This is a genomic window from Halopseudomonas salegens (genome assembly GCF_900105655.1).
GTDB classification, from domain to species: Bacteria; Pseudomonadota; Gammaproteobacteria; order Pseudomonadales; family Pseudomonadaceae; genus Halopseudomonas; species Halopseudomonas salegens.
On sequence record NZ_LT629787.1, the window covers coordinates 1,146,156 to 1,203,709 of the forward strand.

49 protein-coding genes and 1 pseudogene (2 of these 50 cut by a window edge) are annotated in these 57,554 nt (G+C 57.8%); 24 read left to right on the top strand and 26 right to left on the bottom strand.

The features are described 5' to 3' along the window. The 4 genes from BLU07_RS05100 to BLU07_RS05115 all read left to right on the top strand — a co-directional run. Nucleotides 1–263 carry the 3' end of a TIGR01620 family protein gene (locus BLU07_RS05100; protein WP_092384793.1) on the top strand. Its footprint begins 775 nt before the window's first position, so only the last 263 of its 1,038 coding nucleotides appear in the window; the start codon falls outside the window, past its left edge; the stop codon is at nucleotides 261–263. Then, the gene (locus tag BLU07_RS05105) at nucleotides 250–963 is read left to right on the top strand and encodes a hypothetical protein (RefSeq protein ID WP_157719090.1); all 714 of its coding nucleotides are present in this window, start codon (nucleotides 250–252) and stop codon (nucleotides 961–963) included. Before BLU07_RS05100 ends, BLU07_RS05105 begins: the two co-directional genes overlap by 14 nt. A 68-nt stretch (nucleotides 964–1,031) precedes the next feature. Continuing rightward, nucleotides 1,032–1,826: an acyl-CoA thioesterase gene (locus tag BLU07_RS05110; protein ID WP_092384797.1), complete on the top strand. Its 795-nt coding sequence runs from the start codon at nucleotides 1,032–1,034 to the stop codon at nucleotides 1,824–1,826. 44 nt (nucleotides 1,827–1,870) lie between these two features. Further along, complete coding sequence (locus BLU07_RS05115; protein ID WP_092384799.1) at nucleotides 1,871–4,501, top strand: EAL domain-containing protein; 2,631 nt, start codon at nucleotides 1,871–1,873, stop codon at nucleotides 4,499–4,501. 2 nt (nucleotides 4,502–4,503) lie between these two features. On the opposite strand, the gene cmoB is transcribed toward BLU07_RS05115, so the two are convergent. Further along, nucleotides 4,504–5,472, bottom strand: a complete 969-nt coding sequence (gene cmoB, locus BLU07_RS05120; protein WP_231701696.1) for a tRNA 5-methoxyuridine(34)/uridine 5-oxyacetic acid(34) synthase CmoB — start codon at nucleotides 5,470–5,472, stop codon at nucleotides 4,504–4,506. Further along, on the bottom strand, nucleotides 5,465–6,208 hold the full coding sequence (gene cmoA / locus BLU07_RS05125) for a carboxy-S-adenosyl-L-methionine synthase CmoA (RefSeq protein ID WP_092384803.1): 744 nt from the start codon (nucleotides 6,206–6,208) through the stop codon (nucleotides 5,465–5,467). The genes cmoB and cmoA overlap by 8 nt, the downstream gene beginning before the upstream one ends. A 327-nt stretch (nucleotides 6,209–6,535) precedes the next feature. Between cmoA and BLU07_RS05130 the strand changes: the two genes are divergently transcribed. After that, nucleotides 6,536–8,533 (top strand): type IV pilus assembly protein FimV, encoded by a 1,998-nt coding sequence (locus tag BLU07_RS05130; RefSeq protein ID WP_092384805.1) that lies wholly within the window; start codon nucleotides 6,536–6,538, stop codon nucleotides 8,531–8,533. A gap of 106 nt (nucleotides 8,534–8,639) precedes the next feature. On the opposite strand, the gene BLU07_RS05135 is transcribed toward BLU07_RS05130, so the two are convergent. Then, nucleotides 8,640–9,233 carry an NADPH-dependent FMN reductase gene (locus BLU07_RS05135; RefSeq protein ID WP_092384807.1) on the bottom strand — a complete coding sequence of 198 codons (594 nt, stop codon included), beginning with the start codon at nucleotides 9,231–9,233 and terminating at the stop codon, nucleotides 8,640–8,642. A 176-nt stretch (nucleotides 9,234–9,409) separates the two neighbouring features. Between BLU07_RS05135 and BLU07_RS05140 the strand changes: the two genes are divergently transcribed. Next, on the top strand, nucleotides 9,410–10,729 hold the full coding sequence (locus BLU07_RS05140; RefSeq protein ID WP_092384809.1) for a Na+/H+ antiporter family protein: 1,320 nt from the start codon (nucleotides 9,410–9,412) through the stop codon (nucleotides 10,727–10,729). 122 nt (nucleotides 10,730–10,851) lie between these two features. On the opposite strand, the gene BLU07_RS05145 is transcribed toward BLU07_RS05140, so the two are convergent. Then, nucleotides 10,852–12,498: a methyl-accepting chemotaxis protein gene (locus BLU07_RS05145; protein WP_092384811.1), complete on the bottom strand. Its 1,647-nt coding sequence runs from the start codon at nucleotides 12,496–12,498 to the stop codon at nucleotides 10,852–10,854. A 306-nt stretch (nucleotides 12,499–12,804) separates the two neighbouring features. Between BLU07_RS05145 and BLU07_RS05150 the strand changes: the two genes are divergently transcribed. The 4 genes from BLU07_RS05150 to BLU07_RS05165 all read left to right on the top strand — a co-directional run bounded on the left by BLU07_RS05150 (nucleotide 12,805) and on the right by BLU07_RS05165 (nucleotide 16,764). Next, the gene (locus BLU07_RS05150) at nucleotides 12,805–13,575 is read left to right on the top strand and encodes a substrate-binding periplasmic protein (RefSeq protein ID WP_092384813.1); all 771 of its coding nucleotides are present in this window, start codon (nucleotides 12,805–12,807) and stop codon (nucleotides 13,573–13,575) included. A gap of 125 nt (nucleotides 13,576–13,700) precedes the next feature. Beyond that, nucleotides 13,701–14,396: a retropepsin-like aspartic peptidase RloA3 gene (rloA3, locus tag BLU07_RS05155; RefSeq protein WP_197675067.1), complete on the top strand. Its 696-nt coding sequence runs from the start codon at nucleotides 13,701–13,703 to the stop codon at nucleotides 14,394–14,396. A gap of 36 nt (nucleotides 14,397–14,432) precedes the next feature. Beyond that, on the top strand, nucleotides 14,433–16,235 hold the full coding sequence (locus BLU07_RS05160; protein WP_092384815.1) for an ABCB family ABC transporter ATP-binding protein/permease: 1,803 nt from the start codon (nucleotides 14,433–14,435) through the stop codon (nucleotides 16,233–16,235). Nucleotides 16,236–16,311: 76 nt separating this feature from the next. Then, nucleotides 16,312–16,764 carry an acyl-CoA thioesterase gene (locus BLU07_RS05165; RefSeq protein ID WP_092384817.1) on the top strand — a complete coding sequence of 151 codons (453 nt, stop codon included), beginning with the start codon at nucleotides 16,312–16,314 and terminating at the stop codon, nucleotides 16,762–16,764. 54 nt (nucleotides 16,765–16,818) lie between these two features. Here BLU07_RS05165 and BLU07_RS05170 read toward each other — a convergent pair whose 3' ends face one another. The 9 genes from BLU07_RS05170 to BLU07_RS05210 form a co-directional block, all read right to left on the bottom strand. Then, a complete protein-coding gene (locus BLU07_RS05170) occupies nucleotides 16,819–17,532 on the bottom strand; it encodes an electron transport complex subunit E (RefSeq protein ID WP_092384819.1) in 714 nt (237 codons plus the stop codon). Beyond that, nucleotides 17,519–18,178 carry an electron transport complex subunit RsxG gene (rsxG, locus tag BLU07_RS05175; RefSeq protein ID WP_231701697.1) on the bottom strand — a complete coding sequence of 220 codons (660 nt, stop codon included), beginning with the start codon at nucleotides 18,176–18,178 and terminating at the stop codon, nucleotides 17,519–17,521. The genes BLU07_RS05170 and rsxG overlap by 14 nt, the downstream gene beginning before the upstream one ends. A gap of 1 nt (nucleotide 18,179) precedes the next feature. Further along, the gene (gene rsxD, locus BLU07_RS05180) at nucleotides 18,180–19,247 is read right to left on the bottom strand and encodes an electron transport complex subunit RsxD (protein ID WP_092384821.1); all 1,068 of its coding nucleotides are present in this window, start codon (nucleotides 19,245–19,247) and stop codon (nucleotides 18,180–18,182) included. Then, nucleotides 19,247–21,439 carry an electron transport complex subunit RsxC gene (gene rsxC, locus BLU07_RS05185; RefSeq protein ID WP_092384823.1) on the bottom strand — a complete coding sequence of 731 codons (2,193 nt, stop codon included), beginning with the start codon at nucleotides 21,437–21,439 and terminating at the stop codon, nucleotides 19,247–19,249. Before rsxC ends, rsxD begins: the two co-directional genes overlap by 1 nt. Beyond that, a complete protein-coding gene (gene rsxB / locus BLU07_RS05190; RefSeq protein WP_092384825.1) occupies nucleotides 21,436–22,020 on the bottom strand; it encodes an electron transport complex subunit RsxB in 585 nt (194 codons plus the stop codon). Before rsxB ends, rsxC begins: the two co-directional genes overlap by 4 nt. A gap of 3 nt (nucleotides 22,021–22,023) precedes the next feature. Next, nucleotides 22,024–22,608, bottom strand: a complete 585-nt coding sequence (gene rsxA / locus BLU07_RS05195; RefSeq protein WP_092384827.1) for an electron transport complex subunit RsxA — start codon at nucleotides 22,606–22,608, stop codon at nucleotides 22,024–22,026. A 266-nt stretch (nucleotides 22,609–22,874) separates the two neighbouring features. After that, nucleotides 22,875–24,920, bottom strand: a complete 2,046-nt coding sequence (gene metG / locus BLU07_RS05200) for a methionine--tRNA ligase (protein ID WP_092384829.1) — start codon at nucleotides 24,918–24,920, stop codon at nucleotides 22,875–22,877. A gap of 69 nt (nucleotides 24,921–24,989) precedes the next feature. Beyond that, nucleotides 24,990–26,111: an AI-2E family transporter gene (locus tag BLU07_RS05205; protein ID WP_092384831.1), complete on the bottom strand. Its 1,122-nt coding sequence runs from the start codon at nucleotides 26,109–26,111 to the stop codon at nucleotides 24,990–24,992. A gap of 158 nt (nucleotides 26,112–26,269) precedes the next feature. Further along, nucleotides 26,270–27,190, bottom strand: a complete 921-nt coding sequence (locus BLU07_RS05210) for a hotdog family protein (RefSeq protein WP_092389595.1) — start codon at nucleotides 27,188–27,190, stop codon at nucleotides 26,270–26,272. Nucleotides 27,191–27,432: 242 nt separating this feature from the next. On the opposite strand from BLU07_RS05210, the gene BLU07_RS05215 reads away from it, so the two are divergent. The 3 genes from BLU07_RS05215 (at nucleotide 27,433) to BLU07_RS05225 (ending at nucleotide 28,856) form a co-directional block, all read left to right on the top strand. Then, a complete protein-coding gene (locus tag BLU07_RS05215; RefSeq protein WP_157719091.1) occupies nucleotides 27,433–27,594 on the top strand; it encodes a hypothetical protein in 162 nt (53 codons plus the stop codon). A gap of 12 nt (nucleotides 27,595–27,606) precedes the next feature. Continuing rightward, entirely contained in the window at nucleotides 27,607–28,044 is a 438-nt protein-coding gene (locus tag BLU07_RS05220; RefSeq protein ID WP_092389598.1) for a nucleoside deaminase, read from the top strand. A gap of 71 nt (nucleotides 28,045–28,115) precedes the next feature. Next, nucleotides 28,116–28,856, top strand: a complete 741-nt coding sequence (locus BLU07_RS05225) for a DsbA family protein (protein ID WP_092384835.1) — start codon at nucleotides 28,116–28,118, stop codon at nucleotides 28,854–28,856. Between the two features lie 77 nt (nucleotides 28,857–28,933). On the opposite strand, the gene BLU07_RS05230 is transcribed toward BLU07_RS05225, so the two are convergent. From BLU07_RS05230 to BLU07_RS05250, 5 genes are all read right to left on the bottom strand, one after another. Further along, the gene (locus BLU07_RS05230; protein WP_092384837.1) at nucleotides 28,934–29,347 is read right to left on the bottom strand and encodes an HPF/RaiA family ribosome-associated protein; all 414 of its coding nucleotides are present in this window, start codon (nucleotides 29,345–29,347) and stop codon (nucleotides 28,934–28,936) included. A 113-nt stretch (nucleotides 29,348–29,460) separates the two neighbouring features. Then, the gene (locus BLU07_RS05235; protein WP_092384839.1) at nucleotides 29,461–30,285 is read right to left on the bottom strand and encodes a hypothetical protein; all 825 of its coding nucleotides are present in this window, start codon (nucleotides 30,283–30,285) and stop codon (nucleotides 29,461–29,463) included. Continuing rightward, nucleotides 30,285–31,031, bottom strand: a complete 747-nt coding sequence (locus tag BLU07_RS05240; protein WP_092384841.1) for a glycosyltransferase family 39 protein — start codon at nucleotides 31,029–31,031, stop codon at nucleotides 30,285–30,287. The genes BLU07_RS05235 and BLU07_RS05240 overlap by 1 nt, the downstream gene beginning before the upstream one ends. 141 nt (nucleotides 31,032–31,172) lie before the next feature. Then, on the bottom strand, nucleotides 31,173–33,494 hold the full coding sequence (locus BLU07_RS05245) for an ATP-dependent DNA helicase (RefSeq protein ID WP_092384843.1): 2,322 nt from the start codon (nucleotides 33,492–33,494) through the stop codon (nucleotides 31,173–31,175). Further along, nucleotides 33,491–35,125 (bottom strand): VRR-NUC domain-containing protein, encoded by a 1,635-nt coding sequence (locus tag BLU07_RS05250; protein WP_092389600.1) that lies wholly within the window; start codon nucleotides 35,123–35,125, stop codon nucleotides 33,491–33,493. Before BLU07_RS05250 ends, BLU07_RS05245 begins: the two co-directional genes overlap by 4 nt. 208 nt (nucleotides 35,126–35,333) lie before the next feature. On the opposite strand from BLU07_RS05250, the gene tig reads away from it, so the two are divergent. From tig to BLU07_RS05285, 7 genes are all read left to right on the top strand, one after another. Next, entirely contained in the window at nucleotides 35,334–36,677 is a 1,344-nt protein-coding gene (gene tig / locus BLU07_RS05255) for a trigger factor (protein WP_092384845.1), read from the top strand. Between the two features lie 87 nt (nucleotides 36,678–36,764). Then, nucleotides 36,765–37,406, top strand: coding sequence for an ATP-dependent Clp endopeptidase proteolytic subunit ClpP (gene clpP / locus BLU07_RS05260; protein ID WP_092384847.1), 642 nt, complete (start codon nucleotides 36,765–36,767; stop codon nucleotides 37,404–37,406). A 140-nt stretch (nucleotides 37,407–37,546) separates the two neighbouring features. Next, entirely contained in the window at nucleotides 37,547–38,833 is a 1,287-nt protein-coding gene (gene clpX, locus BLU07_RS05265) for an ATP-dependent Clp protease ATP-binding subunit ClpX (protein WP_092384849.1), read from the top strand. 197 nt (nucleotides 38,834–39,030) lie between these two features. Continuing rightward, nucleotides 39,031–41,430, top strand: coding sequence for an endopeptidase La (gene lon / locus BLU07_RS05270; protein ID WP_092384851.1), 2,400 nt, complete (start codon nucleotides 39,031–39,033; stop codon nucleotides 41,428–41,430). 209 nt (nucleotides 41,431–41,639) lie between these two features. Then, nucleotides 41,640–41,912 (top strand): HU family DNA-binding protein, encoded by a 273-nt coding sequence (locus tag BLU07_RS05275; RefSeq protein ID WP_092384853.1) that lies wholly within the window; start codon nucleotides 41,640–41,642, stop codon nucleotides 41,910–41,912. Nucleotides 41,913–42,146: 234 nt separating this feature from the next. Continuing rightward, the gene (locus tag BLU07_RS05280) at nucleotides 42,147–44,036 is read left to right on the top strand and encodes a SurA N-terminal domain-containing protein (RefSeq protein ID WP_092384855.1); all 1,890 of its coding nucleotides are present in this window, start codon (nucleotides 42,147–42,149) and stop codon (nucleotides 44,034–44,036) included. 121 nt (nucleotides 44,037–44,157) lie between these two features. Then, on the top strand, nucleotides 44,158–45,483 hold the full coding sequence (locus tag BLU07_RS05285) for a TAXI family TRAP transporter solute-binding subunit (protein ID WP_092384857.1): 1,326 nt from the start codon (nucleotides 44,158–44,160) through the stop codon (nucleotides 45,481–45,483). Here the strand turns inward: BLU07_RS05285 and BLU07_RS05290 are convergent. Beyond that, nucleotides 45,449–46,321, bottom strand: a complete 873-nt coding sequence (locus BLU07_RS05290) for an alpha/beta hydrolase (protein WP_092384859.1) — start codon at nucleotides 46,319–46,321, stop codon at nucleotides 45,449–45,451. The genes BLU07_RS05285 and BLU07_RS05290 overlap by 35 nt on opposite strands. Before the next feature lie 274 nt (nucleotides 46,322–46,595). Here BLU07_RS05290 and rnk point away from each other — a divergent pair. Beyond that, nucleotides 46,596–47,003 (top strand): annotated as a pseudogene (gene rnk / locus BLU07_RS05295) (nucleoside diphosphate kinase regulator). A gap of 140 nt (nucleotides 47,004–47,143) precedes the next feature. On the opposite strand, the gene fabI reads toward rnk, so the two are convergent. From fabI to gloB, 7 genes are all read right to left on the bottom strand, one after another. Then, nucleotides 47,144–47,938 carry an enoyl-ACP reductase FabI gene (gene fabI / locus BLU07_RS05300; protein WP_092384861.1) on the bottom strand — a complete coding sequence of 265 codons (795 nt, stop codon included), beginning with the start codon at nucleotides 47,936–47,938 and terminating at the stop codon, nucleotides 47,144–47,146. Between the two features lie 3 nt (nucleotides 47,939–47,941). After that, nucleotides 47,942–49,606, bottom strand: a complete 1,665-nt coding sequence (locus BLU07_RS05305) for an ABC transporter ATP-binding protein (protein ID WP_092384863.1) — start codon at nucleotides 49,604–49,606, stop codon at nucleotides 47,942–47,944. Then, on the bottom strand, nucleotides 49,603–50,631 hold the full coding sequence (locus BLU07_RS05310; protein WP_092384865.1) for an ABC transporter permease: 1,029 nt from the start codon (nucleotides 50,629–50,631) through the stop codon (nucleotides 49,603–49,605). The genes BLU07_RS05305 and BLU07_RS05310 overlap by 4 nt, the downstream gene beginning before the upstream one ends. A gap of 4 nt (nucleotides 50,632–50,635) precedes the next feature. Continuing rightward, entirely contained in the window at nucleotides 50,636–51,709 is a 1,074-nt protein-coding gene (locus BLU07_RS05315; RefSeq protein ID WP_092384867.1) for a microcin C ABC transporter permease YejB, read from the bottom strand. A 3-nt stretch (nucleotides 51,710–51,712) separates the two neighbouring features. After that, complete coding sequence (locus tag BLU07_RS05320) at nucleotides 51,713–53,545, bottom strand: extracellular solute-binding protein (RefSeq protein WP_092384869.1); 1,833 nt, start codon at nucleotides 53,543–53,545, stop codon at nucleotides 51,713–51,715. Nucleotides 53,546–53,647: 102 nt separating this feature from the next. Beyond that, nucleotides 53,648–55,183 carry a LysM peptidoglycan-binding domain-containing protein gene (locus BLU07_RS05325; protein ID WP_092384871.1) on the bottom strand — a complete coding sequence of 512 codons (1,536 nt, stop codon included), beginning with the start codon at nucleotides 55,181–55,183 and terminating at the stop codon, nucleotides 53,648–53,650. A gap of 65 nt (nucleotides 55,184–55,248) precedes the next feature. Next, nucleotides 55,249–56,025, bottom strand: a complete 777-nt coding sequence (gloB, locus tag BLU07_RS05330; protein ID WP_092384873.1) for a hydroxyacylglutathione hydrolase — start codon at nucleotides 56,023–56,025, stop codon at nucleotides 55,249–55,251. Between the two features lie 121 nt (nucleotides 56,026–56,146). On the opposite strand from gloB, the gene BLU07_RS05335 reads away from it, so the two are divergent. The 3 genes in view from BLU07_RS05335 to dnaQ are tightly spaced (each overlapping or abutting the next) and all read left to right on the top strand, a layout consistent with a single transcriptional unit that may run on beyond the window. Continuing rightward, nucleotides 56,147–56,905, top strand: a complete 759-nt coding sequence (locus BLU07_RS05335) for a class I SAM-dependent methyltransferase (RefSeq protein WP_092384875.1) — start codon at nucleotides 56,147–56,149, stop codon at nucleotides 56,903–56,905. Further along, nucleotides 56,905–57,366 carry a ribonuclease HI gene (gene rnhA / locus BLU07_RS05340; protein ID WP_092384877.1) on the top strand — a complete coding sequence of 154 codons (462 nt, stop codon included), beginning with the start codon at nucleotides 56,905–56,907 and terminating at the stop codon, nucleotides 57,364–57,366. The genes BLU07_RS05335 and rnhA overlap by 1 nt, the downstream gene beginning before the upstream one ends. Then, nucleotides 57,359–57,554 carry the beginning of a DNA polymerase III subunit epsilon gene (gene dnaQ / locus BLU07_RS05345; RefSeq protein WP_092384879.1) on the top strand. Its footprint extends 530 nt past the window's final position, so the window shows 196 of its 726 coding nt (coding positions 1–196); the start codon lies at nucleotides 57,359–57,361; its stop codon lies off the right edge, out of view. The genes rnhA and dnaQ overlap by 8 nt, the downstream gene beginning before the upstream one ends.

The following is a 57,554-nucleotide window of genomic DNA, read 5'->3' on the forward strand; positions in this document are numbered from 1 at the left end:
GCAATATTGCTTTGGCCGGCAGCAGTGAACTGGCGATTGGCGCTCTGAGTGACAGCCTGCTCGCGGGCATGCTGGAAAAACTGGCCGCACGGGTCGGGCAGGGCATTGGTGTCGGGCTTTACAGCGCCCGGCTGGGGCATTTCACCCTTGATCTCTGCCGTGTAGTACCACTGACTGATCGCAAGGCCTTGCGTGAAGATGGTCTCGGCGTGGTGCAGGGAATCAAGGCGAGAGTAACGGGACGAACGGATGAGCAAGTATAAATCCCGGCGACGCTGGCTGATGGAGCGCTGGTTGCGTGACCGCGTGGATCAGGCCGGTCATCGGGCCCAAGTGCTTTGGGACCAGCTTCGTCCGGCCAGTTGGGCTGCTCGTTGCGCCCGCTTGCCGCACGTCGCTGCGCACGAAGTCAGTCAATGGCGACCGGAGCCGGGGAGCAGCAATGCAGAGCTGCTGATTCTGCTGCAACCCTTGCCATTGATTCAGCGGCGTTGGCTTGCTGTACTGGTCGATGCGCCCAGTGCAGCCCCCTGCACATTGCTGGAAGCCATTGCCCGCTTGCAACTGGATTGGGAACAGCGCATTACCCCCTGGAAGACCCATTACGATTATGCCGAGCAGCTTCATCATCTGGGTCGTCTGCTGGATATACCCGTTGCTGCTGCCAGTGCCTATCTGGATAACGAAAAGCGGATTTTTGCCGCCATCGATCAGCGCCTGTTCGAATCCTTGCCATTGCGTTTGCGGGGCCCCATGGCCAATCGGCTGCAACCAGGGCACGGCGGCTATCTTGGCTGGTGGCAAGAGCGCCTGTTGGCCCGTGCCGGCGAGGCTGGTTACGAGCTCGCTGATCTGGGCGAGGATGACTGGCCTGAATTGCCAGCGTCATGGTATGCGTTGGGCTGGCTCAGCGGTTTGCGTCTCGCCGGGCCGTCAATTACGCCTCATTCGCTGCAGCAATGATGGCGCTCACGCATTCAGCCGTTATCTCGCTTGCCTTATGATCATTGAAAATGCCACAGGACAGTCCGATGACGTTTGCCCAATTGCTTGCCGCGCTTGAAGACAGTGCCGATAACACTGTTGTAATCCCCGACGATTGGGCCCAGGGTCGTGCCGGTTATGGCGGCCTGGTCGTTGCTCTGATCTATGATGCCATGCGGCGCATGGCAGGAGCAGAGCGGCCGGTTCGTTCGCTGGCAATTACTTTTGTCGGCCCTGCCCAGCCCGGTGAACCCTTGCAGATAGAGAGCCAGATCCTGCGCCAGGGCAAGGCAGTCAGTCAGATGCTGGGAATGGCGAAACAGAATGGCGAGGTGGCTTGTATTGTTCAGGGGAGTTTCGGCGCTGGGCGCAACTCACAGGTTGATGTAGCCGCCGCACCGGCACCTGCTGCCAAGGCCCCCGACGACTGCCAGCAGATGCCGTATATCAAAGACGTTACCCCTGAGTTTCTCAAGCATTTTGATATTCGGCTGGCTTTTGGCGGCATGCCGTTCAGCAATAGCCAGGCTCGCGAGCATGGTGGCTGGATGCGCTTCAAGACTGATGAGGGTGAACTGCATGAAGCCCATCTGCTGGGGCTGGTCGATGTCTGGCCGCCGGCCGTACTGCCCCTGCTGAAACAGCGCGCTCCGGCCAGCTCTTTGACCTGGACCATCGAGTTTGTACAGCCGGTGCCAGCGCTGGGTAACACCGATTGGCTGCTGTACAAGGCGGATATCGAGCATGCCCGGGACGGTTATGGTCATACCGCTGCGATGATCTGGCGTGAAGATGGCGCATTGATAGCTATCAGCCGACAAACCATCGCGGTATTCGGTTGAGCTGCTATGCTGTTCGTATCACTTGCTGACGGCTTGATTTGCGCATGTTGAAAGCCTTGCTTCGTCGAATGTCCGGACCGACCAGCCTTGATGCATTGGTTGATCAGGGCGTGCTACCGGCTGACGAGCAGTTGGTACAGCGCACGCGAATGAAGCTGTTTGATGGGCTGCTTGGCCGCGCTCCACTCGCAGAATTGCTGGAGCGGCTGGCTCTGGAATGGGAATCCTTGCGGCCGGGGCATATGGCTTCAGTCCTGCTGATTGACCCGGTCGAGGGTACCTTTCGTACGCTGGCCGGTCCCAGTTTGCCGGCCGCCTACACCCGGATGCTGAATGGCGTGACACCGGGTGAAGGCAAGGGGTCCTGCGGTACGGCAGTCGCCCGGGGCGAAGCTGTCTATGTCAGTGACATTCTCAACGACCCCCTTTGGCAGGACTTTCAGGAGCTGGCGCGTGTCGGTGGCATTCGTGCCTGCTGGTCTTCCCCGATCAAGAACGAAGACGGTCAGGTGCTGGGCACCTTTGCGGTTTATAACCGTGAGGCGGCCGAAGCCAGTTGCCATGAGCGGGATCTGTTGGAGGAGTTTTCCAGCCTGGCCGCGTTGGTGGTGCAGAAAAGCCGGCTGGCTGACGAACGCGAACTGATTGAGCAGCGCTTTGTCGCCGTGTTTGAGCATGCTGCTGTGGGCATGTTGCTGGTCAATCGGGAAGGTCGCCTGCTCAGCGCCAACCCGGCGTTTTATCAGAATACCGGTTATTCGCCGGATACTCTGGCACCCCTCAAGCCCCGCAGCCTACTGCTTGATCAGACCGCCAATCGGCTGGACGACCTGATGCGTGACTTGCGTCGGGGGCGGGTCGAGAGTTTTCAGTTGCAAAGTCGCTATCGTCGCTTCGATCAAAGCATTGCCTGGATCAGCCTGACGGTGACTCTGCTGCGTGATCGCGGCGGGCAGGTGCAGTGTTATGTCATGATTGCCGATGACATTACCGAGCGCAAAGCAGCGGAAGAGTCCCTGCGCGAGGCCGCAGCCGTATTCGAGAACAGTCGTGAAGGCATGATGGTGCTGGATGCCGATTGGCATATTCTCAACGTCAATCCCGCCTTTAGCCAGATAACCGGCCTTGGCCACGAGCAGGTCAAGGGGTTGCGACCCATGCTCAGGGGCAAAATGCTGTCCCCCTGGCAGTTGACCCGCAGCATGCTCAAGCAGCTGCGCCGCGAAGGGTACTGGCAGGGCGAAAGTCTGATTGACCGTGCGGGTGAAGGCGAAGTAAGTCTTTGGGTAACCGCTAACACCGTCAATGATGCCCGGGGCAAGGTCAGCCGATATCTGGTCATGTTCAGTGATATCACGCGTCTGCGACGCAGCCAGGAGCAGCTTCAGCTCATGGCGCATTACGATAGTCTGACCGGGCTGGCCAACCGAAATCTGATCATGCAACGCATCGAGCATGCCTTGCGCCAGCGTCAGGGTGGGAATCAGCCACTGGCCGTACTCTATATCGACCTGGATCGTTTCAAGGCCATCAATGACAGCCTGGGGCATGCCATTGGTGATCAGGTGCTGGTTGAAGCCGGTAAGCGGCTGGAGCGGTGCTGCGGCTCGAATGATCTGCTCGCTCGCCTGGGTGGGGACGAGTTCCTGCTGCTGGTGCCCGACCTTTCGTCCCGCCAGGTGGTCAGTATTGGTCAGGCAATTTGCGCCGAAATGCGCAGACCTCTGTTGCTGGCGGATGGGCGGGAAATTTATGTTGGCGCCAGCGTGGGTTACGCCTGTTTTCCGGAACAGGGTACCAGCGCAGCAGATCTGGTGCGCAATGCCGATGCTGCAATGGATACCGCAAAATCCCACGGGCGTGATCAGGTATGCGGTTATAGCCGCGAGATGACGGAAGCTGCCAGCGAGCGTTTTGAGCTTGAGCGCGCCTTGCGCAAAGCCCTGGAGAATGACGAGCTTAGCCTGCACTATCAGCCCCTGCTCAGCGTGCGTAGCGGGCGTGTTCTGGGGGTGGAAGCCCTGTTGCGCTGGCAGCATCCCGACCTGGGCATGATCGCGCCGGATCGGTTTATCCCGCTGGCTGAGCAAAATGGTCTGATCGTGCCGATTGGGCGCTGGGTGCTTCAGCAAGCCTGTCGTCAGGCACTAGTCTGGCAGCAGCAGGGGTTGGGGCTGGACTTCATTGCGGTCAACCTGTCGCCACGCCAGTTCGTGCAGCAGGATGTAGTAGCGCTGGTGGATGAAGCACTGCAGGGCAGCGGCTTGCCAGCGCGGATGCTGGAACTGGAAATTACCGAGTCAGCGCTGATGACCCATGCCGAGCAAAGCGAACAGACTCTGCGTCAGCTCAAAGAGCTGGGTGTGGGGCTGGCGATTGATGACTTTGGTACCGGCTATTCTTCACTGGCTTATTTGCGCCGCTTCCCGATTGATCGCCTGAAGATCGACAAGAGCTTTCTGGCTGGCGTGCCCGAACGACCGGAAGACAATCAGTTGGTTACCACTATCCTCGATATGGCCGAGAACATGGGCCTGAGTGTGGTTGCCGAGGGCGTGGAAACCGACGCGCAATGGAAATTCCTGCAAAGTCGTGGTTGCTCGCTGTGTCAGGGTTTCCTGTTTTCCCGCGCATTACCGGCTGATGATCTGGTGCTATGGCTGGCTAATCGCTGACGTCAGATACGTGCAACAAGCGTCGCCCGCAAAGGGGCCGGATAGCCTTCTACCGTCAAGTCGAGATTGTCCGGGTCGAGAAAATCGGGCAGTGACTGAAAGCGCATCCATTCGGTACTGCGCTGTTCTTCAGGCAATGTCGGGCACAGGTCGACGCAGTGAATCGAATGGAATCCGCAGCGCGCAAGGAATCGCTCGAGCAGGGCTACCGAGGGCAGAAACCAGACATTGCGCATTTGCGCGTAGCGATCTTCCGGTAGCAGGCAAGCACGTTCATCGCCCTCGATAACCAGGGTTTCCAGCACCAACTCGCCGCCCGGCCGCAAACAGGCTTTCAATTGCAGTAAATGATCAATCGGCGAGCGCCGATGGTAAAGCACTCCCATGGAAAATACGGTATCGAAACCGCCCGGAGGGACGGGTAGCTGCTCCAGGGTCAGCGGTAGTTGCCAGGCCGGCAGATCGGGCAGGTAGTGTTTCAGCGCCTGAAACTGATGCAAGAACAGCAGATTCGGGTCCACGCCCAGAGCCAGTTGAGCCCCTGCACCGAGCATGCGCCAGAGGTAATACCCATTACCCGATCCGATATCCAGCACCCGTCGATTGTGCAAGTCGATATGCGGTGCCACCCGTTGCCATTTCCAGTCCGAGCGCCACTCGCAGTCAATATGTTGTCCAAACAGGTGAAAAGGCCCCTTGCGCCAGGGATGCAATCCCATCAACCCCTCGCGAAGTTGTGTTTGCTGAGCTGTCGTCAAGTCGTCTTGACTGCCGACGCGAACCTCTTTTACCAACTCAATCTGTCCGGGATGCGAGGCTGGCAGTGCCTGCAGGCTTGCCTGCCAGCGTTGCCAGTCGCCGTGCAACTGCATGCTGTGCTCACGCTCAGCGAGCACCGTTTGCAAGGTTTCTGACCAGCTGGCCAACGGAGTGTCCGCCAGGGCGGTAAACAGGCTTTGGGTGTTAATCACGGTAGGCAATCATCGAGCAGAAGTTGAGGCACTGGAACCAGGCATGGCTGTGAGCAAAGCCGGCTTTAACCAGACGTTGTTGATGGCATTCAAGTGTGTCCGGGAGCATGATGCGCTCAATCGCACTGCGTTTTTGTGCAATTTCCAGATCACTGTAGCCGTTGGCGCGCTTGAAGGCGTAGTGCAAGCGTTCCAGGTTTTCCTGGGTGGCCAGATCGGCGAACTGCAGTTTCTCCGACAGTATGAGAATCCCTCCGGGGAGCAGGGCCTGGTGAATCTTGTTCAGTAGCGCCAGTCGCTCGGCAGGCGGAACAAACTGCAGGGTGAAATTGAGCACCACAACCGAGCAGGGCTCCAGGGATAGCTCAAGAATATCCGCTTGCCGGGTTTCTGCCGGTAGCAGCGATTCCACCATGGCGTCCTGGGCTTGCAGATACTCGCCGCAACGCTCCAGCATGGCCGCTGCATTATCCACGGCAATTACCCGGCAACCCTCGACCTGTACATGACGGCGCATGGACTGGGTTGCAGCTCCCAGCGAGCAGCCCAGGTCATAAATCAGGCTGTTGACCTGGGCATACTGGCCGGCAATCAGGCCGATTGATTCTATAATTGTCGGATAACCGGGCACCGAGCGCTTGATCATGTCGGGAAAAACACGCGCTACATCCTGGTCAAAGACGAAATCGCCGACCTGGGCCAGGGGGCGGGAAAATAATTGGTCGATATCGCTCATGCGGCTACCCGGTGTTGGACTGATTGCATTCTACCGCAAGATGGGTCTGCCTTCAGTTGACCCGGCATCGTCCAGGGGTATTTTCCTGTCAGGCGCTGGACAAACCCCGGCTTGAGTGGTTAATTGGGTCAATATAATGACTTTTCAGCGCCGGCACCGGACTCAGGTGTGTTTTGTTTGACGTTTTAGAGGGCGGGCTTCGATTTGACTTCAATGTAATGGCATAATGGACTATACAGAGGCGTAGTGTTCCTGCGCCTTCAGGGAATGCCAAGGAAAGCACTTGCAGCGCACACCAGCCTGCGCTGATAACAGAGAGGATCGGGTATGGCAGTCAAACGCCAAATCGTCGCAGGGGTTGCCTCACTGGCAGCATTGTATATCGGTGTCAGCCACGCTCTGGGATTGGGCGATGTTGAACTGAAGTCAGCCCTCAATCAGCCACTCAACGCGGTGATCGAGATCCCGGGTTCCCAGGGCATACACGCAGAGGACGTCCGGGTCGGCCTGGCCAGTTCGGAAGCTTTTGACGCGGCCGGGGTTGAGCGGTCACATTTCCTCACTGGGCTGCGCTTTACTCCGGTAGACGAGGGTGGCGGCCTGACCATCCGGGTTCAGTCGGATAATCCGGTACGTGAACCCTATCTGAACTTCCTGGTTGAATTGCGCCAACCCACCGGGCGCATACTGCGAGAGTACACTCTGTTACTCGATCCTCCCCAGTACAACCCATTGACGGGTCGCGTTGCCACTCCGGCGGCAGCCCCGCCACGGCGGCAGACTGTTACGACGTCTCCCGAGCCTGCGCCAGTGGCTGCAGAACTGCCCGATTTGTCGCCTGCCGGTGATGCGTCGCGTTATACCACTCAGCCCGGCGATACTTTGTGGGACATAGCCAGAAATCAGCGTCCGGATGAACGGGCGGACATTCGCCAGACCATGCTGGCTATCCGTGCCTTGAACCCGCAGGCCTTCGTGGCGGGAGATATCAATCGTCTGCGCCAGCGTCAGGAGTTGGTGCTGCCAACGGCGGACCAGTTGGGGCTTGAACCTGCGCTCCCGGGCAGAGATACGGCTGATGCGACTGACTCTGTCGGACCGGCAGAGGCTCGATCGCAAGGGGCTTCGTCGGGCCTGACTGAAACCGGTGAAGCGGATGGCGACACTGATTCGCTGGTCAGCGAGCGGCCGCAGTCCCCTGTTGATCGCCTGCGTATCGAAGCATTGCCGGAAGTGACCAGTGACACTGATACCCAGGGAATGCAGCAGCGCATGGCCGCATTGGAATCACGATTCAATGTACTGCTCAGTGAACTGGAAGACCGTGATCGACAAATCGCCATGCTGCAAGCCGAGCTCGAGGTGTTGCGAGCAGCTCGAAGCGCTGAAGAAGATGCAGCGGCCGCTGGCGTCATTGCTGCAGGCAGTATGGGCGGTCCGGATCAGGATGGTCCCAGCTCACCAACCGGCAGTGACAACCCTGATGCCGGTAGTATCAATGCCGAGCCTTTGCCGGTCCTTGACGAGTCGACAGCAGATGCACCGGTAGCCGCCTCTCAAGGGGGATGGAGTGCCTGGTTGTGGGCTCCCCTGGTTACCCTGGTTGCCTTTTTGCTCGGCTTGCTGGTCAGTCGTCGGCGTGATAGTGAGGCGCCTGAGCCAGTCACCGATGCACCGGCTGCTCCGGCTTCCACTGAGCCGCGCATGCTGGCTCGTCCGGTCAAGCCACAGGAACCCCCCAGGGCAGCCGTTGACCCGCTTGACGGCGTTGAACTGTATCTGACCTACGGTCGCTTTGCAGAAGCCCGCGTTATGCTTGACAAGGCTATCAGTGACGATCCGCAGCGCCTTGAATTGCGTTACAAGCAATTGCGCGTACTGGGCGAGCTGACGGATGCCGACAGCTTCAATGCACTGGCTGCCGACACCCTCGAGCGCGGGGGCGAAGCCGAGGCCATCGATCAGATTCGCGCGCGTTTCCCGGCTATGCAGCAGACTGCAGCGGAACAGGGTGATCAGGTAGAGAAGGTCGATCATCTCGAGCCCTTGCTGAATGAGGATGCCCTGGACATTGAAGCGGAAGTGGATGATGAGCCCGGTGATGAAGGTCAGATGAATCTGAATGATTTCAGTCTTGATCCTGATTGGGATTTGATCGATGCCCTGGAACCGGAGTCTTCGCGCAAGGTGGACGCAGAGAAGAAATCTGCGGCCGCTGAACTGGATGAGGATTTTGAAAGTAGTCTGGATCGACTGCCCGAAGTTGAAGAGTTGCACGATCACGATACCCGTGATCAGAAACAGAAAGAGGGCTCTGGCCGCTAGTTGCATCTGTCCCGGTTGTGGTTTCGGGGGTTACCACGGCCGACGTTTTCGCAGGTAACAGTGGGGCAGTCGATAGAACGCTCCCCCACCGGGTATCCGATACCTGTCACATCCCGTTGGCAAATTCCGGCCGGCTCATGTCGATCGACTCACGTACCGGCTTGAGCGCCTCCGCGTAGCGCAGCAATACATCCAGGTTGTAAACCAGTCGTTCACGAATCCGGCGATCGTCTTCATCCACGGGTTGCGGCATATTCATCACCTTTTCTACTCCCCTGACGATCAAGTGCTCGGGTATATAGCACAAGCGGCAGTTCTTGTAGCTGGACGAGCGCAACTCACTGATTGGATAGGCTCCACCGACGCCCGCAGAAATACCACCGAGCATGGCGGGTTTGTGCGCCAACTGGGCTTTGGTTGCGTAAAGAAAGAAGTTCTTGATTGCCGGACAGGCCATGCCATGCCACTCGGGGGCCAATACGATCAATGCGTCAGCCTGCGCCAGCTGTTTTTCGAACAGCCCCCAGGGGCCCTGATCTTCACTTGGCCAAAGGGGCAGGGGGTAACTTCCGAGGTCAATGACATTGACCTCTTGCTCTGCCAGCTTATGCTGGGTGATCAGCGTCTGTCGTATGAAACGCGCCACTTTGGCGGTCTGGCTGTTACTGCGGCTGCTGCCGGCGACAATGGCAATATTCAAGTTGCATACTCCTTACGTCAATGAATCCAGGCATTATCTTAAGCCATGCAATCACGGGTTGGCTTGGTGAAATCGTCATCAGATATCTCGCGACGGGTGGCTTTGACAGCATGCAGCGCTTGCGGCAGAGTACGCGCCCTTTAGCCCGCAGGGCGTCGATACCGAGGAAAAATCTCATGAATGCAGTAGTGGCTGCGGTTCTTGTCATGCTGGCGTTGAGTCTGATGCGGGTACATGTAGTGGTGGCACTGATTATTGGTGCGCTGGTGGGCGGCTTGCTGGGTGGGCTGGGTATCGAAGCCACCCTGGCTGCCTTTCAGGGCGGGTTGGGCAAGGGGGCGACTGTTGCTTTGAGTTATGCTTTGCTTGGTGCCTTTGCCGTAGCCATAGCCAAATCCGGTCTGGCGCATGCCGTGGCGGACAAGGCCCTCGGTCTGGTTGAGCGTCAGCAAAGCTCTGCGTCAGGCTGGGTCAAGGCATTGCTTTTACTGGTTATTCTCGCTGTGGCCATTTCTTCGCAGAATATCCTGCCGATACATATTGCTTTTATTCCCTTGTTGATCCCGCCCCTGTTGTACGTCATGGCGCGCCTGCAACTGGATCGTCGTCTGATAGCCTGCGTGCTCACCTTTGGTCTGATCACGCCCTACATGTTCTTGCCTGTCGGCTTTGGCGGTATTTTTCTCAACAATATCCTGCTTGCCAATGTGGCTGACAGTGGCGCTGATATAGCCAACGTCAATGTCATGCAGGCCATGGCATTGCCAGCCCTGGGCATGTTGCTGGGTTTGCTGGTTGCGGTGGGCATCAGCTATCGTCGTCCGCGCCACTATGTGATGGACAAAATAGCGCAGACCGAACGAACTGGCGGTCAGTACAGTCCGCTAACCCTGTTGGTCGCGCTCGTTGCCGTTGTGTTCGCATTCGTCGTACAGCTGTGGTTGAACTCGATGATCGTCGGGGCGCTCGCCGGCTTTGTGGTCTTTTCCCTCTCCGGGGTAGTGCGTTGGCGTGAAGCCGATGATGTATTCACTGAAGGCATGAAGATGATGGCGATGATCGGCTTTATCATGATCGCCGCTGCCGGCTTTGCTGAAGTCATGCGTGAGACCGGCGCCATTCAGACACTGGTAGGCAGCTCGGCCAGCTTGATTGGCGGTAATCGCGCCATGGCTGCACTGTTGATGCTGCTGGTTGGTCTGTTGATCACCATGGGTATCGGCTCATCTTTCTCGACGATTCCGATCATCGCTGCCATATACGTGCCGTTGGCGCTCGAATTGGGCTTCAGCCCCATGGCGATTGTCGCCCTGGTGGGTACTGCAGCAGCGCTGGGTGATGCGGGCTCACCAGCGTCTGACTCGACCCTTGGTCCAACTGCCGGCCTTAATGTCGACGGCCAGCACAACCACATATGGGACACGGTGGTGCCGACATTCCTGCACTACAACCTGCCATTGATTGTCTTCGGGTGGGCAGCAGTGATGATCCTCTAGCTGCTTTTCCAGCGGGAGGATCACCCTGTGAGCAGCAAGCTGTCAGCCGCTAAGAGCGACAAGTAAAAGCGCAACCTTTCAGGTTTAACTGTCGCTTCAAAGCCTGAGCCGACTGAGGCTGCTCAGACTTTGAAGCGGTTCACCAGGCTGTTGATCTGCTTGCCCAGTTCCGTGAGGTGCTGGCTGGCCTGTGCTGTCTGTTGCGCACCATCAGTGGTTTCGCGTGCCAGTTCGGCGGCCTCGACCACGTTCTTGTTCACGTCTTCAACCACGGTGGATTGCTGCGTGGTCGCGCTGGCAATAGAGGCATTCAGCGCCACCAGCTGTTGCATGGAGGCGGCAATCTGCCCCAGTGCTTCACCGGCATGGTTGACCTGTTGCACACTGAGTTCCGAGTAGCGACTGCTTTCGTTGATCACCGATACCACGTTCTGGGTATTGGTCTGCAGCTTGGTGATGATGCTGTGAATTTCCTCGGTGGACTGCTGTGAGCGCTGGGCAAGATTGCGAACTTCATCGGCGACTACAGCAAAACCACGCCCCATTTCACCGGCGCGAGCGGCCTCGATGGCAGCATTCAAAGCCAGCAGGTTGGTCTGTTCAGCAATATTGCGGATGACATCAAGCACCGAAGTGATCTCGTCGGCATCTGCGGTCAGGGTTTCCATCTGTGCTACGGCAGTTTTCACGCTGGTGGACAGGTGATTGATCTCTTCGATGGTCAGGTCCACCTGACGGCGACCTTCTTCCGCACCCTCATTGGCTTTGGACACTTCCTCGGCAGCAGAACTGGCATTCTGGGCTACATCTTGCACGCCATACGTGATTTCGTTAATGGCGGTGGCCATCAACTCCATGCGTTCGGATTGGCGAGTCATGTCGCGCAGGCTGTTGCTGCTGATGCCATCCAGTTGCTCGCCAGCCGCAATCAGCTGTCGCGCGCTGTCGCCGAGCTGGCTGACCAGGTTGCGCAGGTTGTAACTGAACAGGTTGAAGTGTTTCGATAGTTCGGACAGCTCGTCGTTACCGCGCTCGTCCAGTTTGCGCGTCAGATCGCCTTCGCCAGAGGCAATATCATGCATGGCATGGACGACCAGCTTGAGCGGACGGGCAATACTGCGAGCTACGATAATCACAATGATTGCCATGAACAAGGTGATCAGAAGGACCTTGATCAGGGTATTGATCATTTCTGTACGGAATTTGGCCTGCATATCGTCGATGAATACACCGGTGCCGATCATGTAATCCCAGGGCTCGAAGTGCGTGACTGCCGCCATGCGGCCAACGCCGTCATCCTCGCCGGGCACGTCGCCGGGACGGGTCCAGGTGTATTCAAAGTGGGCTGTACCGTGTTCGCGCGCCAGCTGCACCATTTCCACAATGATGTTTTCGCTGTCTTCGTTCTGCATGCTGGTCAGGTCGACACCGACGGTCTGCGGGGCAAAGGGATGCATGATCATGATGTGGTTCATGTCATTCACCCAGTAATACTCGTTGCCGTCGTAGCGCATGCGCTCAAGCACAGCGAGGGCCTCTCGTTGGGCTTCTTCGCGGCTCATTTCGCCCTGGACCTCTTTCTCGTGGTAATGCCCCATCAGGTCATGGGCCACTTCCACCAGATGAGTAGCCTTGACGATTTCCGCATCGCGATACTCGGCATAGAGGTTGGCCAGGGAAATGCTGGCCTGAATCAGCATGGCAATCACTGCCACGGCCAGAATGATCCAGATCCGCTGACTTATCTTGAACTTGCGCAACAACTCCATGAACAACCTCCGCACAGGCCTGGTAATTTTTCTCGTAGGAGGCCCTCTGGCCCATAGCTGGTGACCAGCAACCTTGTTTTTATGTCGGCAGCAACTGCCTGAAACTTGAATCTGATTTAAAGTGTACTCGCTAAGTGCGTTGGCTGAACCATGATCAGCATTGGCTATCTGAGCTGCCAAGTCAGCCTGATACTGAATGATGCTATAGTGATATCATTCAGCTTGCCAGCATTACCGCAGCAGGCGCTATAAAGTCGCTTCGGCTACACTGCTGCAATAAAGATAATTATAAGAGAGCCTGACCAAATGCGCGTGCCTGTTATTGTCTTGTTCGTCTGGTTACTGCTGACCGCACAGGTTCTGGCCGGGCCAAAGACAGTCCCGGTCGGGGGCTATGTTTTTCCGCCTTTTGTCGATTTGACCTCTCAGGGGGAGTGGCGCGGCATTACCCTGGATCTGCTGGATGAGCTCAATCGGCTGCAGCATGACTATCACTTCGAGTTTTATCCGACCTCGGCCGGACGACGTTATGCCGACCTGCGAGCCGGCCACTATGAGCTGATGCTGTTCGAGAATCCGGCCTGGGGCTGGCCACCAGACCAGGTAGAAGGGTTGAAAGGGTTGGTTATGGGCCAGGAGGTGTTTATTGCCCGTCGCGCACAGGGCCGTGATCAGGGGTACTTTGCAGATCATGAAGGTAAGCGGATTGCACTGTTCAGTGGCTACCACTACGCGTTTGCTGACTTCATCAACAACAAGCAATACCTGCGCAGTAAACACAACGCGGTTTTTACCCAGTCTCAGGAAAGTAACGTGCAGATGGTACTGCGCGGACGGGTGGAGCTGGGTGTTGTAACGGATGCCTGGCTGGAAACCTATTTGCAACGGTATCCACAGTATCGCGATGAATTATTGATTGGTAGCGACCCCGATCAGTTGTACCAGCATTTTCTCCTGCTGCGCCGCGGCAGCACCCCTGATATGGCGACGATGCGACGCCTGTTCGAGCGACTCAAGAGCAATGGTGCGCTGGAACGTGTTCTTGTCCGGCATGGCATAAACGCAATCGCAGATTAGCCATTCCCTCAGGTGCAGATGTGAGCTTTCTTGCGTACACTGCGCAACCACATTCGGAACCTGCTCTGGCCAGTGAGGTCCATTGTCCTGATTTTTGGCTTACTCGACTCAAGGTCTGATCAATAATGATGTCTATCAAGCGCCAACTCCTCGTGTGTTGGGTCACTGCAGCGCTGACTGCGTCGACCACCAGCCTGGCCGGCGAATCGCAGGATGTTCCTGAAACCCTGCCGGATCAGCCGGTGCAGAGCAATGCTGTTCCTTCACAACTGATTGTAGGCTGGGTAGAAAAAGCCCGCGTGCTCCCTGAAAAAACGACCCTGAAGGTCAAGGTTGATTCTGGCGCCCTGACCAGCTCCATGCATGCGGTGAATATCGACCAGTTCATCCGGGGCGGAAAGCGCTGGGTTCGCTATGACGTCCCGGTGGTTGATGCTGAAACCGGCGACAAGGTGACCATGCATTTTGAAGTGCCGGTATATCGTCGCGTGCTGGTGCGTGGTGCCGGGGGAGAAGACCGTCGGCCTGTGGTGAAAATGGCTTTGTGTATTGGTGATCGCGTGTATGAAGAACAGTTCTCCCTGCGTGATCGTGGCGATATGAATTATCCGGTTCTCCTCGGGCGTCGCACTATTTCGCATATTGGGCTGATTGATGTGGCCAATACGTTTTTGCTGCCATTGAACTGTCCACCCGATGCCGATCAACAGGAGCGTGATCGCTTGGCGGAATTGGAAGCTGATGCTGCACTGATCGACGAGAGTCGCGTGGACGAGGCTGCCGAAGACGAAGATGGCGGCAGCCAGGAGTATGAAGAGTAAAAACATGCCCTTATCCTTCCTGCGAACCCCTGTCCGGTGAGACCGCTGACGGATAATCAGTACGCCAGTGGCCCGGTCAATTGGCGCATTGTTGCCAGTCTGCTGCCCTACCTGCGCGAGTTCCGTGGGCGCGTGACCCTTGCCTTGCTGTTGTTGTTCGTGGCCAAGCTGGCTGGTGTTGCCGTGCCCTGGGTGCTCAAGCTGGTGGTTGAGCACTTCGAACAGGGCGCCGATGCCTTGATGCTGGTACCGGTTGCCTTGCTTGCCGCCTACGGCCTCCTGCGTTTTTCTTCGGTGTTCTTTTCCGAGTTGCGCGATGCTGTCTTTGCCCGTGTGGCTGAGCGTGCCATGCGGCGTATTTCCTTGCAGGTATTCGAGCATTTGCATCGGCTGGATCTGGGCTTCCACCTCTCGCGGCGAACCGGTGGGCTGTCTCGGGATATCGAGCGCGGTACCAGCGGCATCAGCTTTCTGCTGCGCTTCATGGTTTTCAATATACTGCCTACGCTGCTGGAAATCGGTCTGATTGCCGTTATCCTGCTGCTCAACTTCAGCCCGATATACGCCCTTGCCGTGGTCGGCTCGGTGGTCACTTATGTGCTGTTCTCCGTCTGGTGTACCGAATGGCGGAATCATTTCGTGCGCGAAAGCAATCAAATGGACAATCGCTCGAATACCCGGGCAGTTGACAGTTTGCTGAATTACGAAACGGTCAAATACTTCGCCAACGAACACTTTGAAGCGCGCGAATACGACGCGCACTTGCAGCGCTGGGAAGCGGCACGGATGAAAAATCGCCTGTCGCTGGCTGCGCTCAATTCCGGTCAGGCGCTGATCATTGCCGGTTCAGTGACTCTGCTGATGTTTCTTGCTGCCGGTGAAGTGGCGGCCGGGGATATGAGTCTGGGTGAGCTGGTGATGATCAATGCCTACATGATCCAGTTGTTTATCCCGCTCAATTTTCTTGGTTTTATCTACCGCGAAATTCGCGAAGCACTGACCAATATCGAGCGACTTTTCAAACTCTTGCAAACGCCGGTTCAGGTTGCTGATGCTGCAGACGCCCAGGCCTTGCAGGTGCGTGGCGGTGCTGTTGACTTTGAGGGCGTGGCGCACGCCTATGAGCCGGGCCGGCAGATCCTGCACGATATCAGTTTTGCCATTCCGGCCGGGCACACGCTGGCGATTGTGGGCCCCAGTGGTGCGGGAAAATCCACCCTGGCCAGGCTGCTGTTCCGCTTTTATGACGTCAGTGCCGGCAGTATCCGTGTTGATGGGCAGGATATACGCAATGTGACACAGCACAGCCTGCGACAGGCCATTGGTGTGGTGCCTCAGGATACAGTGCTGTTCAATGATACGATTGGCTACAACATCGCCTATGGTGACCCCGGAGCCAGCGACGAGGCTGTATGGGCGGCTTTGCGTCAGGCCCAGCTGGAAGACTTTGTGCGCAGCCTGCCGAAGGGGCTGGATACGCTCGTCGGCGAGCGCGGCCTGAAACTGTCCGGAGGCGAGAAACAGCGCATTGCTATCGCCCGCGTGCTGTTGAAAAATCCCCCTGTCCTGATTCTGGATGAAGCCACGTCCTCGCTCGATACCCACGCCGAAAGGTTGATCCTGCAAGCACTGAATCAGGTCGCCAGCAAACGCACCACACTGGCCATTGCGCACCGCTTGTCGACTATCGTGCATGCCGAACGCATTCTGGTACTGGAACAGGGAAGGGTGGTCGAACAAGGCACGCATCCTGAACTCCTTGCTCTTGGGGGTGCCTATGCGCATCTATGGTCACAGCAGCAACGTCAACAACTTGATGGGCAGAATGCAGACGTCTAGCAGGCCAGACATCACAAGAATCAGCAGGCAGCTGTAGTACCATGCCAGCGCCAAGCCAAAACCAAGGAGACATGCCGTGAACTGGGATCTACCCAAGCCCTTTACCCTCGACATTCAGGTGCAAGCGGACGATATCGATGAACTCGGGCATGCCAATAATGCCAGCTATGTGCGCTGGTTGGAGCGTTGCGCATGGCAGCATTCACAATCACTCGGACTGGGGGTGGTGGAGTACCGTGAACTGGATCGTGCTATGGCTGTGGTGCGGCATGAAATAGACTATCTGGCGGCTGCCTACGCGGGTGAAAAGCTGACCATGGCAACCTGGATCGTTCGCTGGGACAAGAAATTGCGCATGACCCGACATTTTCAGTTGTGCCGTCAGTCGGATGGTTTGACGCTGTTGCGCGCCGCCACTACTTTTGCCTGCATTGAGCTGAGTAGCGGTAAACCCAAGCGCATGCCGCCGGTGTTCATCGAGGTGTACGCCAAAGGGGTGGTTGCCGACGATGCGCTGCCCAAGGCATAACACCCCGTTTGCAATCATTGATCTGCCTGCCGATGCACAGTCAGATTGCGCGTTTCAACCCACGGTTCCGGTTACCCGCACCCGCTTGCTGCCAACTACCGGGGCGGCCGCTTTGGCAGCCTGGCGTTGTTTGATCTGACTGTCGATGGTGTTTTTCAGGGCGATCAGCAGGCCCATAAAAACGAAGGCGCCGGGCGGCAGGATAACGAAGAGGACGTCCTTGTAATTGGGGAAGACGACCAGTGTCCAGTCGGCGGCCCAGGGGCCGAGCAGCAGGTCCATGCTGGCAAACAAGGTGCCATATCCCACCAGCTCCCGAAGCATACCGAGGACAATCAGTACCAGGCCAAACCCGACCCCCATCATGAAACCATCCAGGGCCGAGGGCAGAATGGCATTTTTCGAGGCGAAGGCGTCGGCTCGACCGAGAATGGTGCAGTTGGTAACGATCAACGGTATGAAAATCCCCAGTATCTGGTACAGCTCATAGGTGAACGCCTGCATCAATAGTTCGGTGATGGTGACCAGCGCGGCGATGATCATGACAAAGGCGGGTAGCCGCACTGCCGGAGTAACGGCATGGCGGATCAACGAGACCAGGATGTTGGAGCCGGTCAGTACCAGCATGGTAGCCAGCGCCAGGCCCAGCGCGTTGACTGTGGTGCTGGAGACGCCGAGCAGCGGGCAGAGCCCGAGTAACTGAACCAGCCCGGGGTTGTTGTGCCAGAGGCCGTCGGCGGTGATTGCTTTGGCGTTAGTCTCGGCCATCGGTAGTGTCCTCTGCCATAGGGTTCAGCAATTCTGCGCGATGCTGTTCAAAGTACTCCAGGCTGCGGTAGACCGCCTGAACGACAGCGCGGGCGGTAACGGTGGCTCCGGTGAACTGGTCAAAGTCGCCGCCATCCTTGCGCACGGCCCAGTTCTCCGGGGCCGGCACTTCGATACTGGTGCCGTTGAAGCTGAGGATCCAGGGATCCTTGCCGAGCTCGATCTTGTCGCCCAGCCCGGGTGTTTCGCGGTGACTGGTTACCCGTACACCGGCGATGTCACCATTGGCGCGAATCCCCACCAGCAGATCGATGCGCCCACTGTAACCATCCGGGGCGATGACCGGAAGGATGACCGCAACCACGTCACCGTCCTGTTTGCCACGCCAGGCTTCAGCCGGACGCGAGAGATTCAGGTGGCGGCGGTCGTCGACCAGAAAGCTGTCATCCAGCAGATCGTTATCGTGCTGGTCGTGTGGCAGGATTTCATTCAGCGCGCTCATCTGCACGCGGCGCTGCTCGTTGGCAATGCGCTCGGCGGTGCCTTGCTGGGTCAGCGCAATCAGGCCGACAGTGGCAATGGCGAATACGCCAAGAATAATGCCGTTGCGCAGCATTGAGCTGCCGGTGGTGTTGGGGTTGTCCATATCAGTCGACCTTGCCCATGCCGCGCTGGGCCTTGCGGTGCCCGTAGGTGCGCGGGGTGGTGTAGTAGTCAATGGTCGGTGCGGCCAGGTTCATCAGCAGCACGGCGAAGGCGACCGCATCCGGGTAGCCGCCCCAGGCACGGATCACATAGACCAGCACGCCGACCCCGATACCGAAGATCAGACGCCCCAGGTTGCTGGTGGCGCCCGAGACCGGATCGGTGATGATAAAGAAGGCGCCCAGCATGGTGGCGCCACCAAGCAGGTGGAACAACGGCGAGCCGTTGGAATCCGACCCTGAGCCACTCCAGAACAGCAGGCTCATGACAAAGAGCGCCACCAGCATGCCGACCGGTGCATGCCAGGTAAAGATCTTCTTGTAGATCAGGAACAGGCCGCCGGCCAGGTAGGCGAGGCTGACCCATTCCCAGGCGTAGCCGGCAAAGATGCCGAATACGGGTTGTTCGGCGCGCAGTTCGTCCATGGTCAGGCTGGTGTTGTTCTTGACCACATCCAGCGGGGTTGCCAGGGTCCAGCCATCAATGACCTGAGTCGCGGGCAGAAAAACGTGGCGCAAGGCGTCGAGAAAGCCCAGGGTTGCGTTGAGTTCCGGCATCACCTGCTCAATCCCGCGCCAGGCCGGCCAGGCGGTCATTTCCACTGGAAAGGAGATGAGCACTACCACATAACCGAGCATTGCCGGGTTGAAGGGATTCTGGCCCAGGCCGCCATACAGTTGCTTGCCGAGCACGATGGCGCAGCCGGCGGCAACCAGGACCAGCCACCAGGGGGCCAGCGGTGGCAAGGCCAGCGCCAGTAGCCAGGCGGTGACCAGGGCGCTGCCGTCGCGCAGGAAGAACTGCAGGGGTCGCTGGCGCAGCCAGAGAATCAGTGCTTCAAAGCCGATGGCAAAGAGACTGGCCAGGGCAATATTGATCAAGGTGCCCCAGCCAAAGAACCAGGTCATGGCGGCCACGCCGGGCAGGGTGGCGGCCAGTACCCAGAGCATGATGGTCTGGGTATGGTTGGCGCCCCGGGCGTGGGGGGAGGTGATACGGGCCAGGGCCATCAGTCGGTCTCCTTGCTGGCCATATGCGCGGCAAAGGCTTTTGCGGCTGCATCCAGGGCCTGTCTGGCATTGACCTGGTCTGCTTCCAGACTGGCAATGGTGTCGGCGCTGGTGTCGGTGTTGTCGGCCAGCGCCCGCTCGGCTTTCTTGAAGGCGGCCTTGGCCATGGCCATATCGGTTTTCAGTTGCCGTGCGGTTTCATCCACCGGCTTTTTTTCGACGGCTTGCTTGCGAGCAGGCTCGCTGGCTGCCGGCAAGCGTGCATCGGCTTCCGCCACCTGCTGACGCAAGTGATCGATCTCGGCCTGCTGTTCGGCGCTTGGCTGTTCGCCTGCCGCCCGCTCGGCCTTGCGCAGGCTGGCACGCAGCATCGCGGCTTCGATCTTGAGCTTTTTCGTCGCATCGTCAGCCGCGGCAGCCGGTGGGGCTGGCGGCTGGGTGCTTTGTTCGCCAATAGCTTGCTGGTAGGCCTGTTCGGCTTGTTCCAGCGCCTGCTCCAGCGTAGGTATCTGGGCTTGCAGGTCTTCATTGTCCGGGTTGGCGGCCAGCTGTTTCTGTGCTTTTTTCAGCGCCATGCGTGCGGTGGCAGCGGCGATCTTGAGCTGTTTTTGCTCATCGCTCAAGCCATCGGTTTTTTTCGCCTGCAGGCGGGCGAGATCGGGTTCGGCCGAACGGTCACTGGCTTGGTCAGGCGTCGCCGAGTCGTCAGCTTTGGCCGCTGCGGCCTCTGCCTTGGCAGCCTTCATGCGCGCGGCTTTCTCAGCCTTGGCCTGACGATCGCGCTCTTTCTGCTCGGCTTCACGCTGCAAACGGGCCTGGCGCTGCTCGAAGCGCTGCTTGGAATGTTCCGCCTTGTGCTGTTGCAGTTCCTGCTCACGAATCTCGGCCTTGGCGGCCCGGTAGTACTGCACCAGCGGGATGCTGCTGGGACACACGTAAGCGCAGGCGCCACACTCGATACAGTCAAACAGGTGCTGGCGTTTGAGCTGGTCGTAATCCTTGCCGAGAGCAAACCAGTGCAGCTGCTGTGGCAGCAGTTCGGCCGGGCAGGCTTCGGCACAGAGGCCGCAGCGGATGCAGGGTTGTGCCGGCGGTGGTGGCGGCAGCTCTTGCTGGCTGCCGGCGAGCAGGCAGTTGCTGGTCTTGATCACCGGCGCGTCCGTGCTTTGCAGGGTAAAGCCCATCATCGGGCCGCCCATGACCAGGCGATAGAGCCGGTCAGGCTGCAGGCCGGCATATTCGAGCAAATGCCTGATAGGGGTGCCGATCAGGGCTTCCACGTTGGTTGGCCGTTGCAGGGCATCACCGGTGAGGGTGACGATGCGTTTGATCAGGGGCTGCCCGAGGATAATGGCGTCATGCACGGCGATCAGGGTGCCGATGTTCTGGCAGACCATGCCGATATCGGCCGGCAGGCCGCCGCTGGGTACTTCTTTGCCGGTGAGAATCTGGATCAGTTGTTTCTCGCCACCGCTGGGGTATTTGGTCGGAAAGCTGATGACCTGCATGGCCTTGTCACCCACAGCGGCCTGCATGGCGGCAATGGCCTCGGGTTTGTTGTCTTCAATCCCGATCAGTACCTCTTCGGGATGGAGGATATGCATGAGAATTTCGATGCCGCTGACGACCTTGTCGGCCTGGTAGCGCATGGCGGTATCGTCGGCAGTAATGTAGGGCTCGCACTCGGTACCGTTGATGATCAGGGTATGGATTTTCTGTTCCGGCCGCGCCTTGAGTTTGGCGGCGGTGGGAAAGCCGGCGCCACCCAGGCCGCTGACGCCGGCCTGGCGGATGAGCTCCATCAGGGTGTCGGCATCCAGGGCGCTGAAGTCACTGACCGGATTGCACTCGACCCAGGAGTCTTTGCCATCGGGCTCGAGGGTAATCGCCCACTCTTCCAGCCCGGAGGCATGCGGGTAGGGGGCCGGGCCGATGGCGCTGATGCGCCCTGAGGTGGGGGCGTGCAAGGGCGCGCTGATCAGACCGCTGCTTTCGGCGAGCAGTTGGCCCTTGCTGACCTGATCGCCAATAGCGACGACGGGTTCGGCGGGCGCGCCAATATGCTGTTGCAGGGGCAGTATCAGCTGCGCGGGCATGGGCACGCTTTCCAGCCCACGCTGGGTGGACTGGTGTTTGTTTTCTTCCGGGTGAATGCCGCCGGGAATATCCCAGATTCGGATGGCTTGGGTCATGCGCTGGCCTCCGTGGCACGGTCACTGGCGATAACCTGGGTGGCAGGCAGGGGGTAATCCCATTTCCAGTTTTTCGCGGTCGTTGGCAACGGCACCATGTCGATGCAGTCGACCGGGCAGGGTTCGACGCAGAGGTCGCAGCCGGTGCATTCGTCGACAATCACGGTGTGCATCTGTTTGGCGGCACCGAGGATGGCGTCGACCGGGCAGGCCTGGATGCATTTGGTGCAGCCGATGCATTCGTCTTCACGGATATAGGCGACCATTTTCGGCTTTTCTTCGCCATGTTCGGCATCCAGCGGCGGGGCTTCGACGTCGAGCAGGTCGGCGAGGGCGTGGATGGTGGCTTCGCCGCCTGGCGGGCATTTGTTGATGGGCTCGCCGTTGGCGATACCTTCGGCATAGGGTTTGCAGCCGGGATGGCCGCACTGGCCGCACTGGGTTTGTGGCAATAGGGCGTTGATCTGGTCGACGATGGGGTCACCTTCGACTTTGAAGCGAATCGCGGCAAAGCCGAGAATGCCGCCAAACAGGAGGGCGAGGGCGAGCAGGACGAGGACGGCGGTGAGTACGACGCTCATGATTTACAGCCTTATCAGTCCGGTGAAGCCCATGAAGGCGAGCGACATCAGGCCGGCGGTGATCATGCCGATGGCGGCACCCTGGAAGGGGGCGGGGACGTCGGCGATGGCGATACGCTCGCGCAGGGCGGCAAACAGGATCAGAATCAGGGAGAATCCGATGGCGGCGCCAAATCCGTAGGTGGCGGATTGCATGAAGGTCTGTTCGCTGCGGTTGGTGTTCAACAGGGCGACCCCGAGTACGGCACAGTTGGAAGTAATCAGTGGCAAGAAGATGCCCAGTACCCGGTACAGCAAGGGGCTGGTTTTGTGCACGACCATCTCGGTAAATTGGACGACGACGGCGATTACCAGGATGAACGATATGGTACGCAGGAATTCGAGTTCTAGCGGCACCAGTATGTATTGAAATGTGATGTAGCTGAGAATGGCAGCCAGGGTAAGCACAAAGGTGGTGGCCGCAGACATGCCAATGGCCGTCTCCAGTTTGCCGGAGACGCCCATAAAGGGGCACAGCCCGAGAAACTGGACCAGTACGAAGTTGTTGACCAGGATGGTGCTGATCAATATCAGGGCAAATTCTGTCATGCTTACCCAACCGTTTTCCAATCGCCTGCGATAGCTTCAAGGGCGATCTGATTGTGCCGGCCGGCTTTCCGGCCAGCGGCTGAGGACACGCGGTGAATACATCCCTGTACGCTCGTGGATGCCATCCCTGGCATCCAACGGTCCTCAACCGCTGACCGGAAAGCCTGCTCTCAAATTCCGTGCAGTCTGCGGGAAAACCCACATAACCTGCTTAATGTTTGATTCCAGCCTGAAGCTTACAGCGATTTCCGTCAGCCTCCGGCTTGCTACATCACTCTCTGACCCGGCTTGGCACCCTGATCGGGGCTTAGCAGGTGGATCTCCTTGCCGCCCGGGCCGGCGGCCAGCACCATGCCTTCGGACACACCGAATTTCATCTTGCGCGGGGCCAGGTTGGCGACGTAGAGGGTCAGCCGGCCTTCCAGCGCGCTGGGATCAGGGTAGGCGCTCTTGATGCCGGAGAAGACGTTGCGCTTGGGACCGCCGAGGTCGAGGGTCAGGCGCAGCAGTTTGTCGGCGCCTTCAACGAATTCGGCTTTTTCAATCAGGGCAATGCGCAGGTCAACCGCGGCAAAGGCATCGAAGTTGATTTCGGCGGCCAGCGGTTCTTTGTCCAGTTCGCCATTGGTCGGTGCGGCGGCTGCAGCATCGGCGGCCAGGTCTTCTTTTGAGGCGGCAACCATGGCTTCAATTTTTGCCGGCTCGATGCGTGTCAGCAATGGCTGGAAGGCATTCAGCTGGTGGTTGGCCAGCAGGGTCTGGTGATCATCCCAGGTCAGGGCCGGGACGTTGAGGAAGTCCTCGGCGGCAACGGCCAGTTTTGGCATGACCGGTTTGAGCAGGATGATCAGCTGGCGGAACAGGTTGATGCCCAGGGAACAGATGGCCTGGACCTCGGCCTGCTTGCCTTCCTGTTTGTTCAGTGCCCAGGGCGCCTGTTCGGCGATCCAGGCGTTGGCGCGGTCGGCCAGGCCCATGATATCGCGCATGGCGCGGGAGAAGTCGCGCTTTTCATAGGCGTCGCCGATGCTGGGCACGGCGGCGAAGAAGGCGGCGGACAGTTCTGGGGCCGGGTTGGCGTCGACCATAACGCCCTGGTTGCCTTTATGGATGAAGCCGGCGCAACGGCTGGCGATATTGACCACTTTGCCGACCAGATCGGAGTTGACCTTCTGGATGAAGTCGTCGAGGTTGAGGTCGAGGTCTTCAACACCGCGGCTGAGCTTGCAGGCGTAGTAGTAGCGCAGGTATTCCGGCTGCAGGTGATCCAGGTAGGTGCGCGCCTTGATGAAGGTGCCGCGGGACTTGGACATTTTCTGGCCGTTGACGGTCAGGTAGCCGTGCACATTGACACCGGTCGGCTTGCGGAAGCCGGCACCGTGCAGCATGGCGGGCCAGAACAGGGTGTGGAAGTTGACGATGTCCTTGCCGATAAAGTGATACAGCTCGGCGCTGGAATCCGGCCCCCAGAAGGTGTCGAAATCGAGTTCGGGGCGGCGCGCGCAGAGGTTCTTGAAGCTGGCCATGTAACCGATCGGCGCGTCGAGCCAGACGTAGAAATATTTGCCGGGCTCGCCGGGGATCTCGAAGCCGAAGTAGGGTGCGTCGCGGCTGATGTCCCATTCCTGCAGTTCGTTGTTCAGCCATTCGTCGATCTTGTTGGCGACGGCGTCCTGCAGGGCGCCACTGCGGGTCCATTCCTTCAGCATGGCCTGGAATTCGGGCAGCTTGAAGAAGAAGTGCTTGGAATCCTTGAGCACCGGGGTGGCGCCGGAGATGGCCGAGCGCGGGTCTTTCAGTTCGGTGGGCTCGTAGGTGGCGCCGCATTTTTCGCAGTTGTCGCCGTACTGGTCTTCGGCGCCGCATTTGGGACAGGTGCCCTTGATAAAGCGGTCAGCGAGGAACATGCCCTTGTCGGGGTCGAAGTATTGGGTGACTGAACGCGTGGCGATGTGGCCAGCTTCTTTCAAACGTCCGTAGATAAGCTCGGCAAGCTGCTGATTTTCTTCTGAATGTGTCGAGTAGTAGTTGTCAAACTCAACCAGGAAATCGGTAAAGTCGGCGCTGTGCTCGGCGTGCACGTTGGCGATCAGCTGTTCGGAGGTAATGCCTTCCTTTTCCGCACGCAGCATGATGGCCGAGCCATGGGCGTCATCGGCGCAAACATAGATGCACTGGTTGCCGCGCAGCTTCTGGTAGCGCACCCAGATGTCGGTCTGTATGTATTCCAGCATGTGGCCAAGGTGAATCGAGCCATTGGCGTAGGGCAGGGCGCTGGTTACCAGAATCTGACGGGGTTGAGCAGTCGACATAGTCTCTCGGCTTAAGCTGGCTGACAAATTGAAGGGGCGTAATCATACCTGTTTGCCGCCGTGCGGTCATCAGCCTTCGTGGTGGTTGTCTTCGCTGATTGCTGGCTGTTGCGGTAGTTGCAGGCCGATTTCAGCCGTCTCCGTGGCCTCGCGACGCTCGGCAAACAACAACCATACACTGATAAACAGGGCGGCAATCAAGGGGCCGATGACGAAGCCGTTGAGGCCGAACATGGACAGGCCGCCAATGGTAGCAATCAGGACTACGTAGTCCGGCAATTTGAGTTCTTTGCCAACCAGCATGGGGCGCAGGACATTGTCGGCCAGACCAATAATGGCGGCACCGAAAGAGGTCAGCACGATGGCCTTGACTACGTCACCGGTGGCGAGGAAGTAAATGGCTACAGGACCCCAGATCAGGCTGGCGCCAACAGCGGGAAGCAATGACAGTATGCCCATAAGCACGCCCCAGAGTACGGCGCCAGGCAAGCCGAGAATCCAGAAGATAATGCCGCCAAGTGCACCCTGCACGGCGGCGACCAGAATATTGCCTTTGACGGTGGCTTTGACGACGCGGGTAAATTTGTCCTGCAGCATGCCTTTGTGTTCGTCACTGAGCGGCGCAGCACGGCGGATATGTCCGGCGAGGGCCTTGCCGTCGCGCAACAGGAAAAACAGCAGGTACAACATGATGGCGAAACTGATCAGAAAGTGAACGGTGTCGGAGCCTACGCTGAGGGCATGGGTGGCGATAAATTGACCAGCTTGTTCCGCACCTTGAGCCAGGTAATCCTGCAGGCCATCCAGATTGTCCAGGCCAAAGCGTTGCAGCAACTGCTCCAGTGGTCCCGGCATGGCATCCATTACTTGCTGAAAGTAGTCGCCAAAGTCAATGTCACCTTGTTTGACCTTTTCGTAGAAAGATCTGGCCTGGCGCACCAGTGATGCGGTCAACAGGGTGACCGGCAAGATAACAATGAACAGAATCAGCAGCAGGCTGATACCCGCAGCCAGACTGGGTCGGTTGGGCATGCGATCGGCAATGCGTCGTTGTACCGGATAAAAAAGAATCGCGAGAATGGTGCCCCAGAAAATGGCGCTGTAGTAAGGCAGCAATAGCCAGATAAAGGCGAGGGATACCGCAATCAGCAATACCACAAAGCTTTTGTCTTCGGGTCGTCCGTTCAGCATGGTTACGTCCTGTAAGAGAGTCGATGGCACCGGGAACCGGGCTATATAAATGTCGACCTGCAGTGTATAGCGATTGCTGGCTGGCGGGAAAGGTGTTGTATGAATGTGTGCTGTGCGGAGGGGGTGGGCAGCCTCCGAAGAGGCTGCCCGATGAGGACTCAGCTGTTGGCTTCAGCCTCATACTCGGGATAGGAATGTTTCAGGGTGGCGTGATTGAGCAACATTTCAGCTTTCAGGGTTTCACCCTGAGCATCATAGATGCGTGAACGCACCCAGTAGGACTCGGTACGCTTGCTTTCCGACAGGGCAACAATCTCACGGCGGATAAGGTAGTCCTCGCCGACCAGTAGTGGGCCGTCGACCATGCGGATCTCCTGGTCGGCAAACAAGCCGATGACCGGCTGTTTGACCGGAAACTCGGCCAGTTTGCTGCTGTATTCGGCGAGAACACTGACCATTTCCATTGGAATGATCGCGCTGCCCCAGGGCGTGCTGGCTGGATCGGCATACCAGGGTGTGTTTTCGGTAATACGCTCGAGCTTGTCCTTCAGCGAGAAAGGATAAAGGTTACCCATGTGCTGTTCGGCATCCATGCGCACCGGCTCGTCCTGCTTGCCGGTCATACCGACATGCAGGTCGGCGAGAATGACCAGCTTTTCCGGGGCACGCAGCTTGGCCATGCGCTGGTCGAGCAGGGTTTCGCCATGGTCGGGCCCCAGGCTGGCGCTGGCTTCCAGTACCGGCGTGCCATCGGCTTTTTCCGCCCAGCAGCGCACGCGCGTGGCGCCAGGCGCCGGGCGCTCGACAAAGGCGCGGACCTGTTCGCCTTCCACTACCATATTCTGGAAATGCGCCGAGAAGCAGCCTCGCTCGAACCAGGCCTGGCCCCAGAGTTCGACCAGCAAGGGGGCAAACTGGCTGAAATGCGTTGGGCCCTCGATTGGGCCAGCCTTGAAGCCGAGCTTTTCCGCCATGCTGTCATCGTGAATCGAGGTGTGCCCGCTGTATTCCTGGTCAGCCAGCATCTGTCGTGGTTCGCGCAGCGGGCCACAGAGGTAGAGAGGTGTTTCAAAGCTCATGGTCAGTTCCTTGTCAGCCAGTCCGGAAAATAGTTGCATGCGAGTGCAGAAAACAAAAGTGTAGGCTCGGTTTGCTGCTGTCGGCAATTGCTCTGTCAGCTGCTATTCAGGGAATGGATAATGCGGCGGTTTAGTCGGCAGGGTTTTCTGTCGGATTGCAGTGACACGCTGAATCCTCTGCTATCTTGATCTGTGTGTCAGTCAATTCGCAACCGCAGTCAATGGCTGCCAGTGAGGATGTTATGCCTACCGACCACAAACACCCGGGTGAAAATAATCAGCCGCATGAAACCTTGCCTCAAGACCAGCCTGCGCACGATCGCTGGGAGGGCCTGGTAGAAGGTGAAGAATTGAATGAGCTGGACTATGACAAGTTGAGTCATATCGCCGATGAAGAGGATTGATCCGGGATCATGATGGATGAATTTATGCAGGCCGCCATTGACGAGGCCCGCAAGGGGTTGGCTCAGGGCGGAATTCCGATTGGCTCGGTCATTGTGCACCAGAACCGGATCATCGGTCGTGGGCATAATCAGCGGGTGCAGCAAGGCAGCGCTATTCTGCATGGTGAGATGGCGGCTTTTGAACAGGCCGGCCGGCAACCGGCCAGTGTCTATCAGGAATCGGTTCTCTATACCACATTGTCACCCTGTGCCATGTGTAGCGGGGCGATATTGTTGTATGGCATACCGCGCGTCGTGATTGGAGAAAATCAGACGTTTATGGGCGAAGAGGTCTTGCTGCGAGAGCGCGGTGTGGAGCTCAGCGTGATTCAGGACCAGACCTGTATCGGTCTGATGGATGACTTCATCGCGACCAATCCTGAGCTTTGGTATGAAGATATTGGTGTCTGATGGGCTGTCCGGGCTGGCTTGCTCGGTTATAGTGAGGCATCAGCAACAATAAATATGCCAAGGGGGAACATATGGGTGAAGCCAGACAGCGCAAGGATAAGGGTGAACCAACACTGGCCAGCCGTCAGCGCAAGCGTCAGCAATTTCTGATCTGGGGCGGCGGTTCGTTGTTGGTGGTTGCTGTCATTGCTCTGGCTATTTATCTGGCCACACCGGGCACCGGACCGGTCGGGGGCTTGCCGCAAGCCGCCGAGGGAGCATCGCCGTTCCCGTCGCAGGTGGATCAGTACGGGGTGCAACTGGGCGACCCTGACGCGCCGGTTGTGGTGCGGGAATTTGCTGATTATCAGTGCCCGGCGTGTGCCAATTTTTCTCGGTTGCATGCCGATTTGAAAGCCGAGTATATCGATAGCGGTCAGGTGCGACTGGTTTTTTTTGATATGCCGCTTTCCCAGCATCGCAACTCTCTGGTTGCTGCCCAGGCAGCGCGTTGCGCAGGGGCGCAAAACAGGTATTGGGAGATGCATGACCAGTTGTTTGCCAGGCAGTCTGGTTGGAGTCTGGAATCTGATCCTGTCGAGACCTTTACTGGCTACGCGGAAGATCTGGATCTGAATGCGGCACGTTTTTCCAGCTGTTTGCGTCGGGAACAGCGCCTGGACGAGGTGGAGGCGTCAATGCGGGTAGCCAGACAATTGCAGGTAGCCAGTACGCCTACCGTGTTTGTCGATAACATTCACTTGCCGCGTCCTGCGTGGGAGGTGTTGTCCGGGGTTATTGATCGGGAGCTGGCTGCAGCCGAGTCGGACTGATTGTTGCTCGGGCGGCGATTCGGAGGCGTACTTCAGCCGGAATGAGCGAGCGGAAGGCTCGCTCATTTCAGGTCAGATTAACTGTGATCCAGCTCGGTCTGCTTGTCGAGAAACTCTTCCTGCAACAAGGCATCTCGCTCAGCACTTGCAACCTCATTCTGGTTTGACGACACGCCATTATGCTTGCTGTTCAATTTGCCCATCAGGTGCTCCAGGGCGTTATAGGCTTTTTCCGCAGCACCGTTGACGGCCTGTTCTAGGCTGGAAGCCTTGTGCGTGACTGACAGTGCCTGATGCCCCTTTGGGCGCAGTTCGATCTGGCAGCGCTTGTCATCGGCACCGGATTTGTGGGCGTTTTCGTCGCTCAAATGGACTTCAACGCGGGTCAGGAACTCGTCGAAGCGTTTCAATTCGCCTTGCAGGGTGGCGCTGACCCATTCTTGCTGTCTTACGCTACCATTGGTGTGCTTGCTATTGACCTGAATTTGCATAGGGCGTCCTTTTGTTGAGTACCTACAGCTATGAGCCCCCGGTTGGGGTTAAGTTCACGCCTCCAGTATAGGCAAATTGTGTCATGTGAGTATTGATCTGATGCAGTCCGGATTCAGAAATTTGCCGGAACGAGGTGTGCGCCAGGACTGAAAAACGCTTGCCAGTCGCCTCTTGCCTGCCATTGCCCCCAGGCCCAGATCAGCAGGCAGCCAAACCACAAGCTTAAACAGCATACTCGGCGCCACTGCGGTGCCTTGCTCTGACCGCGTAGCATCGCTAGTGTTTCGGCACGCAAGGACCAGGCATTGGCTGCCATTAGTGCCAGTAACGGTATCAGGACGAAGTGAAATCGTGCGCCGCCAAAAATGACGCTGTGAATTGCAGTGAAATAGGTGATGGGCATCAACAGTAGCAGCCAGCGTGTATGACTGAAGCCTTGCTCACGGCAGTTGTCTGCTATAGCCATCAGCACCAGGATGGGAAAAGGCAGCAGCACCAGAAAGATGCCGAGTAATCGCCAGATCAGATGGATTTCACCAAAAAAGTTGTTGCGGTAGGCGTATAGATACAGTCGCTGCTCCAGCCCCCAGAAGCTGGCAAACTTCTTGCCGCTCAGCGCTACTGCTTGCCCCGGGTTTTCCTGAATGAACTGCAGAGCCCAGCGCTTGCCCAGTTCATTGAGCCAGATGTCGGGCACTGGTTGGGCGGCGCGAATGGCTGGCGGGATCTGATTTGCTGGGCGCTCTCGTTGTTGATAAGCCATGCGGTCGGCCCACAGGTAGTGCATAAATTGTTCATGGCTGGTTTCAGGCATCAATCGCGCTGACTGCTGACGTTCAAAAGTATCCAGCAAGGCTGTGGGGTTGTAGAACTGCCCGGTTGCTTTGGCGCTGAATCCAATGTGCAGATTGATACCGAGCCGGCTGTCGATGAACATCAGGCGATCCGTTTTGTGCTGATTATGCAGGGCCCATGGCAGTAGCAGCAGAAAAAAGTGATGCTGAGGCAGATAAAGCCAGGCCACCAGCCGGTGATTCGTCGACCGCGCCAGATGCCATAAAGTGCCAGCACTGCCCAGAAAGCGGCAAATGCCGAGGTGGTCAATGTCGCCAAGGCGAGGATCGCCCCGGCGAGTGCAGCTCGACCTGGGCTGGGGCGGTGAAGAAAAGCACGCAATGCAATCAGACTGAGTAGCAGTAATACACCAAACAGGTGTTCGCTCATCAGGGTGTTGGCATAGACGATCAAGGGCAGATAGAGGGCGACAACCAGGCCCGCCAGGCGTCCGCTGCGATCATCCAGTGTCAGTCGCCCGAGAATTACCGTCAGCGGGGCCCACAAGGCAGACAGTATCGCCCCTGAATGCCTTGCCTGGGTATGATCGGCACCGTTCAGCCAGTACACCAGACTGAGTAGCGCCGGGTATCCTGGCGGACGATAGGTTGTTGGCAAGTCAAAAAAACCGGTAAACCCGAATCCTTCGCTGAGATTCCAGGCAATGCGGTCATACTCAATTTCATCCAGACTCAAGGGCAAGTGCCCAAGGTTCATGGTTATCGCGAGGCGCAATGCCAGGGCAAGCAGAAAAATAGCGCTCAGAAAAGCGACTTGCGGGCTGTGATAGAAATAATGACTGATCAGCCTGAAACGCGAGGCTAGTCGATGGTTATTTGCGTTGGGCACACTGGCTCACATTGTGCTCTGACCGCTAGAGACGCAGCTGCATGGCTGATCTGCGGAAGTGAATTGCTGGAAGGCGACCATTGCCGGGATGCCTGCCTGACCATGCTTATTGAACGCGCTTTGACGGTTGCTGGTGATCACCTAAATGGGTGTGCAGTGGAGTGTGTTGCCAGTCAGCTGGGGGGCGAGTGATCGTGACGCCTCAGGTCCTGGAAGCTGCCACCAGCGCGGCAACCACTGCTGGATCGCCGGCTGACTGAAGCGCTCATCCAGCAGCCAGAGCACGCCTTTATCATCTGGCGTGCGGATGACCCGGCCAGCGGCCTGCACGACTTTTTGCAGCCCCGGATACAGGTAGGTATAGGCAAAGCCGTCGCCAAACATACGCTCGGTACGTTGCTTGAGCTCCTCATTGACCGGATTGATCTGGGGCAGGCCAAGGGTCGCGACGAAGACACCGATCAAGCGCTCCCCCGGCAGGTCGATTCCCTCGCCGAAAGCACCGCCGAGAACGGCAAAACCCACGCCGCGATTATCCGGTTGAAAGTGCTGCAAGAACCCCTGACGCTGACCTTCACTCATGCCGGGTGACTGCTGCCATACCGGCAGGCCCGGACATTCATTGCGCACGGCAGCAAGAACCTGCTGCAGATACTGGTAGCTGCTGAAAAAAGCCAGATAGTTTCCCGGTTGCTCCGCATACTGTCGGGCAATCAATCGGGCAATGGGTTGCAGGCTGGCGGGACGATCGGCATAGCGGGTTGACAGCTTGTGCGGGATGCGCACGCAGAGCTGCTCGGGTTTGAAAGGCGAATCCACATCCAGCCATTGGTACTCTTCCGGCAGGCCGAGCAAGTCGGCGTAGTAATTCGCCGGGCTCAAGGTGGCGGAAAATAGTGTGCTGCTGTGCGCGGTGGCAAAGCGTTCGGCGAGAAAGGGCGCGGGAACCACATTGCGCAGGCACAGGGTTGATTGTGGTTCGCCTGAAAGCCCGCTGTCACGGCTGATATCAAACAACGAATGGTCGCCGTAGGCTTCGGCCAGACGGCAGAAAAGCAATGCATCCCGATAGAAGCTGAGCAGACTGGGGTCATTGCCTTCAGGTTGTTCGCTCAGGTGATCGGTCAGGGCGCTGACCGCTTTTTGCAGGCTGACGACGAACAGGTCAGCGACCTGCGGGTATATCTGGTAATCGACCTGCTGATCCTGATGCAATTGCCGCCAGTGTGCGGCAACACGCTCCAGCGGTCGCTTCAGCTTCTTCGGGCCATGGCGTTGCAGGCGTTCCAGCAATGCCGAGTCCAGCGCTGCCGTGTACATGCTGCGGGCCCGGTTGATCAGGTTATGCGCTTCATCCACCAGCAGGCAGACGCGCCACTCGTTGCGGCGAGTGAGTGCATGCAGCAGGGCGGTTATATCGAAATAGTAGTTGTAGTCGGCTATTACCAGGTCGGCCCAGCGGCACAGTTCCTGGCTCAGGTAATAGGGGCAAACCTGATGTACCTGTGCAATGCGCCGCACGCTGGCCTGATCCAGCCAGGCGGCAGACAGCGCGGCTTCGCGTGCGGCGGGCAAGCGGTCATAGAACCCCTTGGCCAGTGGGCAGGATTCGCCATGGCAGGCTTTGTCCGGATACAGACAGGCTTTGTCACGGGCAATGTGCTCCAGTACCCGCAGTGTTGGCGGTGCCGGATGCTGTTGCAGTACCTCCAGGGCGTCCAGTGCCAGTTGGCGCCCCGGTGTTTTCGCGGTGAGAAAGAATATGCGATCAAGATGTTGATCCGGTAGTGCCTTGAGTTGCGGAAATAACGTGCCCAGGGTCTTGCCAATGCCGGTAGTGGCCTGCGCCAGCAGGGTGTCGCCATCGCGCGCGCAGCGAAATACCTGTGCTGCCAGTTGGCGCTGGCCATGGCGAAACGCCGGGTAGGGAAAGTCCAGGCTACGCAGGCTCTGATCGCGCGCTTTGCGATGGGCCTGTTCGGTGGTTGCCATATGGATAAAGCGCTGACATTGCTGAAGGAAAAAGGCTTCCAGCTCGTCGGCACCGAAACATTGCCGAAACTCACTTTCCTGCTGGGTGACTACATTGAAGTAAATGACGGCCAGATCCAGGCTGTCGAAGCCGCGGCTCTGACACAGCAGCCAGCCATATACCTTGACTTGAGCCCAGTGCAGTAACCGGTGATTCTGTGGAATCCGGCTGACATCACCGCGGTGGGTCTTGATTTCTTCCAGTTGGTGACGCAAGGGGTCGAAACCGTCCGCTCGACCACTGACCAGCAATCCGGGGTACTCGCCGCTCAAGATGATTTCCGACTCATAGTGCTGGTCCCGCCGTGCGATGACGCTGCGGTGGCCGGCCATACCTTCCTGGGCTGAGGGTGCCGGGGTAAAGCGCAGGTCCAGATCACCTTCCTTGGCCGTAAATTCGCAAAGCTCACGCACGCCGATGCGATAGTTCATGCAGACTCCCAGCAAACATGGCACACCTCTACGGGAATCTTGTGCTCGGCAGCAAACGTCAGCCAGCGCCGCTGGTTATCCTGCAAGCGGTCTCCCGGTCCCTTGACCTCAATCAGTCGATAACGGGCCTTGTCGGGAAAGAGCTGAATGAGATCAGGGAAGCCGCTGCGATTGTTGCGCAGATCAGCCAGCATACGCTGGAAGATCGCCTGCAGGTGCCCGGCAGGGAGGCAGTGCAGAGCGCTTTCCAGCAAGTCCGCCCTGAGGATGCGCCAGTCGAGAAAAGGGGATTGCAAGCCCTGCAACTGTTGCCGGTTCTGCCGGATGCATGTCAGGTAGCTGCCATCATTCAGACGCGCCATGCATTGCTCAAACAGGTGCTGGCGTCGAGTGACGAAGTCAGGCTGGTACAGGTCCGCAGGGGCACTTTGAAAAGGATGGAAGAAAGCCCCTGGCATTGGTGCATACAGGGCTTCCCAACAGAGCAGTCCGAACAGGCCGTTGAACAGGCTGTTTTCGACAAAGTGCACGGGGCTGAGGGGGCTGTGCAGGTGCGTGCTGACGGCCAGTTCTACGCAGGTGTCGACAACCGGCAGCGTCAGGCTGGATGTCCTGGTTTCTGCGGTGATCTCTGGTTGTGGCCGAGCGAGCCCCAGCTTTCCGGCGAGACGAACCTGCGCTCTCGCTATCAACTGCTGTTCGGCGTCGTCGGTTGCTGTGCTCCCGGGCTGCTGGCACAGCGCCCAGGCCGCCGACCAGTCGGCCTGTTGCTCGAGCATGCGAATGCGACGAAGACGGCTGCCGGGATAATTGCAAGTGGTATAGATGTCCCAGGCCTCTTGCCGAGCCCCTTCGCGCTCGAGTTGGCGGGCCAGACGAAAGCGCAAGCGCGCGTGGCGCTGGGCCAGCCAGGTGCTGTCGCTATGCAGTGGCTGCAATTGCGCCAGTACGTCGAGCGCTGATATGCCCGCTTCAAGAGCATCACTGGAATGGTGAATGGCCAGGTAGTCATCAATCGCAGCGCGGGAATGAAATCCTCGTGAATGCCGGTCAATGGGAATGTTCGGGTAGCGGAAAATACCTTGATCAACCAGCACGAATTCGGCCCAGGTCTGGCTCAGATTGCCAAAAAACAGAAGCCGCAAGCGGTCGCATAGCGCGCCGAGGGCGAGGCTGTATACCTCGGTTTCCAGCCCGAGTGCTGCCCAGCCGCAGCCGTCAGGGAACTGTCGTTGCAGCCAGGGTTGAAGTTCGGCTTTGCGCGCATGAGGGGGGTGTCCGGCGGAATGGGCCAGGTTGATCAGTTCGTTGCGTGACAGCAGGCTGAACAGGGTGTTGCTGTCCAGCTGGGCATCGTTTTGCAGCCAGTTCATGGCGATCAGCGGGGCAGCGGCCCCTTTGATGTCGCCGATCTCTGTGTAGGCCAGCTTGTCGGCACGGAAATGTGGCCCTTTGCGCATGATCAGGCGCACCAGCAGCGCCTGGCTTGGCTCTTCCAGGCGTGCAAATGTCGTGATGAAATGCTGTTCTTCATGGCTCAGCAGGTCGGCATAGCGGTCCGCAACCCAATCCAGAAGTTGGTGGAAGTTATGCAGGTAATACAGTGGGTTGGCAACGCTGCTGGGTTTCATGTGCATATACTAGATATTTATCCAGTAAAATGAAAGTCACACGCTGTCAGAACGATACTGCTTGCTCTTTCCGGTTTGTTCAGCTTGTCGCAGGGTGACTTCTGCGTTACAAGCGACTAGAATATCCGCCTTTCGGATTGGCCGCAGGGTTATTGGCCCGCGACTGATCTCCCCATACACTACTTGATTTGTTCAACGAGGACTCTCCATGCAAGTTTCGGTTGAAACCACCTCCGGCCTTGAGCGCCGCATGACCGTAGGCATTCCTGCCGAGCGCATCGATAACGAAGTCAACAAGCGCTTGCAGCAGACTGCTCGCCGTGCCCGGGTAGATGGTTTCCGTCCTGGCAAGGTACCGATGAGCGTGATCCGCAAGCGTTTTGGCGATGCGGCACGTCAGGAAGTCATTGGTGAGGTCATTCAGTCCAGCTTTTTTGAAGCGGTTACCCAGGAAAAGCTGAACCCGGCCGGCGCTCCCAGCGTTGAACCCAAGCAGCTCGACAGCGGCAAGGATTTCGAATACGTAGCCACCTTCGAGGTGTATCCGGAAGTCAGTCTGGCTGATTTCTCCGCGATCAAGGTAGAGCGCATCGAATCCGAAGTGACGGATGCGGATCTGGACAACATGCTGGACATTCTGCGCAAGCAGAATACCAGTTACAGTGCCGTTGAGCGTGAAGCAGCCGCTGATGATCAACTGACCCTGGATTTTGTTGGCCGGGTTGATGGTGAAGAGTTTCAGGGTGGCACGGCGACTGATACCCAGTTGGTTATCGGTTCTGGCCGCATGATTCCTGGCTTCGAAGATGGCCTGGTAGGCGCCAAAGCAGGCGAAACCCGCACCATCAATGTGACCTTCCCGGAGGATTACCAGAACCAGGATCTGGCCGGCAAGGCCGCTGAGTTCGATGTTACGGTCAAAGAAGTAGCCGGACCGGTACTGCCAGAGCTGAATGATGAATTCTTTGCCCAGTTCGGGGTTGAAGAGGGTGGTCTGGACGCTTTCCGCAGCGAAGTGCGCAAGAATATGGACCGCGAGCTGCGTCAGGCGATCAAGACCAAGATCAAGGGACAGGTCATGGACGGCTTGCTGGAAACCAACCAGGTCGATGTGCCGCAAGCCTTGTTGAGCAATGAAATTGATCGCCTGCGCGTACAAGCGGTGCAACAATTTGGTGGCGCCAACATTCAGCCCGAGCAACTGCCGGCCGAGCTGTTTGAAGAACAGGCCAAGCGCCGCGTTGCCCTGGGACTGGTCGTGGCCGAGATCGTCAAGCAGCACGAGCTCAAGCCCGATGAAGACCGGGTTCGCGGCATGATCGAAGAGATGGCTTCGGCCTATCAGGAACCCCAGCAAGTGATCAACTGGTACTACCAGAATGAGCAGCAGTTGGGTGAAGTGCAGTCGGTTGTGCTGGAAGAGCAAGTGGTGGATACTGTTTTGCAACAGGCTCAGGTAACCGATAGACAGGTTCCCTACGAAGAAGCTGTGAAGCCGGCACAACCTGCCGCTGCAGCCGAGACCGATGAATCAGAGACTGTTGCCGAGTAATTCAGGCACCAGTTACTGCATCTGTGAGCCAGCCCTCGGGCTGGCTCTTGCGTTTAAGCCAGGCCACATTCGGAGTGCACTCGTTCAATGACTCACAATACTTTTTCACCTTTTGCTCCAGACGTACAGGCCGCTGGCGGCTTGGTCCCGATGGTGATCGAGCAGTCTGCCCGCGGTGAGCGGTCGTATGATATCTATTCCCGTCTGCTCAAGGAGCGGGTCATCTTTCTGGTCGGTCAGGTCGAGGATTACATGGCCAACCTGGTGGTTGCCCAGTTGCTGTTCCTCGAATCAGAAAATCCTGACAAGGATATTCATCTGTATATCAACTCACCGGGTAGTTCAGTCACTGCCGGTATGGCGATTTACGACACCATGCAGTTCATCAAGCCGAATGTCAGTACTCTGTGCATCGGCCAGGCTTGCAGCATGGGTGCTCTGTTGCTGGCTGGCGGTGCTGAAGGCAAGCGCTTCTGCCTGCCGCATGCGCGCATGATGATTCATCAGCCGCTGGGTGGCTTTCAGGGGCAGGCCTCGGATATCGAGATTCATGCCCGGGAAATCCTGTTCATTCGTGAGCGACTGAATCAGGTATTGGCTGACCATACTGGCCAGCCGTTGGACGTGATTGCCCGCGATACGGATCGGGACCGGTTCATGAGCGGTAGTGAAGCCGTTGAGTACGGCTTGATTGACCAGGTAATGGAACGTCGCCACATAGCCGATTAACCCGGCGTTGAGGTACCAGGGCGGCTGCATCCGCAGTCGTCAGATGTTATCTTGTTATATATGAAGACAGGGCTGTGCTTGCAAAGTGCAGTTTCAGGCCTCATGTTAAGTCTATGAGCGACCGAAAGCAGGGGTTTTAGATGACCGATATAACTGGGAAGGGTGACGACAACGGCAAGCTGCTGTATTGCTCCTTTTGCGGCAAAAGCCAACATGAAGTGCGCAAGCTGATTGCCGGCCCTTCCGTCTTTATCTGCGATGAATGCGTTGACTTGTGCAATGACATCATTCGCGAAGAAGTGCAGGAAAGCCAGGCCGAAAGTGCCGGGCAGAAGCTGCCTTCGCCGAAAGAGATTTGCGGTATTCTCGATCAATACGTGATTGGTCAGGAGCGCGCGAAAAAGGTTCTCTCGGTAGCGGTATATAACCACTACAAGCGCCTCAATCAGCGCAGTGGCAAGGATGAAGTCGAACTGGGCAAGAGCAATATTCTTTTGATTGGGCCGACCGGTTCCGGCAAAACCCTGCTGGCGGAAACCTTGGCGCGCTTGCTGAATGTGCCTTTTACCATTGCTGACGCTACCACGCTGACCGAAGCGGGCTATGTCGGCGAAGATGTCGAGAATATCATTCAGAAGCTGCTGCAGAAGTGTGATTACGATGTAGACAAGGCGCAGATGGGTATCGTCTACATCGATGAAATCGACAAGATTTCGCGTAAATCGGACAACCCGTCGATCACCCGTGACGTATCGGGCGAGGGCGTGCAGCAGGCGCTGTTGAAACTGATTGAAGGCACCGTGGCCTCGGTTCCGCCGCAGGGTGGTCGCAAACACCCGCAACAGGAATTTCTGCAGGTCGATACACGCAATATCCTGTTTATCTGTGGCGGCGCTTTTGCGGGTCTGGAAAAGGTTATTCGGGATCGATCCGAGAAAAGCGGTATTGGTTTCAATGCCACCGTCCGCAGTCAGGACAATGGCAAAAAGGTGGGCGAGGCTTTGAAGGAAGTCGAGCCGGAAGACCTGGTCCGTTTTGGCCTTATTCCCGAGTTTGTCGGTCGCTTGCCGGTGATTGCAACACTGAATGAGCTGGACGAAGAGGCTCTGGTGGAAATTCTTACCGCGCCGAAAAATGCGCTCACCAAGCAGTATGCCCGTCTCTTCGATATGGAAGGTGTCGAGCTGGAGTTCCGCGAGGATGCGTTGAAAGCCATTGCACGTCGTGCACTGGAACGCAAGACAGGTGCCCGTGGGCTGCGCTCGATTCTTGAAGGTGTGCTGCTGGAAACCATGTACGACATCCCGTCAGCGGAGAATGTCAGCAAGGTTGTGATTGACGAGAATGTCATCACTGGCGCTGCCAATCCCTTGCTGATGTATGCAGCAAATGACGAGCCGCAACAGAAGGCCATGCCTGACGATTGATCGACAGGCTGTTTATAACCAACGGCAGATCACTGATCTGTCGTTGGTTGATTCACAACGTTCAATAGCATTTGCTTTGTTTTTCCGCATGTATCCCCGCTTGTAATTTGCCTGCTTTGCCCCCATCTTGAAATCATGCAGCATGTCTATCTACCTGCGGCAGCCAAGTACTGCCCGTTAAAGAGCGAGTCACAGCCATGAGCCTAGTCAGCGAACTCCCCCTTTTGCCACTGCGTGATGTAGTGGTCTACCCGCATATGGTGATCCCGCTGTTTGTCGGACGTGACCGTTCGATTGCCGCCCTGGAAGCCGCCATGGCCGATGGCAAACAGATCTTGCTGGTTGCCCAGCGCGACCCGGCAGATGACGACCCGAGTGCCGAAGGGCTTTACCGGGTTGCTACGGTCGCCACTATTCTGCAGCTTCTCAAGCTGCCTGACGGTACTGTCAAGGTACTGGTTGAGGGTGAGCAGAGAGCCAATATCACGGCCATCGAAGATGTCAGCGGTTACTTGCAGGCCAGGCTGGAGGCACTGCCCGCTCCCGAACTGGAAGAACGTGAATCTGAAGTGCTGGTACGCAGCCTGATGAGCCAGTTTGAGCAGTTTGTCCAGGTTGGCAAGAAAATCCCTTCCGAGGTGATCAGCACCCTGGCAGATATTGATAATGCTGATCGTCTGGTCGACAGCATGGCGGCGCATCTGAACCTGAAGCTGGAGCAGAAGCAGGATATTCTCGAGATCATTCCGGTACGTGAGCGGGTAGAGCACGTACTCGGTGTGCTGGACGGCGAAATCGAGCTGCTGGAAGTGGAAAAGCGCATCCGCGGCCGGGTGAAGAAGCAGATGGAGCGCAGCCAGCGCGAGTACTATCTGAATGAACAGATGAAGGCGATCCAGAAGGAAATGGGTGGCTCGGATGATGATCAGAGTGAACTCGAGACCCTGCAGAAGAAAATCGATTCGGTCGGCATGAGTGAGGAGGCCCACAAGAAAGCCAGTACCGAGCTCGGCAAACTGAAGATGATGTCACCCATGTCAGCTGAAGCCACGGTGGTGCGCTCCTACATCGATTGGTTGACCCAGGTACCCTGGAAGCAGGCAAGCAAGGTCAAACACGATCTGGCGCGCGCCGAGTCCGTGCTGGAGGCCGACCACTATGGCCTGGACGAGGTCAAGGAGCGCATTCTTGAGTATCTCGCCGTACAGAAGCGCGTGCGCAAGTTGAAAGGGCCGGTATTGTGTCTGGTCGGTCCGCCGGGTGTCGGCAAGACGTCGCTGGGTGAGTCATTGGCCCGCGCGACCAATCGCAAGTTTGTACGCATGGCCTTGGGTGGTGTGCGCGATGAGGCCGAGATTCGTGGTCATCGGCGTACCTATATCGGCTCCATGCCCGGCAAGTTGATTCAGAAGCTGACCAAGGTGGGGGTTCGCAACCCGCTGTTCCTGCTCGACGAGATCGACAAGATGGGTGCCGACATGCGTGGCGACCCATCATCGGCCTTGTTGGAGGTGCTGGATCCGGAGCAGAACAACAGCTTCAACGATCACTACCTGGAAGTGGATTACGATCTGTCGGACGTCATGTTCATTTGTACCAGTAACTCGATGAACATCCCGGCACCCTTGCTGGATCGGATGGAAGTCATTCGTATTCCCGGTTACACCGAAGACGAGAAGGTCAATATTGCCCGTCGTTATCTGGTGCCCAAACAGGTCAAGAACAATGGCCTGAAAGCCAGTGAGATCAAGGTGCCGGACCAGACCCTGCTGGAGATCATTCATTATTACACACGAGAAGCAGGGGTTCGCGGGCTTGAGCGTCAGATCGCCAAGTTGTGCCGCAAGGTTGTTCGTGAGCAGGTCACCAGTAAATCCCGCCAACCGGTGGTGGTAGAAAGTGAGCTGCTGGAAGAGCACCTGGGTGTTCGCAAATTCAAATATGGCCTGGCCGAAGAAAGTGACCAGGTTGGCCAGGTAACCGGTCTTGCCTGGACTCAGGTTGGTGGCGAGCTGCTCAGTCTGGAGGCTGTGGTCGTGCCGGGTAAAGGGCGGCAGATCAAGACCGGTTCCCTGGGTGATGTGATGCAGGAATCGATCAGCGCAGCCTTGACGGTGGTGCGCAGTCGGGCTGCCAGTCTGGGGATTGCTGCTGACTTTCACGAGAAGAAAGACATCCATATTCACGTCCCGGAAGGGGCCACACCCAAGGATGGCCCCAGTGCCGGTATCGGCATGTGCACTGCGCTGGTGTCTTCGTTAACCGGCATTCCGGTGCGCGCAGACGTCGCCATGACCGGCGAAATCGCTCTTCGCGGGCAGGTTTTACCTATTGGCGGGCTCAAGGAAAAGCTGCTCGCAGCGCACCGTGGCGGCATTCGCACAGTGCTGATTCCTCACGACAATATCCGTGATTTAAAGGAAATTCCCGACAATATCAAAGAAGATATTGAGGTCATTCCGGTCAAGTGGATTGACGAGGTGTTGCAGGTTGCGTTGCAATACATGCCGGAGCCGCTGCAGGAAGGGGTTGAAGAGATGGTGGCAAAGGACGACAATCGGGATGCAGATGCCAAGGAGCGTATCAGTACTCACTGATGCGGGGCAGGGGGCACGCAGATTTTTGCAGCGTCGTCGCCATCATCCGTACTGGCAGTAATGCCAGCTTCCTTGACAGGGTTTTTTGCCGCTTGTTATAAAGCGGCAACGCCCACCAGGTAGGCTGACTGGCCACGGCTTTGCTAAGCAACATGCTTTATAATGATTTACTAACACATCGATACTGATAATTGATAAGGGGACTTAGAGTGAACAAGTCTGAACTGATTGATGCCATCGCCGCATCCGCTGATATTCCTAAAGCTGCTGCCGGTCGTGCACTGGACGCCGTTATTGACTCAATCACTGGTGCGCTGAAAGATGGCGACTCGGTTGTTCTGGTTGGTTTCGGTACTTTCGCTGTCAAGGAGCGCGCTGCACGTACCGGTCGCAATCCGCAGACTGGTGATCCTATCCAGATCAGCGCCGCCAAAATTCCGGGCTTCAAAGCCGGTAAAGCACTGAAGGATGCTGTCAACTGAGCAGTGTCTGACTTGCACCGTCACGGGCTAATCCCCGCACACGGATGTCAAGGCGTTACCCGGATCGATTCATGGTTCACCCTGTCGATACCCTGAATTGATCCAGATTTGCAAAAAGGCGCATCACCCAGATGCGCCTTTTTGCGTTTATCGATAGAAGAAATGGCCGTAGACGATTATCATGCAGCCAGAGCGTATTTTGCGTGAGATGAATAACAAAATTGTGGGGGCACGATGCTGCAAAGAATGAGGGACAACTCGCAAAGCTGGATCGCCAAGGTGATCGTTGGCGTTATTGTGCTTGTGTTTGCCCTGACTGGTTGGGAGTCCATCAGTCGTTTCACCAGCAGCGAAAACAAAGCTGCCGAGGTCAATGACAGGGTCATTACCCGCATCGAGCTGGATCAGGCTGTGGCCCAGCAACATCGTCAGTTGCAGCAACAGATTCAGCAAATGGGCAACGACATGTTTGATCCCAGCATGATTGATGAAGACCTGTTGCGGGAGTCGGTTCTCGACGATCTGATCGATCGTGCGGTGTTGCTGGATGGTGCCGATCAGGCCAATTTCCATATTTCGGAGCGCATGATTGACCAGCTCATTCTGACGACGCCGGATTTCCAGGTTGAAGACCAGTTCAATGCTGACCGTTTCGATCAGGTGATTCGCAGTATGGGTATTTCATCACGCCTGGCTTTTCGTGATCTGGTGCGGGAAGAGCTGAAGATCAGCCAGTTGCGCAATGCGCTAGAAGCCACCGCTTTCGCTACTCCGAGTGAACGCATGCAGTTGGCCCGCCTGGAACAGCAAAGTCGTGACTTCGCGGTGATTGAGCTGCCTTACAGTCGTGAAGGTATGTCGGTGACCGATGAAGAGGTGTCCGAGTACTACGCGGCCAATGAGCAGCAGTTCATGGCTCCCGAGCAGGTGGTGCTGGAAAGCCTGACGCTCAGTCGCAGCGATTTTTTTGATCAGGTCACTGTCAGTGATGCAGACGTTGAAGATCTGTATCAACGTGAAATCGGCAACCTGGGTGAACAGCGTCGCGCTGCTCACCTGCTGATTGAAACTGACTCAGTCGATGATGAAGACGCCCAGGCCCGGATTGCACAGGCGCGCGACCGTCTGGATGCCGGTGAAGACTTCGCTGCCGTGGCGCGTGATTTGTCAGACGACCTGGGGAGTGCCAATGACGGTGGTAATCTGGGCGTCGTTGTTCGCGGCAGCTTTGATCCGGCATTTGAAGAAGCCTTGTTTGCCCTGGAAGAAGGGGAAGTGTCCGAGCCCGTGCGTACCAGTTTTGGTTTGCACTTGATCAAACTGACCGGCTTGCAGGCGCCAGAAGTGCCCAGTCTGGAATCCATGCGGGAATCTCTGGAAGAAGAAATCAAGGCTGGTCTGGTTGAACGGCGTTTTGTTGAGGCCAGCCGTGAACTCTCCAATCTGGCTTACGAGTCGGCGGACTTGCAAGAGCCGGCCCGCGCCCTGGATCTTGAGATCGAGACGCATGGCCCTGTTAGCCGGGAAGGTGGAGAAGGTTTGACGGCCAATCCACGAGTGATGCAGGCAGCTTTTGAAGAAGAAGTGCTGCAGGATGAGCTCAACAGCAGCCTGATCGAGCTGGATGACGATACGGCTGTAGTGGTGCGAGTCAAGGAGCATCAGCGTCCCAGTCTGCGTCCGCTGGATGACATTCGTGACGAGGTGGAAGATCTGTTGATCTATCGCAAGGCCACTGAGCAGGCCCATGAGCGCGCCGAAGCCTTGGTTGCCCAGCTGCGTAGCGGTGAGCTGGATGCTGACGCGGTTGCTGCTCAACTGGATGCTGAGTGGGCTCGTCATGAAGCCACCCGCCGTACCTCCAACTCAGTACCCTCGGCTTTGCTGCGCAATATTTTTGCCATGCCGGCCCCGGCTGCAGAGCAACCAGCGTACGCTCAATTTGCCCAGACGGACGGCAGTCGCTGGATAGTTGTTCTGAACGGTGTGGCCACTCCACAGAATCTGGCGGAAGAGGCCAATGACCCGGAGTATCGCAACTTCGTGGCTGGTCAGACCGGCGAGCAGGACTTTGCCGCGCTGCGGCAGAAACTCAAGGAAGACGCGGACATTACCCGTTACTGATCGGGTCAAATCCAGCAACAAGACAATGGGCCGTTTTCGGCCCATTGTGCTTTCTGACTCCCGCTCGCTACCTGTCATACGCTAAGCTGGGCACAGGTCAATAACAAAGGATGCCTTGCCGATGCAGGTGCTCAAGCACATATGGCTGTTTATCCGGACCAATCTGTGGATTATTCCCTTGGCGCTGCTGTTGGCCTGGGGGTTGATCCGTTTCCTTGATCCGGCGCCGCCACGACATCTGGTCATGACCACGGGAAGCGAAACAGGGGCGTATCACGGTTTTGCCCAACGGCTGGCCGAACGACTGGAACACCAGGGCTTGAGCCTGGAACTGCGTCCCAGCAAAGGTTCAATGGAAAACCTGCAGCGGCTTGTGGCCGACAATCCCGATGTGCAGATTGGTATGGTTCAGGGCGGTACGGCAGGCTTGCTGGATAGCGCTCAGCGCAGTCGCTTGCAGGCTCTGGCTGCGCTGTATCACGAACCGCTGTGGTTATTTCAGCGCACCGGAGAGTCGGTAGACACGCTGGCTGACCTGAATGCCCTGCGCCTCGGGGTAGGTGCTGAAGGTAGTGGCACCTGGGCGGTGGTCAAGGCCTTGTTTGCCGAAGCCGGTCAGCAGGAACGCTTTGGCAGTCTGAATCAGGGATTGTGGCAGCCATTGGATAGCCAGTCTGCGGCTTCAGCCTTGCTGGCAGGTGAGCTGGATGCAGCCTTTCTGGTCTTGCCGGCGGATCATCCACTGATCAGTCGATTGGTGGCTGACCCGGAACTGGAGCTGGCTGATTTCGCTCAGGCCGAAGCTCTGGCTGCCCGCTTGCCTTACCTGCGGCAATTGCACATTCCGATGGGCCTGCTGGATATAGCTGGCAATCTGCCGCCAAGCAGTGCCAGCGTCTTGTCACCGGTTGCCACCCTGGTGGTCAATGAGGCATTTCACCCGGCCCTGGCGACGCTTATCCTGCAGGAATCGCGGGAAATACTGCGTGAAGGAACCTTGCTGGACGCCCCGGATGCTTTCCCGGCCGCGACCCCATTGGATTTACCCTTGAGCAATGAGGCGGATTACTACCACCGCAATGGTGTGCCCATGCTGCAGCGATATCTGCCATTCTGGATTGCCTCGCTGGTCGATCGCTATGTGGTGCTGCTGATACCTTTTATCGCCATTATGATCCCGCTGTTTCGCAGTATGGGCCCACTCTATCGTTGGCGCATCCGTGCGCGGGTATTTCGCTGGTACGGCCAGCTGCGACGTATTGATCGACTGATCCAGAATGATCAGATTCAGAACCAGCGAGATGAAGAGCTGGCTAATCTGCATCAACTGGAAGATGACCTGACACGGGTCGACGTACCGCTATCCTATGCGCATGAGTTGTATACGCTGCATCTGCATGTGCGTTACATGATCAGTCGGCTGGAGTCGATCCCGACTGATGAATGAAGTCGACCGTGATATCCAGCACCGGATCCCAGTCCTGAAAGGGGTGTGCCAGTGTCAGCAGCAGAGTGAAGTGATTGCGGGAATCAAAGTAGTGGGTGTCGACGGCGACACCAGCTGCTGAAAGCTTGTCAGCCATCGCCTGGGTGTTGCGCTCAGGGTCGACCAGACGATCAGGGCGGGCGGCCATCAGTAATGCCGGAGGGCTATGCTCGCCGACATGCTCGATCGGTTGTGAATCCAGTGGCGTCTCGGGGTGGTGAAAGACCGGTTTGACCCGGGGGTTGAGGATGGGCAAAAACTCGAATGGCCCGGCCAGTGCTACCCAGGCATCCAGATCCGTCGGGCTCAGTCCATGCCTGGCGAGCCAGCGCGGGTCAAGGGCCAGCATGGCAGCATTGTAGGCCCCGGCGCTATGCCCCATGACCACCAGCGGGCCCGGTTGCGGTTGCCAATCGCTACGTTGTTCGATCACCCAGGCCAGTGCAGCGGCACTGTCATGCAGAAAGTCAGGGTAGGTGACGTCAGGATATACGCGGTAATCGGCGATTACGGCAATGATACCTCTGGCCGCCAGTGCTTCGCCGACAAAGGTGTAGTTATCCTTGCTGCCACCGCGCCAACTGCCGCCGTAAAAGAATAGCGCCACCGGAGCCTTGTCCAGATCTCCTGCCGGGAAGTACACATCAAGGTGCTGTCTTTTGTGCGTGCCGTATGCCTGGTCAGCCTGCAGCTGGTAACTGTCATCAGGGATGAAGGCGTTGATCGGGGCCAAGGGTGAACATGCGGTGAGCAAAGACAGGCTGGCCAGACCAACGGCGCGTAGAAAAGGCACTGACATGGGCGTTATCCGTTGAAATGTTTTCTTATCATGGCGCAACCGCGTGTGCGAGCAAGCTAAAGCTGTTACAAGTCATTGCTCCTGAACCGTTGCTCGGGCCGGTGTGCCGGCAAATGGATAGAACCCGGGCTGGCGAGTACAGGTGATTCCTGTTGGCTTGCATTAAAACCTGGTTCTGTTAGTGTCGGCTTGACGGCAGCCAGTTCTGGCTGCCGTTTTCTATTCCTCCCCAATTACTTTTTACTTTCCTGATACAAGGAGTTTTGCGTTCGCCATGAACAAGTCACCTACCATAATGATGACCCGCCTGGATATTCAGCGACTGGACAAGATCCTCGCCAGTCTGGAAGGGCCGATTGACCTGCTGGAAGCGCTGGAGGACGAAATTCTGCGTGCGGAGGTGGTCAGTCACGATCAGGTAGCAGCGGACGTGGTGACCATGAACTCGACGGTGCGCTTTGTCGATGAAGCCAGCGGCCGCGAGTTTGTGTAGACGCTGGTGTATCCGGAGCGCGGCGGGGTGCCGGGCTGTATTTCAGTATTGGCCCCAGTGGGCATTGCCCTGCTTGGCTTGCGCAAGGGTCAGAGCATCGACTGGACCGGACCGAACGGCCGTGCATTGAAGCTGACCATTATCGACATTCTGTACCAGCCGGAAGCCCATGGTGATTTTCACCTGTAAGTGGGGCTCAGGTGTTGAATGCGCGATGGACTGCCAGGTTGCTGCGCTTCTCGCAAGGGCTGAATAAAGTATCCAGTCATCAGTCTGATACTGCCGTCATTGCGGGCTGTGCGCCCGCAATGAGGATTCAGCGAGCGAGCTTAGTCTTCCAGATTGCCCATGGCAGTGGTATTGAAGCCACCGTCCACGTACATGATTTCCCCGGAAATACCCGAGGCCAGGTCGGAGCAGAGGAAGGCGCCAGCGTTGCCGACTTCATCAATGGTGACGTTGCGGCGCAGCGGGGTTTGTTTCTCGTTGTAGGCCAGCATCTTGCGGAAGCTCTTGATGCCTGAGGCAGCCAGAGTACGGATCGGTCCGGCGGACACGGCGTTGACGCGGGTGCCTTCCGGGCCCAGGCTGCCGGCCAGGTAACGTACACCGGCTTCCAGGCTGGCCTTGGCCATGCCCATGACGTTGTAATTGGGCATGGTGCGCTCGGCCCCGAGGTAGGACAGGGTCAGGATGCTGCCGTTGCGCCCCTGCATCATCGGTCGACCGGCCTTGGCCAGGGCGACCAGGCTGTAGGCGCTGATGTCGTGGGCAATGCGGAAGCCTTCACGGGTGGTGACATCGGTGAAGTCGCCTTCCAGCTGGTCACCGGGGGCAAAACCGACCGAGTGCACGATGCAGTCCAGGCTATCCCATTGCTTGCCCAGCTCGACGAACACCTGCTCGATCTGCGCATCATCGGCAACATCGCAGGGGAAGCAGAGATCGGCGCTGGAGCCCCAGCCTTCAGCAAAGCCTTCAACCCGACCCTTTAGCTTGTCATTCTGGTAGGTAAAAGCCAGTTCGGCACCTTCCCGGTGCATGGCGGCGGCAATGCCGGATGCAATTGACAGCTTGCTGGCAACGCCAACGATAAGTACACGTTTTCCGCTGAGAAATCCCATGATTCATTCCTGTTGTGTTTCACTGGCCGCTGGGGCCGGGTTTCCGGTAACTGAACCGGGCCGTTTTGCCGGTGTGGCGAAGGCGGCCTGCAACAACTGACGCGTGTAGTCGTGTTGCGGGTCGGCAAACACCTTCCTGGCCGAACCCTGTTCGACGATTTCGCCCTGGCGCATGACCATCAGTTGGTGGCTGAGGGCCTTGACCACCGCCAGGTCATGGCTGATGAACAGATAGGTCAGATTATGCCGCGACTGCAAATCACGCAGCAGGCTGACTACTTGTCCCTGTACCGTACGATCCAGTGCCGAGGTTGGCTCGTCCAACAGGATCAGTGACGGCTTCAACACCAGCGCCCGGGCAATCGCAATGCGTTGCCGCTGGCCGCCGGAAAATTCATGTGGATAGCGGTGCCGGCTATCCGGGTCCAGACCGACTTCCTGCAGGGCCTGGATCACCCACTGCTCGCGCTCTTCAACCGTACCCAGACGATGAATTTCCAGTCCCTCGCTGACAATCTGCGCCACCGACATGCGCGGGCTCAGGCTGCCGAAGGGGTCCTGGAAGACCACCTGAAACTGGCGCCGAAAGGGCCGCACCTGGCTCTGGTTCAGACCATCCAGACGCTGGCCCTGAAACTCGATCAGGCCCTGACTCTCGGCCAGGCGCAACAGCGCAAGCCCCAGCGTGGTCTTGCCCGAACCGCTTTCGCCGACAATGCCCAGTGTCTGCCCCTGCTGCAGGCTGAAGCTGGCATCGGTAACCGCTTTGACATGGTCGACCGTACGCTTGAATACGCCTTTCTTGATCGGAAACCAGACGCGCAGTTGCTCGGCACGCAACAGGGTACTGGCACCGTCATCGGCCTCGACCGGTTCACCACTGGGTTCGGCATCCAGCAGTTTTTGCGTGTACGGATGCTCTGGCCGGGTAAAGAGTGCTTCACAGTCATTGGCTTCGACGACCGAACCTTCGTGCATGACACATACTCGATGCGCCACCTTGCGCACCAGGTTGAGATCGTGGCTGATCAACAGCAGCGCCATACCGAGCTTTTCCTGCAGGGACTGCAGCAGGTCGAGAATGGTTTGCTGCACGGTGACATCCAGCGCAGTGGTCGGCTCATCGGCGATCAGCAGTTCCGGCTCGTTGGCCAGCGCCATGGCAATCATCACGCGCTGGCGTTGGCCGCCAGAGAGTTCGTGCGGGTAGGCGCCGAGACGCTTTTCCGGCTCTGGCAGGCCGACCAGATGCAACAATTCCAGAGTGCGTTCACGCGCGGCGCGCTTGCCCAGGCCCTTGTGCAGCAGCAAGACCTCATTGATCTGACGCTCGACCGAATGCAGCGGGTTGAGCGAGGTCATCGGCTCCTGGAATATCATCGAAATGCGATTGCCACGAATCTGCCGCAGGCGTTTTTCCGGACAGTTCAGCAGGTCTTCACCATGGTAATGGATGCTGCCACTGGGGTGGCTGGCTTGCGGGTAGGGCAGCAGGCGCAGTATCGAATGCGCGGTAATGGATTTACCCGAGCCACTTTCACCCACCAGTGCCAGAGTTTCACCGGCGTGAATATCCAGGCTGACATCGTGCAGCGCGAGCACGCGTTCATGCTCGCCGGTAAAGGCGACGCTAAGGTTTTCGATGCGGATCAGGGGCGATGTGCTCATGCTTTCCTCGGATCGAAGGCATCGCGCAGGGCTTCACCGATAAACACCAGCAGGGTCAGCATCAGTGACAGCACGATAAAGGCAGTCAGCCCCAGCCAGGGCGATTGCAGGTTGGCTTTACCCTGGGCAATCAGCTCACCCAAAGAGGGCGCGCCGGGTGGCAGGCCAAAGCCGAGAAAGTCCAGGGAGGTCAGGGTAATTACCCCGCCCGTCAGAATAAAGGGGAAGAAGGTCAGTGTGGCCACCATGGCATTGGGCAGAATGTGCCGGAACATGATCACAGTGTTGCTGGCCCCCATGGCGCGCGCAGCGCGCACATATTCGAGATTGCGCCCGCGCAGGAACTCGGCGCGCACCACATCGACCAGTGCCATCCAGGAGAACAGCAGCATGATGCCGAGCAGCCACCAGAAGCTGGGCTCGACAAAACTGGCCATGATGATCAGCAGATACAGCACCGGCAGGCCGGACCAGATCTCGATAAAGCGCTGGCCAAAGAGATCGATTTTGCCGCCGTAAAACCCCTGAATGGCCCCGGCTACTACGCCAATGATGGAACTCAGGATGGTCAGCGTCAGGGCAAAGAGCACCGAGACGCGAAAACCGTAGATCACCCGGGCCATGACATCGCGCGCCTGGTCATCGGTACCCAGCCAGTTTTCGGCGGAAGGCGGCGCCGGCGCCGGGACTTCCAGCTCGTAATTGATGCTGTTATAGCGGTAAGGGATCGGTGGCCAGAGCATCCAGCCGTCGCCTTCCTCGATAATCAATTGCTGGATATAGGTGTCACGGTAATCGGCGCGAATCGGGAATTCACCACCAAACTCGGTTTCGGCGTAACGCTTGAATACCGGGAAATACAGCGAGCTCTCGTAGCTCATGACCAGCGGCTTGTCATTGGCGATCAGCTCCGCACCCAGGCTGAGTACAAAGAGCAGCATGAAGATATGCAGCGACCACCAGCCACGGCGGTTGGCCTTGAAGCGGGCAAATCGGCGTTGATTCAGTGGCGAGAGTCGTGGCATGCGCTTAACCCTCCCGGCTGGCGAAGTCGATCCGTGGATCGACCAGGGTGTAGGTAATGTCCCCAATCAACTTCACGATCAGTCCGAGCAGGGTGAAGATATACAGGGTGCCGAACATGACCGGGTAATCCCGGTTGATGGCGGCCTCGAAGCCGAGCAAGCCAAGCCCGTCCAGGGAGAAAATAACCTCGATCAACAGGGCGCCGGTAAAGAACACACTGATCAGGGCGGCCGGGAAACCGGCAATGATCAGCAGCATGGCGTTGCGAAAAATGTGGCCATAGAGTACGCGGCCTTCCGACAGGCCCTTGGCACGTGCGGTCACCACGTACTGCTTGCCGATTTCATCGAGAAAGCAGTTCTTGGTCAGCATGGTCAGGGTGGCAAAGCTGCCGATGACCATGGCGGTAATCGGCAGTACCAGATGCCAGGCGTAATCCTTGATCTTGCCCCAGGTACTCAGCTCCCCCCAGTTGTTCGATGTCAGCCCGCGTAAGGGGAACCAGTCAAGATAGCTGCCGCCGGCGAACAGCACGATCAACAGAATCGCCAGCAGGAAGCCGGGGATGGCGTAGCCGACAATGATCAGCGAGCTGGTCCATACATCAAAGGAGCTGCCATGGCGCACTGCCTTGCGGATGCCAAGGGGGATGGATATCAGATAGGTGATCAGGGTGGTCCACAGGCCCAGTGAAATGGATACCGGCATTTTCTCGATGATCAGGTCGATGACCGGCGTGTCGCGGAAAAAACTGTCGCCGAAATCAAAGGTCAGATAGCCCTTGATCATCATCCAGAAACGCTCATGGGCCGGGCGGTCAAAGCCGTACATACGCTCGATCTCGGCAATGATGTCCGGGTCCAGCCCTTGTGCACCGCGATAGTTGCTGCCGGTCGCGGCATCCCCGGCGGCGCTGCCGGAAATGCGACTGGTGCCGCCTTCAAAGCCTTCCAGCTGGGCAATCATCTGCTCAACCGGCCCGCCTGGCGCCGCCTGGATAATCATGAAGTTGATCAGCAGTATGCCGAAGATGGTCGGAATGATCAGCAGCAGACGGCGAATGATATAGGCCAGCATGGCTCAGTCTTCCTCGACGTCGATGATCGGGTGTTGCCCGTCCAGGGCAGCGTCCCTGGCCTCGTCAACCCACCAGGTATAGAGCCCCAGATCATAGCGTGGCGGTTCGGGTGGATGGGCAAACTTGTTCCAGTAGGCTACGCGATAATAGCGGGTGTGGAAATTGGGCACTATGTAATGACCATCACGCAATACCCGATCCAGTGCGCGGGTGTGGGTAATCAGCTCTTCACGCGAATCGGATTCGATCAGACCCTCGACCAGGGCATCAATTGCCGGGTCTTTCAGTCCCATCAGATTGCGACTACCAGGATTGTCGGCGCTGGAAGAGTGCCAATATTCACGCTGTTCATTACCGGGTGAATTGGACTGGCTGTAGCTGGTGACCACCATGTCGAAATCCCGCGAGCGCAGGCGGTTGATGTATTGCGAGACATCCACCCGGCGCAGGTTCATATCGATACCCAGGCTGGCCAGGTTGCGCTTGTAGGGAAGCAGAATACGCTCGAAATCGGCTTGTACCAGCAAGAATTCAAACCGCAGCGGTTCGCCCTGGGGATTCACCATCTGATCATTTTCAATTTTCCAGCCGGCGTCCAGCAACAGTTGATAGGCTTCACGCATACGCGGTCGTATCATGCCGCTGCCATCGTTGCGCGGGGGGACCCAGGCCGGGCCGAAGGTGCTCGCTGGCAGCTGATCGCGCCAGGGCTCCAGCAAGGCCAGTTCGTCTACATCCGGCTCGCCATGGGCGGCCATTTCAGAATTGGAGAAGTAGCTGTCGCTACGGGTATAGGCGTTATGGAACAGGCTGCCGTTGGACCATTCGAAGTCGAACAGCAGGCTGATGGCCTTGCGCACCCGGCGATCCTGGAAGTGCGGGCGGCGCAGGTTGAAAACAAAACCCTGCATGCCCTGGGTATTGTTGTTGAGAATCTCTTCCTGAATGATGCGGCCGTCACGCAGGGGCGGGCTGTTGTAGCCGGTTGCCCAATTGCGCGCACTGACTTCCTGGTTGAAGTCGAACTGGCCGGCCTTGAAGGCCTCCAGTGCTACGCCGGTATCGCGGTAATACTCGACCATGATGCGATCGAAATTGTACATGCCGCGGTTGACGGGCAAGTCTTTCGCCCAGTAGTCCGGGTCGCGCTCGAAGCTGATGCTGCGCCCGGCATTGACCCGGCTGATGCGGTAGGGGCCGCTACCCAGTGGCGGATCCAGAGTTGTGCGGGTGAAATCGTGCTCGGCCCAGTAATGTGCTGGCAATACCTGCAGTTGGCCGAGTACCAGGGGGAGTTCACGGTTGCGACCGTGGTGGAAGTGAAAGGTAACGGTCAGGCGGTCATCCGCCACCACTTCTTTGACGTCACCGTAATAGGCCCGGTAAAAGGGCGCGCCGTCGTCCACCAATGTATTGAAAGTAAACACCACGTCATCTGCGGTGATGGCTTCACCATCATGAAAGCGGGCGTTGTCGCGCAGATGAAAACGTACCCAGGTATTGTCGCCGGCTCGCTCAATGCGTTCGGCAATCAGACCGTATTCGGTAAAGGGCTCGTCCAGGGCATGGAAGGTCAGGGTGTCATAGATCAGGCCGAGACGTTCAGCACTGGTGCCACGACTGATGAAGCCATTCAGGGAGTCAAAGCTGCCAAAACCGGACAGGCGCAGGGTGCCACCTTTGGGGGCATTCGGATCAACGAAGTCAAAATGCGTGAAGCCCGCCGGATATTTTGGCGGCTCCCCATACAAAGTAAGTGCGTGCTGGCCCGGTTGTGCCAGCGCTACTCCCCCGATCACCAGTAATAACAGCCCCGTGGCCAATGATTTCAGCATGCCAACCCTTGTTGTTCGTGTAAGCCAGCCAGGCCCCAAAGGCAAAAAGCTAACACTGTGCAGGGCTTAGTGAAAGCCCTGCCCACGCAATCTCGCGTGGGCTCAAGGCAGATAAAGGGTCAATTGCTGACCTGGCTGCAAATGCCGCCCCAGCGTGTTCCAGTTGCGGATATGATCAATCTCGATCTTGAAGCGCCGGGCAATACTGTACAACGAATCACCCGAACGCACAGTGTAGGTCGTCTGCTGCTGGTTGCTCGCAGTGCTGCCCGGCAAGCGCAGCTGTTGGCCGATCTGCAGGGCATTGCTGCTCAGATTGTTGGTTTGTTTCAGACTGGCGACACTGATGCCATGTTGGCGGGCAATGGTCCACAGACTGTCACCTGAGCGCACAGTGTAACTGGAGGTGGATGACTGGGCGCTGGCCTGTTGCGGTACATTGTTGCCCTGGGCGGTCTCCAGCGGCTTCGGCAGCATGAGAGTTTGACCAGCCCGGATCAGGTTGCCACGCAAGTTGTTGATGTCCCGAATCGCGGTGATTGAAACACTGTGGCGCTGGGCGATGGTAGACAGGTTGTCGCCACGACGGACCTGATAGGGCTGATAGTCAACCCAGGCTGAGTCCGGCAGGGCTTCCAGGGCGGCACTGAAGCTCTCTGCCTTGTCGACGGGTACCAGTAACTGATATTCGCGGCGTGGGGCTGTAATGCGTTGGTGGTAGGCCGGGTTCAGTTGGCGCAATTCATTGGGTGAAATCTCTGCCAGTTCGGCTGCCTTGTGCAAGTCCAGTTGGCGATTCAGGTCAATTGCGGCGAAATAGGGTGCATCCGGAAGATCGGGCAAGGGGGTACCGAAACGCTCGGGTTGTTCAACCACCTGCGCCATGGCCAGTAACTTGGGGACATAGTGCATGGTTTCGCGCGGCAGGCGCAGGCTCCAGTAATCAGTCGGCAATCCCTGCTGTTCATTACGCGTGATAGCGCGACTGACGCATCCACCGCCGCAGTTATAGGCAGCCAGTGCCAACAACCAGTCGCCTTCAAAGCGTTCGCTCAGTTGACTGAGGTAATCCAGAGCGGCCTGGGTCGATGCGGTGATGTCGCGGCGGCCGTCGTACCACCAGTCCTGATGTAGCTCGAAGTGACGACCGGTGGAGGGAATAAACTGCCATATCCCGGCAGCCTGGGCATGCGAGTTGGCCTGGGGGTTATAGGCGCTTTCGATAAAGGGCAGCAGAGCGAATTCCTTCGGCATCTGCCGTTCTTCCAATTGCTCGACTACATAATGCAGATAGCGCTCCGCGCGCGGCGCGGTCTGCTCGAAATAGCGCGGGTGACGCGCATAGAAATGCAGCTGTTGCTGGATGCGTGCCTGGTTCTGTGCCTGCTCCTGCAGCTGATAACCGCTTCGGATGCGAGCCCAGATGCTGTCATCAGGAACGGTCAGTTCGTACGCGGCAACGGGTTCGGGTGAGGCTTTGACGTCAGCCGGAAGCACCGGCAATACGCGTTCAGCATGGGGGGTAATGGGTTCGGTTGGCAGCTTGCTGGTGGTCTGGCAGCCAGCGAGGAAAAACATCAGGCCAAGAGATGCACCGAGTCGCCAGCGCGCCCTGGCGAAGTGGGGTGTGGTTGTCATTAAAATGTCCGTAAAATGCAATGTATCCTAGGCAGATGCTCTTCGAGGGTCAACCGGGCGATGACTCAGAAGCTGTCTTTCCATTGGCGAATGACTGCCAGCGTCTCTGCTCCGGCAGCCACCGGCTCGGTGCTGCGCTCATTGGCGGCTTTATGCACCGACGTCCGGGTGCTGCGCATAAAGGGATTGGTCTGCTTTTCCAGGCCGATACTGCTGGGCAACGTGATGCGGTCGTCGGCCCGAAGCTCTTCCACAACATGCAGTCGGGTCTGGATCTCGCGGTTGTCCGGCTCCACCGCCAGCGCGAAGCGCAAATTGGCCAGGGTGTATTCATGCGCGCAATACACCCGGGTTTGCTCCGGCAACGCGGCAAGGCGCTGCAAGGACGTGTGCATTTGTGCCGGAGTGCCTTCAAACAAGCGTCCACAACCACCAGCAAAGAGAGTGTCGCCGCTGAGCAGAAAAGGGTCTGCACAATCGCAGTAATAGGCAATATGCCCGAGGGTGTGTCCGGGCACCTCAAAGACTTCCAGTTCGTGACCCAGCACCCTCACGTGGTCACCATCATTCAGCGGTTGATCGATACCGTCGATCTTTTCGTTTGCCGGGCCCAGCACCTTGCACTGGGTCGCTGCCTTCAGTGTTGCCAGGCCACCAATGTGGTCCGGGTGGTGGTGGGTGATGATGATATGCGTCAGCGTAAACTCAGGATGACGCCCGAGCCAGGTCACAACCGGTTTGGCATCACCGGGGTCGACGACCGCCGCCCGGTTATTCTCCTGATCGACCAACAACCAGATGTAGTTGTCACTGAAGGCGCGCAGGGGAATAAATTCGAGCATGCTGTAGCCTCTTGGCAAATAGGATGAGCGGGCAGGGTGGCAGGGCCATCACTGTCCGGATACGGGTCTTTTGGAGTATCTTAGTGGGCAAGACGGTCCAGGCCAACCCCGGAGACCAGAGATGACCGATACCTCCATCAGCCAGTCCGACCTGATCAGCCTGCTGGGCATCGCCCGTCAGTGGTTGCAGACGCCGGCGGGCGAGATGTTGCTGGTGGCCGAGCGTGCGGCGCTGGAAAAAGCCATGGCACGCTGTTTCGGGCAGCATATGGTGACCTACGGGCTGGCTACCGAGCCGCTGACTGACAACCATCAAGCGTTGCGCAATCATTGGCGTATCGATCTGCAGGCCGATGGAAAAGCGCTGCCGGTCGATGAGGCCTGTTGGCCCTTTGCGCCACAGAGCCTGGATGCGGTGCTGTTGCATCATGGTCTGGATTTCTGTCTCAGCCCTCGGAGTGTTCTGCGTGAAGCAAGCCAGACAGTGCGTGCCGGCGGGCACTTGCTTATCTTCGGTTTTAACCCGTGGAGCCTCTGGGGAATGAATCATCTGGCTGGTCGCGACTGGTTCAGCGAGGCGGGTTTCGTCAGCCCCGCACGCCTGGTCGATTGGCTGGAACTGCTGGGATTTGCGGTGGAGAAACGTCAGGGTGGGTGTTATCGTCCGCCGCTGGCTTCGGCCCGCTGGTTGCAGCGCCTGGCATGGCTGGAGCGTGCCGGGGCCAGGTATCACTTGCCCGGAGCCGGCTTTTATTTTATCCAGGCTCGGCGGCAAATGTTTGGCATGACACCGCGCCAGGAGCATGCTCCGGTTTTTCCGGCATTGACCTTGCCGCCTTTGGTGGCTGGTAGCCGCAAGGCCCATAAACGGAATCAGTAATGACCCAGACGATAGAAATTTTTACCGATGGTGCCTGCAAGGGCAATCCTGGCCCGGGTGGCTGGGGCGCTGTGCTGCGGCTTGGGCCGCATGAAAAGAAGTTGTTTGGCGGCGAGCTGGGCACAACCAACAACCGTATGGAACTGACTGCAGCCATTCAGGCGCTCGCTGCGCTGAAAAAGCCGGCCAGTGTGCGGTTGACGACTGACTCGGAGTACGTGATGAAAGGTATCCGTGAATGGATGCCTAACTGGAAAAAGCGCGGCTGGAAGACGGCCAGCAAGCAGCCGGTGAAAAATGCTGACCTGTGGCGTGAGCTGGATGCGCTGGTGCAGCAGCACGAGATTGAATGGCAGTGGGTCAAGGGCCACAGTGGCCATCCGGGCAATGAATTGGCGGATGAGCTGGCCAACCTCGGCGTTGAACAGGTATTGGCTGAAGGGGGCAAAAAACATGCGTGAAGTGGTGCTGGATACCGAAACCACGGGCATCGAATTGCGTGACGGGCATCGCATTATCGAGATTGGCTGTGTCGAAGTGGTCGGTCGACGGCTGACCGGTCGGCATTATCACGTCTACATCAACCCCCAGCGCGAGGTCGACGAAGGTGCCTATGCCGTACACGGCATCAGCAACGACTTTCTCGCCG

Excerpts from the sequence above, each read along its gene's own strand:
- BLU07_RS05105 (WP_157719090.1), top strand. The coding sequence starts at position 250 with ATGAGCAAGTATAAATCCCGGCGACGCTGGCTGATGGAGCGCTGGTTG.
- BLU07_RS05110 (WP_092384797.1), top strand. The coding sequence starts at position 1,032 with ATGACGTTTGCCCAATTGCTTGCCGCGCTTGAAGACAGTGCCGATAAC.
- BLU07_RS05115 (WP_092384799.1), top strand. The coding sequence starts at position 1,871 with ATGTTGAAAGCCTTGCTTCGTCGAATGTCCGGACCGACCAGCCTTGAT.
- cmoA (WP_092384803.1), bottom strand. The coding sequence starts at position 6,208 with ATGAGCGATATCGACCAATTATTTTCCCGCCCCCTGGCCCAGGTCGGC.
- BLU07_RS05130 (WP_092384805.1), top strand. The coding sequence starts at position 6,536 with ATGGCAGTCAAACGCCAAATCGTCGCAGGGGTTGCCTCACTGGCAGCA.
- BLU07_RS05140 (WP_092384809.1), top strand. The coding sequence starts at position 9,410 with ATGAATGCAGTAGTGGCTGCGGTTCTTGTCATGCTGGCGTTGAGTCTG.
- BLU07_RS05145 (WP_092384811.1), bottom strand. The coding sequence starts at position 12,498 with ATGGAGTTGTTGCGCAAGTTCAAGATAAGTCAGCGGATCTGGATCATT.
- BLU07_RS05150 (WP_092384813.1), top strand. The coding sequence starts at position 12,805 with ATGCGCGTGCCTGTTATTGTCTTGTTCGTCTGGTTACTGCTGACCGCA.
- rloA3 (WP_197675067.1), top strand. The coding sequence starts at position 13,701 with ATGATGTCTATCAAGCGCCAACTCCTCGTGTGTTGGGTCACTGCAGCG.
- BLU07_RS05170 (WP_092384819.1), bottom strand. The coding sequence starts at position 17,532 with ATGGCCGAGACTAACGCCAAAGCAATCACCGCCGACGGCCTCTGGCAC.
- rsxG (WP_231701697.1), bottom strand. The coding sequence starts at position 18,178 with ATGGACAACCCCAACACCACCGGCAGCTCAATGCTGCGCAACGGCATT.
- rsxD (WP_092384821.1), bottom strand. The coding sequence starts at position 19,247 with ATGGCCCTGGCCCGTATCACCTCCCCCCACGCCCGGGGCGCCAACCAT.
- rsxC (WP_092384823.1), bottom strand. The coding sequence starts at position 21,439 with ATGACCCAAGCCATCCGAATCTGGGATATTCCCGGCGGCATTCACCCG.
- rsxB (WP_092384825.1), bottom strand. The coding sequence starts at position 22,020 with ATGAGCGTCGTACTCACCGCCGTCCTCGTCCTGCTCGCCCTCGCCCTC.
- rsxA (WP_092384827.1), bottom strand. The coding sequence starts at position 22,608 with ATGACAGAATTTGCCCTGATATTGATCAGCACCATCCTGGTCAACAAC.
- metG (WP_092384829.1), bottom strand. The coding sequence starts at position 24,920 with ATGTCGACTGCTCAACCCCGTCAGATTCTGGTAACCAGCGCCCTGCCC.
- BLU07_RS05205 (WP_092384831.1), bottom strand. The coding sequence starts at position 26,111 with ATGCTGAACGGACGACCCGAAGACAAAAGCTTTGTGGTATTGCTGATT.
- BLU07_RS05210 (WP_092389595.1), bottom strand. The coding sequence starts at position 27,190 with ATGAGCTTTGAAACACCTCTCTACCTCTGTGGCCCGCTGCGCGAACCA.
- BLU07_RS05215 (WP_157719091.1), top strand. The coding sequence starts at position 27,433 with ATGCCTACCGACCACAAACACCCGGGTGAAAATAATCAGCCGCATGAA.
- BLU07_RS05220 (WP_092389598.1), top strand. The coding sequence starts at position 27,607 with ATGGATGAATTTATGCAGGCCGCCATTGACGAGGCCCGCAAGGGGTTG.
- BLU07_RS05225 (WP_092384835.1), top strand. The coding sequence starts at position 28,116 with ATGGGTGAAGCCAGACAGCGCAAGGATAAGGGTGAACCAACACTGGCC.
- BLU07_RS05230 (WP_092384837.1), bottom strand. The coding sequence starts at position 29,347 with ATGCAAATTCAGGTCAATAGCAAGCACACCAATGGTAGCGTAAGACAG.
- BLU07_RS05235 (WP_092384839.1), bottom strand. The coding sequence starts at position 30,285 with ATGTTCATCGACAGCCGGCTCGGTATCAATCTGCACATTGGATTCAGC.
- BLU07_RS05245 (WP_092384843.1), bottom strand. The coding sequence starts at position 33,494 with ATGAACTATCGCATCGGCGTGCGTGAGCTTTGCGAATTTACGGCCAAG.
- BLU07_RS05250 (WP_092389600.1), bottom strand. The coding sequence starts at position 35,125 with ATGAAACCCAGCAGCGTTGCCAACCCACTGTATTACCTGCATAACTTC.
- tig (WP_092384845.1), top strand. The coding sequence starts at position 35,334 with ATGCAAGTTTCGGTTGAAACCACCTCCGGCCTTGAGCGCCGCATGACC.
- clpP (WP_092384847.1), top strand. The coding sequence starts at position 36,765 with ATGACTCACAATACTTTTTCACCTTTTGCTCCAGACGTACAGGCCGCT.
- clpX (WP_092384849.1), top strand. The coding sequence starts at position 37,547 with ATGACCGATATAACTGGGAAGGGTGACGACAACGGCAAGCTGCTGTAT.
- lon (WP_092384851.1), top strand. The coding sequence starts at position 39,031 with ATGAGCCTAGTCAGCGAACTCCCCCTTTTGCCACTGCGTGATGTAGTG.
- BLU07_RS05280 (WP_092384855.1), top strand. The coding sequence starts at position 42,147 with ATGCTGCAAAGAATGAGGGACAACTCGCAAAGCTGGATCGCCAAGGTG.
- BLU07_RS05285 (WP_092384857.1), top strand. The coding sequence starts at position 44,158 with ATGCAGGTGCTCAAGCACATATGGCTGTTTATCCGGACCAATCTGTGG.
- BLU07_RS05290 (WP_092384859.1), bottom strand. The coding sequence starts at position 46,321 with ATGTCAGTGCCTTTTCTACGCGCCGTTGGTCTGGCCAGCCTGTCTTTG.
- fabI (WP_092384861.1), bottom strand. The coding sequence starts at position 47,938 with ATGGGATTTCTCAGCGGAAAACGTGTACTTATCGTTGGCGTTGCCAGC.
- BLU07_RS05305 (WP_092384863.1), bottom strand. The coding sequence starts at position 49,606 with ATGAGCACATCGCCCCTGATCCGCATCGAAAACCTTAGCGTCGCCTTT.
- BLU07_RS05310 (WP_092384865.1), bottom strand. The coding sequence starts at position 50,631 with ATGCCACGACTCTCGCCACTGAATCAACGCCGATTTGCCCGCTTCAAG.
- BLU07_RS05315 (WP_092384867.1), bottom strand. The coding sequence starts at position 51,709 with ATGCTGGCCTATATCATTCGCCGTCTGCTGCTGATCATTCCGACCATC.
- BLU07_RS05320 (WP_092384869.1), bottom strand. The coding sequence starts at position 53,545 with ATGCTGAAATCATTGGCCACGGGGCTGTTATTACTGGTGATCGGGGGA.
- BLU07_RS05325 (WP_092384871.1), bottom strand. The coding sequence starts at position 55,183 with ATGACAACCACACCCCACTTCGCCAGGGCGCGCTGGCGACTCGGTGCA.
- gloB (WP_092384873.1), bottom strand. The coding sequence starts at position 56,025 with ATGCTCGAATTTATTCCCCTGCGCGCCTTCAGTGACAACTACATCTGG.
- BLU07_RS05335 (WP_092384875.1), top strand. The coding sequence starts at position 56,147 with ATGACCGATACCTCCATCAGCCAGTCCGACCTGATCAGCCTGCTGGGC.
- rnhA (WP_092384877.1), top strand. The coding sequence starts at position 56,905 with ATGACCCAGACGATAGAAATTTTTACCGATGGTGCCTGCAAGGGCAAT.